Source organism: Chromobacterium aquaticum, from assembly GCF_021129195.1.
In the GTDB taxonomy this organism is placed as follows: domain Bacteria; phylum Pseudomonadota; class Gammaproteobacteria; order Burkholderiales; family Chromobacteriaceae; genus Chromobacterium; species Chromobacterium aquaticum.
On sequence record NZ_JAJOHW010000100.1, the window covers coordinates 1 to 54,720 of the forward strand.

The window sequence follows — 54,720 nt, forward strand, 5'->3', positions numbered from 1 at the left end:
GCTGAGATAGTTGGGCTGGATCAGCGGCGCGGCGTCCAGGCCGGCGCCGCCGATGGCGACCCGGCCGCGGCTGAGCGGGCGCAGGTCGCACACCGAGGCGGTGAAGGCGGGGAAGGGGTGCAGCGGCTCGCCGAAGCGTTCCAGCGACAGCGGCTGCACATGGTATTCCAGGTTGGCGCGCGTCTGTTCCGGGCCGGATGCGGCAAACGCGCCTAGCTGGCTGGGCGCCATCGCCAGCGGGCCGCTGCGCCGCCACAGGTATTCCCAACCCATGGCCAGCTTGCCGCTCCAGCTATTGGCCAACTGGTTCAGCGTGCGCGCGCCGCTGACCTTGAACACCATGCGCAGTTGCAGATGGTCTTGCAGATTGGCGCCGACGCCTGCCAAGGCATGACGCACGGCGACGCCGTGCTGTTGCAGCAACGCGGCCGGGCCGATGCCGCTGCGCTGCAACAAAAGCGGGGAACCTACGGCGCCGGCGGCCAGGATGATTTCGCCGCGACAGCGCGCCTGCCAGCGCTGCCGCTGTTGCAGGAATGCAATACCGGTGGCGCGGCCGTCCTCCAGCAGCAGGGTTTCCGCCTCGGCATGGGTCAGCACGGTGAGGTTGGGGCGCTGGCGCACCGGGCGTAAAAAGGCCTTGGCGGTGTTCCAGCGCAGTCCGCCGCGCTGGTTGACTTCAAAATAGCCGCAGCCGGCGTTGTCGCCGCCGTTGAAGTCGTCCACCGGGGCGATGCCGCTCTGTTCCGCCGCATCGCGGAAGGCGTCCAGGATCGCCCAGGACAGCCGCTGCCGTTCCACCCGCCATTCGCCGCCGTGGCCGTGTTGGGCGCGGGCGCTGTCGAAGTGGTCCTCCATGCGCAGGAAGTCCGGCAGCACCTCGTCCCAGCTCCAGCCGGGGCAGCCCTGCGCCGCCCAGCCGTCGTAGTCCGCGGCCTGGCCGCGCATATAGATCATGCCGTTGATCGAGGAGCAGCCGCCCAGCACCTTGCCGCGCGGGTAGTTGAGGCTGCGGCCGCCCAGGCCGGCCTCGGGCGTGGTGCGCAGGCACCAGTCGGTGCGGGGATTGCCGATGCAGTAGAGATAGCCGACCGGGATGTGTATCCACGGATAGTTGTCCTCGCCGCCGGCTTCCAGCAACAGCACGCGGTGTTGCGGATTGGCCGACAGGCGGTTGGCCAGCAGGCAGCCGGCGCTGCCCGCGCCGACGATGATGTAGTCGAATGTGTCCGCCAATGCCTGCATGCCGCGCTTTCCTATGACGTCTGTATCGCCACCATATAAGATCAAGCCGGGCCGGCCTGGGAATAGCCAGAGTGGAACAACTGCTGTTAGTTTTCTAACAGTGGTGCAGTTGAAGCTTGTCATTTTTGTGTGCAAGCGCACCATAAACGCGGGAGAGGGCTTGATGTTCGACTGGAACGACATCCGTTATTTTCTGGCCTTGCAGCGCAGCGGCAAGCTATTGGCGGCGGCCCGGCAGCTGCGCACCACGCATGCGACGGTGGCGCGGCATATCGAGCAGTTGGAGCGGCAGCTGGGCCAGCCGCTGTTCGTGCAGCAGCCGGATGGCTATCAATTGACCGCGGCCGGCCGACAGTTGCTGCCCCTGGCCGAGCAATTGGAAAACACCGCGTCGCGGATGCAGGACGAGGCGCGGGTGGGCCATGTGGAGGTGGCCGGCCTGGTGCGGCTGGGCGCGCCGGAGGGTTTGGGCTCGCTGTTCCTGGCGCGGCATCTGCCGCGGCTAATGGCGCGCTATCCGGCGCTGGAGATCGACCTGGTGTCGGTGCCGCGCTTCGTCAGCATCACCAACCGCGAGGTGGACATCGCCATCGCGCTGGAGCGGCCGCAGGCCAATATGGTGGTGACGCGCAAGCTGACCGATTACTGCCTGGGCCTGTACGCGACGCCGGCCTATCTGGACGCGCATGCGCCGATCCGCGAACGCGAGGACCTGGCCGGACATCCCATCGTCGGCTATGTCGACGATTTGCTGTTCTCGCGCGAGCTGATGTTCCATCGCGGCCTGTGCCGCAACCCCTTGATCCATCTGCGCTGCACCAGCGTGGTGGGCCAGCAGCAGGCGGCGCTGGCCGACGGCGGCATCGCGGTGTTGCCGTATTATCTGACCTACGACGACGCGCGGCTGCGCCAGCTATTGCCGGAACTGCGCATCATCCGTTCTTACTGGATCAGCGGCCGCAGCGACATCCGCCGCACGCTGCGCTACCGCGTGGTGTGGGACTACGTGGTGGAGCTGTGCCAGCGCATGCAATGGTTGCTGTTGCAACAGCCAACTCAGCAAAACGAATCAATCGATGCGGGATAAGCTCACTTCATGAGAACGCTCTATCGCAACGGCGGCCCGGATTCGCCGTATTTGTGGCGGATGCTGCGGGCGCTGAACTACCTGTGGCGCCATCTGGATGGGCCGGTGCCGCTGGAAAGGTTGGCGGAGGAGGCTTGCTTGTCGCCCTTTCACTTTCACCGCGTGTATCGCGGCCTGATGGCCGAAACGGTGGGAGAGACCCGGCAGCGGCTGTTGCTGCATCGCGCGGCCGGGCAGTTGAACGGCGGCTCGCAGCCTTTGTCGAGGGTGGCGGCGCGCGCCGGCTACGGCGGCACCGCGGCCTTCGTCCGGGCCTTCGCCAGGGCTTACGGCGAGAGTCCGGGCCGCTATCGCCAGCGCAGAGCGTTCATTTCTAGGCAAGACTGGGAGACCGTTATGCATGAAGTGACATTGCTCAAGCAGGATAAGGGGCTGAGGGTGCTGATGCGCCGCCATATCGGCAGTTATATGGAGATCGGCCAAGCCTTCGGCGCTTTGCAGGCCATCAGCCCGGGGTGCGCGGCCGGCGACGCGCCAGGTCGCACATTCGGGATGTATCTGGATGATACGGAACAAACGGAGGAGGCCAAGCTGCGCTCCATCGCCTGCGTGACGGTGCCGGACTCCTGGCAGGACCGGATGCTGCCGGATGGGTTTGAATGGGGAGAGATTCCCGCCGGGGAGTACGCTTGCGTGACGCATCTGGGACCATACGCGGAGCTATCCACGGCCTGGTCCTGGCTGTACCGGCACTGGCTGCCCGGCAGCGGGCGCGCGCTCGGCGAGGTGCCGTGCGTGGAGGAGTATTTGAATTCGCCTTACGACAATCCGCCCACCGCCTTGCGCACTCGGTTGATGTTGTCGCTGGCCTGAGAACCTGTCTACGATTTGCTGCGCGTCGGCGGGGTGGATAAAAATGGGCGTTGAAACTGAGCTCAAAATGCTCATGTACCACGTGTACATTCCGCTTTTTCGCCCGTTTTCGCCTTGTCTCGCCTTAGCTCGCGAGATCGTAAACACGTTCTGAGCGCGCTGGTGATTCAGCCATGAAAAAACCCGCGCCGTTTGGCGCGGGTTTTGCCGTAAAGGATGCCTGACGACGTGGGGCCTTAACGGGACACGTGGTAGTTCGGCGCTTCCTTGGTGATCTGCACGTCGTGGACGTGGGATTCCTGGATGCCGGCGGAAGTGATTTCCACGAACTCCGCTTTTTCGTGCATATCGGCGATGGTGGCGCAACCGAGGTAGCCCATCGAGGAACGCAGGCCGCCGACCAATTGGTGGATGACCTGGGCGATGGAGCCCTTGTACGGCACGCGGCCTTCGATGCCTTCCGGCACCAGTTTTTCCACATTGCCTTCATTGTCCTGGAAGTAGCGGTCGGACGAGCCCTGGCTCATCGCGCCCAGGCTGCCCATGCCGCGGTAGGACTTGTAGGAACGGCCCTGGAACAGCTCGACTTCGCCCGGGGCTTCCTCGGTGCCGGCGAACATGCCACCCAGCATCACGCAGTTGCCGCCGGCGGCCAGCGCCTTGGAAATATCGCCGGAGAAGCGGATGCCGCCATCGGCGATCATCGGCACGCCGGTGCCCTTCAGCGCTTCGGACACATTGTGGATGGCGGTCAGCTGCGGCACGCCCACGCCGGCCACGATGCGGGTGGTGCAGATGGAGCCGGGGCCGATGCCGACCTTGACGCCGTCGGCGCCGGCTTCAACCAGCGCCAGCGCGGCGGCGGCGGTGGCGATGTTGCCGCCGATCACGTCCACTTGCGGGAACTGCTGCTTGACCCAGCGCACGCGCTCGATCACGCCCTGGCTGTGGCCATGGGCGGTGTCGACCACGATCACGTCCACGCCGGCCTTCACCAGCGCGGCAACGCGCTCTTCGGTGTCGCCGCCGGTGCCGACCGCGGCACCCACGCGCAGGCGGCCTTGGTTATCCTTGTTGGCGTTGGGGTGTTCGCTGGTCTTGATGATGTCCTTGACCGTGATCAGACCCTTCAGCTCCCAGGCGTCGTTGATCACCAGCACACGCTCCAGGCGGTGGGCGTGCATCAGGTCGCGGGCTTCGTCGATGCTGGCGCCTTCCTTGACGGTGATCAGGCGCTCGCGCGGGGTCATGATGGAGCCGACGGTCTGGTCGAGGCGGGTCTCGAAGCGCAGGTCGCGGTTGGTGACGATGCCGACCACCTTGCCGTTTTCGATCACCGGCAGACCGGAAATCTTGTGATGGCGGGTCAGCAGCACCAAGTCGCGCACCAGCATGTCCGGGGCGATGGTGATCGGATCCTTGACCACGCCGCTTTCATGGCGTTTCACCTTGGACACTTCGCTGGCTTGTTGCGCGGCGCTCATGTTCTTGTGCACGATGCCGATGCCGCCTTCCTGGGCCATGGCAATGGCCAGACGGGCTTCGGTCACCGTGTCCATGGCGGCGGACACCAAGGGCAGTTTCAGGGTGATGTTGCGGGTAAGCTGGGTGGAGAGGACTACGTCGCGCGGCAGAACTTCGGAGTGGGCCGGGACGAGGAGAACGTCGTCGAAAGTATAGGCTTTCTCGATGATACGCATCTTGGCGTTTCCTTTGCGGCAAAGCGGCATTATACCGAGGCATTGTCGTTATTGCAAAAAAACGGGTTTTCCGCCGCCAACCCTGTTACCTTTTTGCCCGCTGGCCGCGCAGGCCTTACAATTTGAGTATCCGCAGCGCATTCGGGCCCAGGGAGTCGATGATGAAGTCAACCTTAGTATGGACGTTTTTGCTGGCTTTGCTGGCGTCTTCCGCCGCCAGCGCGGCGGTCTATGTGTGGAAGGACGAGGCCGGCAAGACGGTGTACTCCGACCAGCCGCCGCCGCATGTCAATGCGCGCCGGCTGAACACTCCGGCACAGCCGGCGCCGGCTTCCGCGCCGGCGAAAGAGGTGAAGAAGGCGGGCGGCAAGGATGTCGATTCCGAGAATGCCAAGGTGTCGGCGGAGAACGCCAAGATCGCCGCCGCCAACGCCAAGATACGCGAGCAGAACTGCAAGGGCGCGCGCGATCAGCTGGCCTCGCTGCAGCAGAACGGCCGCATCCGCATGCCGGGCTCCAATGCGCTGGCCACCGATGGCCAGCGCAATGAGTTGATTGCCCAGGCGCAGTCCAATGTGCAAACCTGGTGCGGAAAATAAGTGTCGAAAACGGCTTTTGACTACAAGGCGGTTCTGGCCTCCCTGCCCAATCTGCCCGGCGTGTATCGGATGTTCGATGCGTCGGGCAGCGTGCTTTATGTCGGCAAGGCCATTGATCTGAAGCGGCGGGTCAGCTCCTATTTCCAGAAGAACGACCAGTCGCCGCGCATTCAACTGATGGTGCGCCAGATCGCCAGCATAGAAACCACGGTCACGCGCTCGGAAGCCGAGGCGTTGATCCTGGAAAACAATCTGATCAAGGCCTTGTCGCCGCGCTATAACATCCTGTTCCGCGACGACAAGTCCTATCCTTATCTGATGCTGAGCGGTCACGCCTTCCCGCAGATGGCTTATTACCGCGGCGATCCGAAGCGACCGAACCAGTATTTTGGTCCCTATCCCAACGGTTACGCGGTGCGCGAGAGCATCCAGATCCTGCAAAAGGTATTCCGGCTGCGCACCTGCGAGGACGCGGTGTTCGCCAACCGCTCCCGCCCCTGTCTGCTGTACCAGATCAAGCGCTGCTCAGGCCCCTGTGTCGATCACATCTCCAAGGAGGACTACGCCGGCGACGTCGCCAGCGCGGTGGCCTTTCTGCAAGGCCGCCAGAGCGAACTGATAGATGGACTGACCCAGCGCATGATGGTGGCGGCGGAAGCAATGGAGTTTGAGCAGGCGGCGGAACTGCGCGATCAGATCCAGGCCTTGGCGCGGGTGCAGGAAAAACAGTTCGTGTCCAGCAACTCCAGCCAGCAGGATTGCGATGTGGTGGCCGCGGTGCAGCAGGAAGGCATGCTCTGCGTCAATCTGGTGATGATACGCGGCGGTCGGCATCTGGGCGACAAGAGCTTCTTCCCGGTCAGCGGCGAGGAGGGCGATCTGGCGGACAGCCTGGAAGCCTTCCTGGCCCAACATTATCTGGGCGCACCCTTGCCGCCGGCCATCCTGATCAATGGCGAAATCTCCGACACTCTGCGCCAGCATCTGGAGCAGCAGGCCGAGCGCAAGCTGGCCATCGCCAGCAACCCCATCGGCGAGAGACGGGTGTGGCTGGAAATGGCAGAGAAGAACGCGACGCTGGCCATCATGCAGCGCTTGAGCAGCAAGGCCACCCAGAACCAGCGGCTGGCCCAGCTCAACGAGGTGCTGGAACTGGAAGGGGCCGGCCGCTTCGAATGCTTCGATATCAGCCATACCATGGGCGAAGCCACGGTGGCTTCCTGTGTGATCTATGACAAGGGCGCGATGCAGCCCGGAGAATACCGACGCTACAATATCGAAACCGCCAAGCCCGGCGACGATTACGCTGCGATGCGCGAAGTGTTGTCACGTCGCTATGGCAAGCTGGCTGCGGGCGATGGCAGGCTGCCGGACGCGGTGTTCATAGATGGCGGCAAGGGGCAGGTGGGCGTGGCCTTGGAAGTATTCGCCGAAATCGGCCTGAATCTGCCCATCGTCGGCATCGCCAAGGGCGAGGAACGCAAGCCGGGCCTGGAAACCTTGATCCTGCCGTATCTGGACAAGAGCCTGCAGCTGCGGCAGGACCATCCGGCGCTGCATCTGATCCAGACGGTGCGCGACGAGGCCCACCGCTTCGCCATCACCGGCCACCGCGCGCGGCGCGCCAAGGCGCGCACCGCGTCCACGTTGGAGGAGATTCCAGGCGTGGGCGCCAAGCGCCGGCAGCAGTTGTTGATGCGTTTTGGCGGCTTGCGCGGCGTGGCCGCCGCCAGCATGGACGACCTGGCCCAGGTGGACGGCATCAGCCGCACCCTGGCTGAGAAGATTTACAACGCCCTGCATTGATTGCCGGCGCGCCATCGTTTATACACTGTAACCACCGCTGTGCGTTTCGTTGTGGCTCGGGGCCGACGCGCAGTTTTTGACCGGGCCGCAAACAATAAGATTACTGACACCGATGCCCTTCAATTTGCCGATATTCCTGACCTGGCTCAGGGTTGCCCTGATCCCCATCTGCGTAGCGGTCTTCTTTTTGCCGGACTCCGTGCTGCTGCTGCAAAGCCGTAACCAGGTGGGCGCCGCCATCTTTGCTTTGGCGGCCATCACCGACTGGTTGGATGGCTATCTGGCGCGTAAGCTGGGCCAGACCTCGGCCTTCGGCGCCTTCCTGGACCCGGTGGCGGACAAGCTGATCGTCGCCGCGGCCTTGATCCTGCTGGTGCAGATGGGGCGCACCGAGGGCTGGATGGCGATGATCATCATCGGCCGCGAGATCGCCATCTCCGCGCTGCGCGAATGGATGGCGGAGATGGGGACTCGCAAAAGCGTGGCGGTGGCCTATATCGGCAAGCTGAAAACCGCCGCGCAAATGGTGGCCATCCTGCTGTTGCTGTATGCCGGCCCGCTGCTGCCGGGGGTTTCGACATTAATTTTGGGCAATGCCTTCATGGTGGTGGCGGTGATTTTGACTTTGTGGTCAATGGTTTATTACCTGAGGATGGCCGCCAAGGAGTTTTCCGGGAAAAAAATTGATGTCTGAAGTGTTGACAGTGCCTGATAAATCCTTATAATTCGCATCTCTCAGCGCTGCTCCAGCAGCAGCGAAGAGAAAGCAGAAGTATCACAGCAGTTTTGAATGCGGGAATAGCTCAGTTGGTAGAGCGCAACCTTGCCAAGGTTGAGGTCGCGAGTTCGAGCCTCGTTTCCCGCTCCAAATCTTCTGCGATAGCATATGCGACGCGGGAATAGCTCAGTTGGTAGAGCGCAACCTTGCCAAGGTTGAGGTCGCGAGTTCGAGCCTCGTTTCCCGCTCCATTATCTTCTGCGATAGCATTATGCGACGCGGGAATAGCTCAGTTGGTAGAGCGCAACCTTGCCAAGGTTGAGGTCGCGAGTTCGAGCCTCGTTTCCCGCTCCAGCGCACTATGTTGTCATGGCATTACCCCTGCGGGAATAGCTCAGTTGGTAGAGCGCAACCTTGCCAAGGTTGAGGTCGCGAGTTCGAGCCTCGTTTCCCGCTCCAAATTTAAATCACCAGCCCTGGCTGGTGGTTCGCCGGTAACGGCGGGGTAGCAAAGTGGTTATGCAGCGGATTGCAAATCCGTCTACGCCGGTTCGATTCCGACCCCCGCCTCCAGTTAAAGCCCCGTAAGTCAAAGACTTGCGGGGCTTTTGCTTTGCCTGAGGCAGCTTTCCATGGTGCTTTCCTGTGCTTTTCCATTTGAACTGCGTAGATTCAGTCAAGCGGGAGGGGGCTGTTTTTCTTTATTGATCAGTTCCAGCGCCGCGCGGGCGAGGAAGCCGGACCGGGTGTCATGGTGGCGTTGCACGTAGCGATCCACTTGGGAAAGGACAAAGCTGGGCCAGCTGACATTGAAGCGTTCGGGCTTGGTGTTCGTCTTGCTCAGGTCGACATCGACAAATGCCCATATCGCGCCGACATAATCTGGATTGGCTTGGAGTTCTTCGATCGAGGTTTGGCTGAGTTCAAGCTCATCGCCCAGTTCCAGCATGGTTTCAATATGGCCTAGAATGGCTTCCTTGCTGTTTTCAATGGCTTCCAGGATTGTTTCGCCCCAAGAGTGGCAGCCAGGCACATCAGGGACGGTGACGCCATATACCGAGTCTTCATCTTTATGAATGGCGATAGGAAATAACATGGTTTGCTCCCGTACCGTCTAGGCTGCTCTCATTTCAGCCCCGCCTGCCTTAACACGCTGTTTATCGTGCCTTTCGGCAGATTCCCCTTGGGGTGTGGCACCGTGACCAGCCCTTTTTTGATTGGATGGCGGAAGTGATGGTGGCTGCCGCTTACTCGTATCCGTACCCATCCGTCTGCTTCCACTATTTTGATCAGCTCGTCGCTGCGCATAGCTCAGCTCCTCGTTGATATGTGTATATTTACACACCAAACATAGGGAGGCAATGAGTGGCGTGCATTCATGCGTGCCATGCGCTGAACCTACGCGTCAGGCGGAAAGACTGCGCTCCCCATGAGTTCGGCGGATGGCGTCCGTTTGCCAGCGGCCCGGCTCTGGGATAGAATCGCCGTCTCTTTGCCCGCCCCGGTGGTGAAATTGGTAGACACAAGGGACTTAAAATCCCTCGACTTCGGTCGTGCCGGTTCGATTCCGGCCCGGGGCACCACGACGGCTTGGCCGTCCGCGAGACGACGAAGACCCGCACAGCGCAGCGCTGGGCGGGTTTTTTGTTTATCGATCCCCATGCCTCATAGCTGCACCTCGAATTCATAGAGATCGCTGCGGCACAGCACCTCGCTGAACTCCAAGACCTGTTGCGCGGCGTTCAAGCTGGTCTGCTGGATGCGCAGCAGCGGCATGCCTGCGGCCAGATTCAGCAAGGCGGCGGCGTCACGATCCGCGGCGCAGGATGCCAGGCGAAAGCGCTTGTGGCCGATCTCGATGCCGCGCTGTTCCCACCATTGATATAGCGAATGTTCCAGGCGCTCGGGCTCGGGCAGGAAGGCCAGCGGGATATAGGTGGTTTCCAGCGCGGCCGGCACGCCATCCATCAGCCGCAGACGGCGTAGTTTCGCGATCTCGGCGTCGGCGGGCAGTTGCAGCCTGGCTGCAATGGCGGCTGGAGCGGCTTCGCGCTGTCGCAGCAGCCATTGATTGTCCACCGTGCCGCCATTGCGCAGCACTTGCTCGGTAAAGCCCCCGCTATCGTTGAGCGAGTAGCAGAAAGCCTGCGCTACGCGCGTGCCCACGCCTTGCAGCCGGGTGATCAGCCGTTTTTTTTCCAGCTCCGCCATCGCTTTGCTGATGGTGACACGCGACAGCCGTAGTTTTTCCGCCAGTTGCCGCTCGGTGGGCAGGAAGGCGCCGGCTGTCAGCTGGTGCTGACGGATGGCCTGTTCCAGCGCATTGGCGATCTGCAGATAGCGCGGGGTAGGATCGGCGTGGCTGAGGCTGGCGGACAAACATTCCAGTATATCGATCATATCGGTTGCAAACTCCTGTGCATGCGGACCCAGTCTAAAGCAAAGCGCGCGCGGTAGGAGAGGGCGGCTGGCGTGGAGCGGTGGCCTACCTGACCGATAGGATAGCCTGGTGTTATTGGATTTATATTGGACTTGTCATAGTATGCCAATCGAAAGCCTTGCCGCTGGCGCGGCGGCGAGTGTTTTCTGTGACTATCCCATGCGTTTCAAGAGGTACGGTTTGACAACTAGCAGCAAGGGCTATTCATTCATTCTCGGCGCACTGTATGGGCAGGCGGCGGGGGATGCGATGGGCATGCCTTCAGAACTTTGGCCGCAGCAACAGGTGCGGCGTTTCTTTGGCTGGATCGACGATTTTCTGCCTGGCCCCACCGAGAATTTCGCCGCGTCCGAATTCGCCGCCGGCGAGTTCACCGATGATACCCAGCAAGCCATCGCCTTGATGGATGCGCTGATCGCGGCGGACGGAGAGGTGGAGCCGGAACGCATCGCCCGCAACATCATCGCCTGGGCCGAAGGGATAGACGCGTTCAATAAGAATATCCTGGGGCCGAGTTCAAAAGCCGCGTTGCTGGCCATCTTGTCCGGCCAGTCCATCGATACGCTTGGCGCCAATGGCGTGACCAATGGCGCGGCGATGCGAGTGGCGCCATTGGGCTGCCTGCTGTCCAGTCGGGATCGCCAGGCTTTCATCCGTGCGGTCCGACTCAGTTGCAGTCCCACCCATCAGTCCGATATCGCGGTAGCCGGCGCGACGGCCATCGCCTGGGCGGTGTCGCGGGCGGTAGAGGGCGCGGCGTGGTCCGACATCAAGACCGAATTGCCCGCCATCGCCGATCAGGCGCAGTTGGAATTGGTGACGACATTCAGCCCGCTGCTGAGCCGGCGTTTGGCTTGGGGTTTCGAGGTGGCGGGGCGCTTGCGCGGGCAGAATGACGCGGCCGTGGTGGCCGAGCTGTATCACACGCTGGGCGCCGGCATGGACACCATAGAATCGGTGCCTGCCGCCCTCGCGCTGGTGGAGTGCGCGCAAGGCGATCCGCGACATTGCGCGGTGCTGGCGGCGAATCTGGGCGGCGATACCGACACGATAGGCGCGATGGCAACCGCGGTGTGCGGCGCGCTGCGAGGAGTGGAGGCGATACCGGCCGCATGGCGGGAGCGCATCCGGCAAGTGAATGGAGTCGATTTCGAATCTTACGCGCAGACTTTAAGCGCATTGCGTTTCAAGGGGTGAAGGGATGAGCGAAGCACAAGCAAGAGAGGGCTGGCGGCTGGAGAGCGCGGGTATAGACCTGGTGCCCGAACATGAGTGCCAGGGCCGGCCGGTGGAGTTGTTCTGGGTATGGCTGGCGGCCAATATCGGCATCCTCGGCGTGGTATACGGCGGCATCGTCACCAGCTTCGGATTGTCGTTCTACCAATCCTTGCTGGCCGCGGCGGTCGGGGTGGCCAGTTTCGCGCTGGTGGGGTTGACCAGCATTGCCGGCCAGCGCGGCCGCACGTCCACGCTGACCTTGTCGCGGGCTATTTTCGGCCTGCGCGGCAATGCCGCGCCCACCGCCTTCAGCTGGTTCAACCTGATGGGGTGGGAAGCGGTCAACGTGGTGACCGGCGCGCTGACGCTGGCGGCGATGTGCCAGGCGCTGGGCATGGTGGAAAGCCGCCCGCTGACCGCGGCCTGCTTGCTGTTGTTCATCGGCCTGGTCATCGTGGTCAGCCTGCTCGGGCAGGCCACCGTGGTGTGGATGCAGAGCTGGCTGAGCCGGATCTTCGGCAGCATGACCCTGGTGGTGGTCCTGTACGTGGTGTCGACCGCGAATTGGGGCGCCATCATGGCGCGGCCGGACGGCGACTGGCTGACCGGTTTCTGGCCGGCGGTGTCGGTGATCGCCGCGGGCACCGGCATCAGTTGGGCGATAGCCGGCGCCGATTACAGCCGCTATCAGCGGGCCGGGGCGTCCAGCGGCAGCATCTTCGGCGCGGTGATGGTGGGCGCGTCGCTGCCGCTGATGCTGCTGATCTTTACCGGCGTGCTGCTATCGGTGCAGATACCGGACCTGGCCAGCGCGGCCAACCCCATCGCCAAGATAGGCTCGGTGCTGCCGGCCTGGATGGCGGTGCCCTATCTGCTGACGGCGACGGCTGGCATCGTCACCATGGCGGTGCTCAGCCTGTACTCGGCCAGCCTCAATCTGCTGACCATAGGCGTCAAGGTCAGGCAGGCGCAGGCGGTGTCCATCAATGCGCTGATCGTGGTGGCGATTGCCGCTTATGTCCTGTTTGTGTCCAGTGATTTCCTGGGGCCCTTCATCGCCTTCCTGCTGTTCTGCGGCGTGTTCCTGGCCGCCTGGGAGGCGGTGTTCGTGCTCGATTACCTGATGCTGCGTCATCGGCAGGGCTATGACGGCGCGGCGCTGTCTGGTCAGCGCCAGGCCTTCCGCGCCGGCCCGCTGCTGTGCTGGCTGCTGGGCGCCGGCTGCGGCCTGCTGGTGACCAAGACCGGCTTTGTCGACGGCCCGCTGGCGCGTGGCATCTTCGCCGATTCCAGCCTTGGCCTGTTTGTATCTTTTGCGACCAGCTTGCTGGCTTATGGATTGTATTTGTTGCTGAAGGAGCGACGCGCATGACCATCCCGTGTCCTAGTTATCATCCCACCAAGGCGATCCTGACCGTGGGCGGCGCGGTGGGCGATGTGGTGCTGACCTTGCCCGAACTGCCGCGTAGCGGCGCCGATGTCGAAGCACAGCAGCAGGAACGCTTGATCGGCGGCTGCGCCTTCAATGTGGCGCGGGCATTGAGTCAGTTGAATGCGCCGGTGATCAATGGCATGCCAGTGGGCAACGGGCCATGGGGCGCGGCGATAGACGAAGCCATGCGCGAACTGGGCTTGCCGGTATTGCTGCGCAACGAGCGGCGCGACAATGGCTGGTGCGTGGCCATGGTGGAGCCCAGCGGCGAGCGCAGTTTTATTTCGATTTCCGGCTGTGAGACGGAATGGAGCCGAGCGCAATTGAATAAGCTGCCGCTTGGCGCCGACACGCTGGTGTACGCCAACGGTTATGAGTTGGCCGGCGAGGGTGGTCAGGCTTTGCGCGCGTGGTTGCTGGCCATGCCTGCGGAGCAGGTTCGCGTGATCGATCCCGGTCCGCGCGTGATGCAGTTGGAACCGGCCTTCTTGGCGGCCTTGAGCGACACCGAGACCTTGTTGACCCTGAACCGGGACGAGATCGCGCTATTGTGCGGCGGCGGCGATCCGGTTGCCGCGGCGCAGCGCTTTGCCAAGGACTATAGGCTGACGCTGATCTGCCGGCTGGGGCAGGACGGCGCCTGGGTATGTCCTGGCACCGAGGCGCCGTGGCATCTGCCCGGCTATCAAGTGTCGGTGGTGGATACCATAGGCGCGGGCGATGCGCATTGCGCTGGCCTGTTGGCGGGTTTGTCCAGCGGCTGGCCGCTGCACTACGCGGTGGACCTGGGCAACCGCCTGGCGGCCTGTGTCGTGGCCAGCGCCGGCCCTGACGCGGCCACGGATTGGGACAGTTTGAACCGCCGTTTCCCCGTCGCCTGCATTTGACGCGAGCAAGCCCGGCGCGGTCGCCCTTGGCGCGGCCGCGCTTCATGCCCTGTTTGCCGTCTTGACCTTGAAAAAGTGGCAAAAGAAAGACGGGATCCACTGGGAAAAAACGCAATAGGCGTCTAGTACTGGACATAAAGGGGCATTACTTAGTACTCTCCCTCCCTCGTGAGCGCCTGCCCGGCCGCGGAGCCCTCGGGCTTCCCCGCCAGCGCGGCGTGCGCGATGTTTTCTTTGTGATAACCTGTTCAAGGTTTCGCACGCAAAGGTCGGATAAGGCGAAAAGAGCTGAAGGAGCGAAATGTGCATACGCTGCATGAGCTTTCTGAAGGCGCGACAACGCTGTATCGCCGAAGCGCGGCGGGTCACAAACAAGTTCTTAGCCCGGACGGTGCCGCCGTAAGCCAACGGTGGCCTGCTCGGGAATATACCGGCGCTGGCGATGCGCATGTCCGCGCGAGCTGCCGCTTGGCCGGGGGACGAGTTTCACGGAGTTCGTCCTTGGCCGGCAACTTGAGCGGCGCGCCGGTCTCGCATTGCCGCAGCGCTTGCCAAGCCGTATGACGATGTCGTCATTTATGCGTTCGCTGTCAAGCTGGCCGGGAGGCTGGTTGCAGTGCTTCGTTTGATTAGGCAGCATGCGCTGCTTTCGCACCAACGGATCTAGATAGAAGTTCATGAAGCCAAATACTGAAACGGCACTCGGTGCTGCACTTAAGTCCGCTGTACAAAGTCTGTCCAAGAAAAAGCAGACTGAGATGATCGCGGATCATGTCTACAGCAAGTTCGACGTTTTCCGTCAGTTCCGGCCGCTGGCGCTGGGCATCCATGAGAGCTTGATCGCGGCCTTGCCCCAGTTCGACGCGACGCTGATTTCGCGCGTGGTGGCCAACCACTGTCGCAAGCCGCGCTACGTCAAATCCCTGGCGCGCGGCGGCAAGCGTTTCGATCTGGCCAACAAACCGGTGGGCGAAGTCAGCGCCGAAGAAAAAAAGGCGGCGGAGCAGATGTCCGCGCCCAAGCCTGCGGCGGTAGCCGAGGCGGCACCGGTCCAGCCCGCGGGCGACTCCGCGGAGTAAGCGTGCCGCGCCGGCGTGGCCACGATGAAAACAGCCTGACACATGTTTTGTCAGGCTGTTTTGCATTGCGCGGCAGGAACATTGCGGCTGTCGGCATGGTCGCAGGGAGATGCGCCGCGCCAGCGGCGACGAATCAGGACAGGAGTAGAATACCCGGCATGAAACGTCTTTTCTTGTGCGCCGCGATGGCCTTGAGCTTGTCCGCCTGCAGCGCTTTGCAACAATTGGGCGTGCCCATCAGCTCGCATCCCGATACCGCGCCGGCCAAGACCCGGCCGCCGGCCGCGCCTGCGGTCAATGGCAAGACCGACGCCTTGCTGCGCGAGGCCAACCGCCTGGCCGACAAGGTCAAGAGCGGCGAACTCACCCGCCTGGCCGCCGCCGACCAACTGGGGGCTTTCCGGCTCAAGGTGGTGGGCGCCAATCCGGTCGATGACAATACCTTCGCGATGTACCGCTATCTGACGGTGGAACGCGAAGCCGGCCGCATCGATCAGGACGCTTTCCGCGCCAAGATGGATGAGCGCTTGCGCGAATGGATGCGGCGCTGGCCGAAATTGAACCCGAAACCGGCGGAACCCGCGTTCACCAATTTCCTGCTCAAGCTCTACGGCTTGCCGCCACTGGTGCGCTGAACATGGGCAAGAAGACGCAGAAGGCGCCGAGCGCCTGCCCTTGCGGCCTGGGGCCGGCCTATGCCGCGTGCTGCGGCCGTTATCTGGATGATGCCGGCGCGCCGGCGCCCACCGCCGAGGCCTTGATGCGCTCGCGCTATACCGCTTACGCGCGCGGCGACGAAGGCTATTTGCTGGCCAGTTGGCATGCCAGCACCCGGCCGCAGTCGCTGGATCTCGCCGCGGACGCGGGCGTGGTCAAATGGCTGGGCCTGGATGTGCTGGCGACCGAGGCCGGCGGCGCTACCGACGTTGGCGGGATGGTGGAGTTCATCGCCCGCTGCAAGGTGGGCGGCAAGGCGGAGCGCATGCATGAGCGCAGCCGCTTTGTGCGCGAAGACGGCCGCTGGTTTTATGTGTCCGGCGAATTGAGCTGAGCACGCCGCTCAGCGCGCGGGCGTGCGCAGCAAGTTCTCGATCGCGCGCTCGAGCGAAGCCGGTTTCACCTGGGGAGCGAAGCGCGCTTGTATCGCGCCATCGCGATCCACCAGGAACTTGGTGAAATTCCACTTGATGCGCCGGCTGCCCAGCAGGCCTGGCTTGGCGGTGGCGAGATGGCGCCACAGCGGATGCGCGCCGGCGCCGTTGACGTCGATCTTGGCGGACAGCGCGAAGCTGACGCCGAAGTTCTTCTGACAAAACTGGCCGATGGCGGCAGCGTCCCCCGGCTCCTGGCCGCCGAACTGATTGCAGGGAAAGCCTATGATTTCCAGGCCCTGCTCGCGGTAGCGCTGGTATAGCTGTTCCAGGCCGCCCAATTGCGCGGTGAAGCCGCACTCGCTGGCGGTGTTGACCAGCAGCAGCACCTTGCCGCGGAAACGCTCCAGAGCCAGTGGCCGGCCATCCAGCGTTTCAATGGAAAAATCATAAATTTCGGGCATGTTTCCGCTCTTCGTCAAAGTGAGGATCATGGCAAGAAAGCGGGGGAAGGGCAATGCGGGGAAGGCATAAAAAAAGGGGCGCAACGGCAAGGGGGAACCGCTACGCCCCAAGAAGAAATCAATTGCTGTACAAGGGCGGACCAACCGGGAAAGTCAGCTAACCCTCTGTTTATCCTAGAACATTGAGGTGAAATTGCGAGGACGGATTTGGCGGGATTTAAATGACAAAGGGATGGCTTAGCCATCCCTTTTTTGCTGGCGGGAAGTGTTTCAGGGGCGTGGCAGGGTCACGCCCACCTGGCCCATGTATTTGCCGGCGCGGTCGCTGTAGGACACGTCGCAGATTTCGTCGGATTCGAAGAACAGCACCTGAGCCACGCCCTCGTTGGCGTAGATTTTGGCCGGCAGCGGCGTGGTGTTGGAGAACTCCAGCGTCACATAGCCTTCCCACTCCGGTTCGAACGGCGTGACGTTGACGATGATGCCGCAGCGCGCATAGGTGGACTTGCCCAGGCAGACGGTCAGCACCGAGCGCGGAATGCGGAAGAATTCCACGGTGCGAGCCAGAGCGAAGCTATTGGGCGGGATGATGCAATAGCCCTTGCCGGAGACTTCCACGAAAGAATTGGGGTCGAAGTTCTTCGGATCGACAATGGTGCTGTTGATATTGGTGAACACCTTGAATTCGTCGGCGCAGCGGATATCGTAGCCGTAGCTGGAGGTGCCGTAGGAGATCACCTTCTGGCCGTCCACCATCTTGATCTGGTTGGCTTCGAAGGGTTCGATCATTTTGTATTCGTCCGCCATCCGGCGAATCCACTTGTCCGATTTGATGCTCATTGTCTTTGGCCCGTAGCTTTTCGATTGATTGTCCGCGATTTTAACCGCAAGCGCGGCATGCGGCTATGGGTAATCCGCGCGCGCGGGCGTGAGCGGAGCGCCATTGACCCAGGTCAAGCGAGTCCGCAATTGCGGCGATTTGCCGCAGTTCGGCGCGAATGGGCTGGATATACTAATGCAAACCATTCTCGTTCTTGATCGGATCATCATGTTGACACTGGATGCATTCCCCGCCGGCCGCCACGGCGTGGTCGAGCGGCTGGAGCTGGCGGAGGAGGCGTTCCGCCGCGTCGCCGCCTTTGGCCTGGCGCCGGGCAGCCGTTTTTACGTGCGCCGGGTAGCGCCATTGGGCGGGCCGTTGCTGCTGGATGTCGGTGCCACTCGCTTTCTGCTGCGTCGCAGCCTGGCGCGTTCCATCGTGGCGAGGCTGGAAGCATGAAGCGCTTTGCCCTGATCGGCCTGCCCAATACCGGCAAATCCACCTTGTTCAATCGCCTGACCGGCATGTCGCAGCGCGTTGGCAACTGGCCGGGCCTGACCATAGAACTGAGCAGCGCGCGCCTATTGCTGGGCGGCCACATGGTGGAGCTGGTGGATCTGCCGGGCGTCAATGATCTGACCGGTTATTCCGACGACGAAGCGGTGGTGCGCGATGTGTTGCAGGCCAGCGCCTTCGACGGCGCGATCCTGGTGCTCAACGCCAGCCAGCTGGACCGGCAATTGCCGCTGGCTTTGCAAGTGTTGGCCAGCGGCCTCAACTGCCACGTGGTGCTGAATATGGCCGACGAGGCCAAGGCGCTGGGCGTCAGCCTGGATGTGGAGCGCTTGTCGGAACGCCTGGGCGCGCCGGTGTCGCTGGTGTCGGCCAAGCGCATGCAGGGCTGGCCGCCGCTGATGACGGGTTTGAACCGGCTGGCGAATACGGACGCCCCGGCCGCGCGCGCGCGGCTGGACGCGGTGCCGGAAACGCGGGCGGCGATGGAGCAGGCGCGGTTGAAGCTGGAGGGCTGCTGGGCCTTGCCGCCGGTGCTGCCGGCGCAGCTGACCGAGAAGATAGATCATTGGCTGATGCATCCGTGGCTGGGGCTGCCGCTGTTCTTCGCGCTGATGGCGTTGCTGTTCAATCTGACCTATCAGATCGGTACCCCTTTGCAGGACCTGGCCGGCGCCGGCCTGGACTGGGTCAAGGAGCAGGCGTTGACGCCCTTGCTCGCGCCCTTGCCGGCGATTGTGCAGAGCCTGGCGCTGGACGGCATCTGGCAGGGCGTGGCGACGGTGTTGACCTTCGCGCCCATCTTGCTGGTGTTCTTCGTGCTGATGGCGATGGTGGAGGATTCCGGCTATCTGGCGCGCGCCGCCTATCTGACCGATGCCTTCATGGCGCGGCTGGGGCTGGACGGCCGTGGTTTCGTGATGCAGCTGATGGGCTTCGGCTGCAATGTGCCGGCCATCATGGGCACCCGGGTGATGCGCGAGCGCAAGCAGCGGCTGCTGACCATGCTGGTGATCCCGTTCTCGCTGTGCTCGGCGCGCTTGCAGGTGGTGGTGTTCTTCGCCGGGCTGCTGTTCACGCCGTCGCAGGCGCCGTGGGTGCTGACCGGGCTTTATCTGATGAGCTTCGCGGTGGCGATCTTCACCGCCTGGGTGTTCAAGCGCCGTTACGCCGGCGGCGAGGCCTTTCTGCTGGAAGTGCCGCCGTACCGGCTGCCAGGGCTGAGCCATATGCTGGGCCGGGCGGTGGGCGAGGTGCGCGCCTTCCTGCAACTGGCGTCCAGTTTCATCCTGCTGGGCGTGGTGCTGGTCTGGCTGCTGACCCATGTGCCGGCCGGCGACGGCAAGACCCTGGCCGATGCGCTGGGCGACCTGATGGCGCCGGTGCTGGACCCGATAGGCATACGCCACGAACTGGCGGCGGCCTTGTTGTTCGGCTTCATCGCCAAGGAGATCCTGCTGGGCAGCCTGGCGGTGATTTACGGGGTGTCGGAAGCCGGCCTGGGGGCGGCCTTGCTGCAGCATCTGGACTGGCGCTCGGCGATGAGCTTCCTGATTTTCACCTTGATCTACGTGCCCTGCCTGTCCACGGTGGCGGCGATGTATCGCGAGTCGCGCAGCAAGGCCTATACCGCGCTGGCGGTGGGATGGTCGGTGGGCCTGGCCTGGCTGTTGTCGTTCGTGTTTTATCAAGGCGGCGTGCATCTATGGCCTTGAGGGCTTAGAATGAATGGTTCGCGAATTCCGTTCGCGTCGGCGGCGCGCCCGCCGGCGTTATTGAACTACAACAACAAGAGGTCGTTTTATGCAAGGTGATCCCAAAACCATCGAGTTGCTGAACGAACTGCTGGCGGAAGAGCTGTCCGCCGCGGACCAGTATTTCATCCACGCCGAGATGTACAAGGACTTCGGTCTGCACAAGCTGTTCGAGCGCATCGATCACGAGCGCGAGGACGAGTTGTCGCACGCGCGGGTGCTGATCGCGCGCACCTTGTTCCTGCAAGGCAAGCCGAACGTGGCCAAGCGCGTGCCCATCGTGGTGGGCGAGAACGTGCGAGCGATGCTGGCCAGCGATCTGGAAGTGGAATACCGCGTCGGCAATCTGCTGAAAAAAGTGGTGGCCCACTGTGAGAGCGTGCAGGACTACGTGACGCGCCAGGAACTGATGGTGCTGCTGGAAGAGACCGAGAACGACCATGCCCACTGGCTGGAGCAGCAGCTGCGCCTGATCGATATGGTGGGCGAGCAGAACTATATTCAGTCGCAAATGTAAGCCCCGAATATTTCTGTCTTGAAACGGCCGCCTTCCGGGCGGCCGTTTGTTTTGCGGCGGCCGCGCCGGTTTTGACTTGGCGCAGCATGGCCGGCGCCGCTTGCGTCTATCATCGCCGGCAGATGAATTCGCCGGAGGGCGCGATGACGCTGGATCTATCCGTTTCCTGGCTGGGCATGCAGATGGCCAGCCCCCTGTTCAACGCTTCCGGCGTCCATTGCCGCACCAAGGAGGAACTGGAGCAGCTGCGCCGTTCCGCCGCCGGCGCGGTGGTGACCAAGAGCTGCACGCTGGCGCCGCGCGCCGGCAATCCCGAGCCGCGTTACCGGCGCACCGCGCTGGGCAGCATCAATTCCATGGGCCTGCCCAACGAGGGCTACCGCTATTACCTGGACTATGCCCAGGCTTACGACGACGCCAAGCCGCTGTTCCTGTCCATTTCCGGCATGACGCTGGAAGACACCTTGACCATTCTGGCCGAACTGGCGACGCTGAAGCTGCCCTGCCTGCCGGAGGTGAATCTGTCCTGCCCGAATCTGCCGGGCAAGCCGCAGCTGGGCTACGACTTCGCCGCCAGCGCCGAGGCCCTGGCGGCGATCAGCCGGGTGTACGCGCAGCCGTTCGGCGTCAAGCTGCCGCCGTATTTCGATCCGGTGCATTTCGCCGCCATGGCCGCGGTGCTGAACGGCTTCCCGCTGCTGCGCTTCGTTACCTGCATCAACTCGGTGGGCAACGGTCTGGTGATCGATCTGGACAGCGAGGCCGCGGTGATCAAGCCCAAGGGCGGGCTGGGCGGGCTGGGCGGCGATTACGTGCTGCCGACGGCGCTGGCCAATGTGCGCGAGTTCGCCGTGCTGCTGGCCGACAAGCATGTGATAGGCTGCGGAGGGGTGAAGAGCGGGGCGGAGGCCTTCATGCACATCCTGGCCGGCGCCACCGCGGTGCAAGTGGGCACCTGCCTGCACGAGGAGGGCGTCAGCGCCTTCGATCGCATCGAGGAGGAACTGGCCGCCATCATGCAGGCCAAGGGCTACCAGCGGCTGGAGGAGTTCCGCGGGCGGTTGAAGACTTTGTGAGCGCATGAAAAAAGCCCGGAGAACCCGGGCTTTTTTCTATAGAGCGTGTTTACGATCGCGCGAGCTAAGGCGAGACAAGGCGAAAACGGCAGAGAAAGCGGAATGTACTTGAGGTACATGAGCCGTATCGCCGACGCGCAGCAGATCGTAAACAGGCTCTTAACGGCTGATCGGCTTGTAGCGGATCCGCTTGGGCTTGGCGGCTTCCTCGCCCAGGCGTTTCTTCTTGTCGGCCTCGTATTCCTGATAGTTGCCGTCGAAGAAGGTCCATTGCGATTCGCCTTCCGCCGCCAGGATGTGGGTGGCGATACGGTCCAGGAACCAGCGGTCGTGAGAGATCACGAACACGGTGCCAGCGTATTCCAGCAGCGCGTCTTCCAGCGCGCGCAGGGTTTCCACGTCCAGATCGTTGGAGGGTTCGTCCAGCAGCAGCACGTTGCCGCCCTGGAGCAGGGTCTTGGCCAGGTGCAGGCGGCCGCGTTCGCCGCCGGAGAGCATGCCCACTTTTTTCTGCTGATCGGCGCCCTTGAAGTTGAAGCGGCCGAGGTAGGCGCGGCTGGACATTTCGAACTTGCCCACGGTGAGGATGTCGGCGCCGGCGGCCACGTCCTCGAACACGGTCTTGTCGCCGTCCAGGCCCTCGCGGGTCTGCTCGACAAAGGCCATCTGCACGGTCTGGCCAATCTTGACCTCGCCGCTGTCCGGCTGTTCCTTGCCGGCAATCATCTTGAACAGCGTCGATTTACCGGCGCCGTTGGGGCCGATGATGCCGACGATGGCGCCCGGCGGGGCCTTGAAGCTGAGATTGTCGATCAGCAGGCGGTCGCCGAAGCCCTTGGACACGCCGTTGAACTCGATCACCTCATTGCCCAGGCGCTCGGCCACCGGAATGAAGATTTCCTGGGTTTCGTTGCGCTTCTGGGTTTCGTAGCTGGACAGCTCCTCGAAGCGGGCCAGACGCGCCTTGGACTTGGCCTGGCGGCCTTTCGGGTTCTGGCGCACCCATTCCAGTTCCTGCTTCATCGCCTTCATGCGCGCGCCTTCGCTCTTGGCTTCCTGCGCCAGGCGGGCTTCCTTCTGTTCCAGCCAGCTGGAGTAATTGCCTTTCCACGGGATGCCTTCGCCGCGGTCCAGTTCCAGAATCCATTCGGCGGCGTTGTCCAGGAAGTAGCGGTCGTGGGTGACGGCCACCACGGTGCCGGGGAAGCGCACCAGGAATTGCTCCAGCCATTCCACCGATTCCGCGTCCAGGTGGTTGGTGGGTTCGTCCAGCAGCAGCATGTCGGGCTTGGACAGCAGCAGCTTGCAGAGCGCCACGCGGCGCTTCTCGCCGCCGGACAGCGGGCCGATCTTGGCGTCCCACGGCGGCAGGCGCAGCGCGTCGGCGGCGATTTCCAGCTGGTGTTCGACGTTGTCGTTGGCGCCGGCGGCGATGATGGCTTCCAGCTTGGCCTGTTCTTCGGCCAGCGCGTCGAAGTCGGCGTCCGGGTCGGCGTAGGCGGCGTATACCTCTTCCAGGCGCTTCTGCGCGCCCATCACGTCGCCCATGCCGCTTTCCACTTCCTCGCGCACGGTTTTTTCCGGGTCCAGCTGCGGTTCCTGCGGCAGGTAGCCGATCTTGACTCCGGCCAGGTGCTGCACCTCGCCTTCGTATTCCTTGTCCGCGCCGGCCATGATGCGCAGCACGGTGGATTTACCGGCGCCGTTCAGGCCCAGCAGGCCGATCTTGGCGCCGGGGAAGAAGGACAGGGAGATGTCCTTGATGATCTGGCGCTTGGGCGGAACGATCTTGCTCACGCGGAGCATGGACATTACATATTGTGCCATCGGTATTCACGCTGGATTGAAAGGGGATAAACCGGGATTCTACCAAATCCCCCGGTTTAGGCCAGCCACGCCGCCGCGTAGCCGGCCGCTAGAACAGTAGCGCCAGCGCCGCGGTCGCCAGCATGGCGAAGGCGCAGGCCACCTTGGCCACCGCGCCGACGATGAAGCCGATGAAGGTGCCGATGCCGACCTTGCCGGCCTGGAAGGCGTCCTTGCGGGCGATGAACTCGCCGATGACGGCGCCGAGCAGCGGGCCGAGCAGCACGCCGGCCAGGCCGAAGAACATGCCGACGATGCCGCCGATGAAGGCGCCCCACAGCGCCTGGCTGCTGGCGCCGCTGGCCTTGGCGCCGAGCAGGCCGGCGAAGAAATCAATCACCAGACCCAGCGCGGTGAGCAGGGCCATGATGATCAGGCTGATGGCGCCCAGGTGGTTGAAGTTGTCCAGCCAGGCGGCCAGCAGCAGCCCGCCGAACATCAGCGGCAGGCCGGGAATGATGGGCAGCATGGTGCCGGCCAGGCCGGCGATGACGAGCAGGGCGGCGAGACTGTAGCCGGCGATTTCCATGGTTGTCCTTGCGGGGGAGGGCGCCCGCGGCGTGGCCGCGGGCCGGGTGTCAGCGGGTGTACTCTTCCAGTAGCTGCAATTGCGCGCAATGCGGCTTGCCGCGGGAGGTGCGGCGTTTGTAGCTGCCGTCCGGCAGCATGTCCCAGGCGTTGACGTTGTCGTCCAGGTACAGACGCAGTGCTTCCTTGATCACCCGACGTTTGAGCTTGGCGTCGACGATGGGCACGCAGGTTTCGATGCGGCGGAAGAAGTTGCGGCCCATCCAGTCGGCGCTGGCGATCAGCAGGTCTTCCTTGCGGTCGTTGTGGAAATAGAACACGCGCGGGTGTTCCAGGAAGCGGCCGACAATGGAGCGCACGCTGATGTTGTCGGACAAGCCCGGCACGCCGGGCCGCAGCGCGCACACGCCGCGCACGATCAACTGGATCTTGACCCCGGCCTGGCTGGCGCGGTACAGCGCGTGAATCACCTGGCTTTCCAGCAGGGCGTTCATCTTGGCGATGATCTGCGCCGGTTTGCCGGCCTGGGCGTGGGCGATTTCGCGGTCTATCGCCTCCATCACCATGCTGTGCAGCGTGAACGGGCTCTGGAACAGCAGCTTGAGCTGGCTGGCGCGGCCCAGGCCGGTCAGCTGCACGAAGATGTCGTTGACGTCGCTGGCGATCTGCTCATTGCAGGTCAGCAGGCCGAAGTCGGTGTAGAGGCGGGCGGTGCGCGGGTGGTAGTTGCCGGTGCCCAGATGCACGTAGCGGCGCAGGCCGTGTTCCTCGCGGCGCACCACCATCAGCATCTTGGCGTGCACCTTGTAGCCGATCACGCCGTAGACCACGTGGGCGCCGGCATCCTCCAGCCGGCTGGCCCAGCCGATATTGGCTTCTTCGTCGAAGCGCGCCATCAGTTCCACCACCACGGTCACCTGTTTGCCGGCGCGGGCGGCGGCGATCAGCGATTCCATCAGCACCGAGTCGGTGCCGGTGCGGTACACCGTCATCTTGATGGCCACCACGTGCGGATCGGAGGCGGCCAGCGTCAGCATGTCTATCACCGGCTGAAAGCTCTGGAACGGGTGGTGCAGCAGGATGTCGCCCTTGCGGATGGCGTCGAACAGCGGTGTCTTCTTGCGCAACATCTCCGGCAGCGTGGGGATGAAGGGGGTGAATTTCAGGTCGGGCCGATCCACCAGGTCCGGCACCTGCATCAGCCGCACCAGATTGACCGGGCCGTTGACGCGGTAGACGTCGCGCGGCTTGAGATTGAACTGGGTCAGCAGGAATTCTTCCATGTGCGCCGGGCAGGTGTCGGCGATTTCCAGCCGCACCGCGTCGCCGAACTGGCGCTGGCGCAATTCCCCCTGCAGCGCGGTGCGCAGGTTTTTCACGTCCTCGTCTTCCACCGTCAGCTCGCTGTCGCGGGTGACGCGGAACTGGTAGCAGCCCTTGACCGCCATGCCGCTGAACAGCTCGTGCACGTGGGAGTGCAGGATGGAGGACAGGAACACGAAGGTGTGGCGATGGCCGTCGCTGACTTCGGCCGGCAGCTTGATCACGCGCGGCAGGATGCGTGGCGCTTGCACGATGGCGATGCCGGAGGCGCGGCCGAAGGCGTCGCGGCCCTCCAGTTCCACCGCGAAGTTAAGCGATTTGTTCAGCACCTTGGGGAAGGGATGGGACGGGTCCAGACCAATAGGGGTCAGGATGGGCATCAGCTCGCGGAAGAAAAAGTCCTGTACCCATTGCTGCTGCGCCTGGCTCCACTCGCTGCGGCGCAGGAAGATGATGTTTTCCTCGCGCAGCGCCGGGAACAGCACTTCGCTCATCACCGCGTACTGGTCGCGCACCAGCTGGTGCGCGGCGGTGGCCACCTTGGCCAGCGCCTGTTCCGGCGTGGAGCCGTCGGCCAGGATGCGCTCCGGCGTGGCCACGGCGGTTTCCTGCAGCCAGGCCACGCGCACTTCGAAGAACTCGTCCATGTTGGAGGACACGATGCACAGGAATTTCAGCCGTTCCAGCAGCGGCAGGTTGGCGTCTTCGGCCTGGGCCAGCACGCGGCGGTTGAATTCGAGCAGGCCCAGTTCGCGGTTGATCAGCAAGTCTTGCGTGTGTGACATACGGGGTTCAAGCCAACAGTGGAGAGTTCAGGGAAAAACAAAGCCCTCGCTTGGAGGGCTGGGCATGGAGATTAGTTCTGCGGCGGGGTATAGCCCGCCGGGGCGTCGGCGCCGTCGCCGAAGAAGTAGGCTTCCAGCTGCGCGGCCAGGTACTGGCGGGCGCGAGCGTCGGCCAGGCTCAGGCGGTTTTCGTTGATCAGCATGGTTTGATAGCGCAGCCAGCCTTGCCAGGCTTCCTTGGATACATTCTCAAACACACGCTTGCCCAGTTCGCCCGGCAGCGGCGGGAAGTCGAGGGCTTCGGCTTCGCGGCCCAGCTTGACGCAATTGACGGTTCTGCTCATGGCGCAATCCTTAAAATATCGGAAAAAGGTTAATTCAACATTGTGTCACAGAGATGAAACGCTTCCAACCACGGCGCGGCCCTAGTCTTACAAGACCTTGACGAAAACCTTGGAGCGGCGTTGATAGTTGTAGAACTGCTGCCGCGCCAGCGGCAGCGCGCTCTTGTCCGCCTCGGCGAAGCCGCGTTCGACGAACCAGTGCGCGGTCTGGGTAGTGAGCACGAACAGCGATTGCAGACCCTGAGTGCGCGCCTGGTATTCCACGTGCTTGAGCAGCATCTCGCCGAAGCCGCCGTCGCGCTTGTCCTGCGCCACCGCCAGGCAGGCCAGTTCGGCGGTGCCGGCGTCGGTGAACGGGTGCATGGCCACGCAGCCGTAGATCTTGCCGTCGTGCTCCAGCACCGAGTACTCGCCGATTTCCACTTCCAGGTGTTCGCGGCTGCGCTTGACCAGCACGCCCTGTTCTTCCAGCGGCTGGATCAGGCCGATGATGTCGCCGATGTCTTCGATGCTGGCGTTGCGCACCCGTACCAGCGGATCGCGCGCGATCATGGTGCCGTTGCCGCCGCGGGTGAAGTGTTCCACCAGCAAGGCGCCGTCGGCGTGGCGGCTGATCAAGTGAGCGCGCGGAATGCCTTCGCGGGTGGCGCGGATGGCGTAAGGGAGATAGGCGCTGACGTCGTCCTGCAGCTGGCCGGAGGCCAGCAGGTCTTCGGCCTGCTGCGCGGTCAGCGTGCTGATCAGCTCCTCGTTCAGCATCACGCCGCGCTGCTCGATCACGAAGATCAGCTTTTCCGCCTTCAGGGTGATGGCGACGTGGGTGGCCAGCTCTTCCATGGTCAGGTTGAAGGCCTCGCCGGTCAGCGAGTAGCCGATGGGCGACAGCAGCACCAGCTCGCCATGGTCGAGGCGGGCGCGGATGGCGGCGCCGTCTGCGCGGCGTACCTGGCCGGTGTATTGCATGTCCACGCCGTCCAGCACCCCCAGCGGCTGGGCGGTGACGAAGTTGCCGCCGGCCACGCGTAGATGGGCGCCGTGCATCGGCGAATCGGGCATGCCCATGGACAGCAGCGCCTCGATATCGCAGCGGGTGGCGCCGGCCGCCTGCTTGACCACGTCCATGGTCGCGGCGTCGGTGACGCGGCGGTCGCGGTGGAACAGGCGGGCGATGCCGTGGCGTTTCAGCAGTCCCTCGATCTGCGGGCGGATGCCGTGCACTAGCACGATGCGCACGCCCAGGCTGACCAGGAGGTTGATGTCTTGCGCCAGGCTGGCGAATTCGCCGTCCTGCAGGGTTTCGCCGCTGACGGCCAGTACGAAGGTCTTGCCGCGGTAGGCGTTGATATAGGGGGCGGCTTCGCGAAAGGAAAGCACGAATTCGCGGGTAAGCATGAGGGCTGCGGCTCCGGCCGGGAAACTAGGGTTCAGCCGGATAGCGTAGCAGGAATGACGATGTTTTGCAGAAGGACGATGACGGGCGCGCATGAAAAACGCCCCTGGAAAAACCAGGGGCGTGCGTGGGTGGCCGCGAGCGGCTCAGCTGCCTTTTTTCTGCAGGATCTGCTGGACCTTGAGAATGTTCAGCGCCTGCGACAGCTGGTTGTCGTTCTTCGGATTGGGATCGCGCGGGCCGAACTGGCTCTTCTCTTCCGGCTTGGCCTTGTCCTGGCCGTCGTCCGGCTTGGCCGGCGCGGGGGCCGGCTTGGGCGCGGCCGCGGGCTTGGCGCTGCTCTTGGCCGGCACCTTGTCCTCGCCGTTGGGATTGGCCAGGTGGTTTTCCAGGTCCACCTCGCGCAGGCGCAGCGCCTGTTCGGCCGCGGTCAGCGTGCCGTCTTCCACCACCACGTCGGGCACGATGCCCTTGGCCTGGATCGAGCGGCCGTTGGGCGTGAAGTAGCGCGCGGTGGTCAGCTTGATGCCGCCGGCGTTGCCCAGCGGCATGATGGATTGTACCGAGCCCTTGCCGAAGGTCTGGGTGCCCACCAGCACCGCGCGCTTGTGGTCCTGCAGCGCGCCGGCGACGATTTCCGACGCCGAGGCCGAACCGCCGTTGACCAGCACCACCAGCGGCACGTTGCGGGCATCCTGCGGCAGCTTGGACAGTGGGTCGCTGCCGTTGGGGCGCGCGTAGTTCTGCAGATTGGCGGTCAGCCGCATCTTGGCGTCAGGAGTACGGCCCTCGGTGTACACCACCAGTTGGTTCTTGGCCAGGAAGGCGGCGGAAACGCCGACCGCGCCGTTGAGCAGGCCGCCCGGGTCGTCGCGCAGGTCCAGCACCAGGCCCTTCAGGCCCTGCTTGTTCTCCTTGTACAGCGCCTGGATGCCGGCGGCCAGATCCTCGGAGGTGTGCTCCTGGAACTGGGTGATGCGCACATAGCCGTAATCCGGTTCCAGCAGCTTGTACTTGACGCTCTTGGTTTTGATCACCGCGCGCGCCAGCGTGAATACCAGCGGTTTGGTTTCGGTCTTGCGGGCGATGGTCAGCGTGACCTTGGTGCCCGGCTTACCGCGCATCTTCTTCACCGCGTCGGTCAGGGACAGGCCGCGCACCGGGGTGTCGTCGATCTTGATGATCAGGTCGCCGCTCTTGATGCCGGCCTTTTGCGCCGGGGTATCCTCGATAGGGGACACCACCTTGACCAGGCCGTCCTCGGCGCCGATTTCGATGCCGAGGCCGCCGAATTCGCCCTGGGTGCCTTCCTTGAGTTCCTTGAACGCATCCGGGTCCATGTAGTCGGAGTGCGGGTCCAGCCCGGTCAGCATGCCCTTGATCGCCGCGGTGATCAGCTTCTTGTCTTCCACCGGATCGACATAGTCCTGCTTGATGCGGCCAAACACTTCGGCGAAGGTGCGCAACTCGCTCAGCGGCAGCGGGGATTCGCCCTTGTCGGCAAAGGCTTGCATGCTCAGCGTCAGCACGCCGCCGGCCATGGCGCCGGCCACTAGCCAGGCAATCTTCTTCATTCTTTGGCTGCTCATGTTTGTTATCTGTCTCCGTTGCCCGGTTCAGCGCGCCCAGGCTTGCGGGTTTAGGGGGCGTCCCATGTGTCGGATTTCAAAGTACAGGCCGGATTCGCCGCTGTCCAGTGTTCCGGTGTTGCCGATTGTGTCACCGGCCTTGACGCCGCTGCCCACGGATTTGCCTATTACCGATAGTCCGGTATAGACCGTCATGTAATTGCCGCCATGGTCGATCAGGATGGCGTTGCCGAAGCCGCGCAGTTGATCGGCGAACACCACGGTGCCGTCGGCCACGCTGCGCACCGGGGTGCCGTTGGCGGTCTGGATGAACAGGCCTTTCCAGCTGACGCCTTGCTGGCGCGGCTTGCCGAAGCGGCCGACCAATTGCCCGGCCACCGGCATCTTCATTTTGCCCTGCAGGCTGACGAAGGCGCGGCCGGCGGCGCTGTCGTCGGCCACGTCGGTGATCGCTTCCTCTTTCACCGTGACCGTCCGCTTGGCTTCCTCCGGCACCGGCTTGCCCTGCTTCTTGGCGTTTTCCGCCAGCTTGCGACGGCGCTCGTTCTCTTTGCGCGCGGCTTCGCGGGCGGCGGCCAGCTTGGCCTTGCGTTCCTCCGCCGCCTTGCGCGCGGCTTCGGCGCGGCGGCGCTGGATTTCCCGGTTGATCTGGGCGATCAGGCCGGTCAGGCGCTTTTCGTTTTCCTGCAGTTGGCTGAGTTTGCTTTGGCCGGACTTGATCTCGCCGGTGACCTTGCTCAGCTCCTGCTGCTGGCTGGCCTTGTCCTGCTGCAGCGAGCTCTTTTCCTGGCTCTTGCGGTCCGACAGCGAGTTGAGGCGGGCCAGTTCCTGCTCCAGCTGGAAGGACAGTGCTTCCAGTTCATGCTGGTGGGTGATCAACTGGGCGACCAACTGCTGTTGGGCGCGGGCGATATGCTGATAGTAGGCGAGGTCGCGCGCGCTCTGATTGGGATCGTTCGCGTTCATCATCAGCTTCATCGCATCGTGCTGGCCGTTCTTGTACTGGCGCGCCAGCATCTGGCCGACGCGCTGGCGCACCGCGGCCAGGTTGTTGCGGCTGGCGTTGATCTGGGCGCGCAGCGCTTCCAACTGCTGCTCGGAACTGCTTTGTTTCTTTTCCAGCTTGACCAGCGCCTGGTTGGTCTGGGCGATGGCCTGTTCCGATTCCTTGATCGCCGACTGGGCCTCTTTCTGCACCACCTGTTTCTGGGCGATGTCCTTTTTCAGCGTGTCGATTTCCTTGCGCACCGATTTGAGGTCTTGCTGATGCGGCGTGGTGGACAGCGCGGCGGAAGCCGGCGGCGCGGCGTGGCTGGCTGCGGCGAGCAGGGTCGCCATCAGGACATAGGATTTCATTGCCGGGAATGTGCTTTCTCTTGGGCCGCGAGCCGGATGCCCCGTCCTCGAGCGAGGGGTCCGGCTCCTTGACGCCGGCGAAGCCGGCGGCGGCGGGTCTTGGAGTCCGTTCTAAAGTCTCGCCAGCCAGAGCGAAACAAGGCGCAAACGCTTGAAGCAGCGGAATGCACAAAGCGGTACATGAGCATTCTGAAAGCGTTTTTAACGCTGTATTGCTGAAGTGCAGCAGACTATTAGAACAGATTCTTATTGGAATTCGATCAACGATTGACCAGTCATCTCCGTTGGTTGTTCCAGGCCCATCATCGCCAGCAGCGACGGTGCGATGTCGCGCAGCGAACCGCCGGCGCGAATCCGGGCCGGACGGCCGACGTAGAGGAAGGGCACCGGGCTCAGCGTGTGCTGGGTGTGCGGCTGATGATGCTCGGCATCGTACATCTGCTCGCAATTGCCGTGGTCGGCGGTGATCAGCACTTCACCGCCGGCGGCGCGCATCGCTTCCACGCAGCGGCCTATGCAGCCGTCCAGCGCTTCCACCGCCTTGACCGCGGCGTCGAAGATGCCGCTGTGGCCGACCATGTCGCCGTTGGCGTAGTTGCAGATGATGGCCTGGTACTGGCCGGAGGCGATGGCGGCGACGATCTTGTCGGTGACTTCGCCGGCGTTCATTTCCGGCTGCAGATCATAGGTGGCCACCTTGGGCGATGGCACCAGGATGCGATCCTCGCCGGGATAAACCTGTTCCTCGCCGCCGTTGAAGAAATAGGTAACGTGCGGGTATTTCTCGGTTTCGGCGATGCGCAGCTGTTTCAGGCCCTGGCTGGCCAGGTATTCGCCAAAGCCGTTGCTGATCTTTTGCGGCGGATAGGCGATGGACAGTTGGCTGTAGGCCTCGCCGTAGGAGGTCAGCGTGGCGAAGTCGGCAAACTTGGGCTGGCGCGCCTTGAAGCCGTCGAAGGCCGGGTCGGTTAGCGCACTGACCAACTGGCGCGCGCGGTCGGCGCGGAAATTCATGAACACGACGACATCGCCGTCCTGCATGCCGGCCGTTTCGCCGATGGCCGTGGCCTTGACGAACTCGTCGTTCTCATCGCGGGCGTAGGCGGCTTCCAGCGCTTCCAGGCCGCTGCGGGCATGGTACAGGCCTTCGCCTTCCACCAGCAGGCGGTAAGCCGGTTCCACGCGTTCCCAGCGCTTGTCGCGGTCCATCGCCCAGTAGCGGCCGGTCACCGATGCCAGGCGCGCGGACGGGCATTCGGCCAGCACCGCGTCCAGCCGTTCCAGATAGGTCTTGGCACTGCGCGGCGGGGTGTCGCGGCCGTCCAGGAAGGCATGCACCAGGATGCGCGCGACGCCGGCGGCCTGGGCCGCGCGGATCAGCGAATGAATGTGGTTTTCATGACTGTGAACACCGCCGTCGGACAGCAGGCCCATGATGTGCAGCGTCGAGTCCTTGGCCTTGGCGATCGCCGCGCCCAACACCGGGTTGGCGGCGAAACGGCCGTCCTCGATGTCGCAGTCGATGCGGCTGATGTCCTGCTGCACCACGCGGCCGGCGCCGATGTTCAGATGGCCGACTTCCGAGTTGCCGAACTGGCCGGAGGGCAGGCCGACGAAATTTTCCGAGGCATTGATGGTGCCGTAGGGGAAGGTCTGGCGCAGGCGGTTCCAGTTGGGCATCGAGGCATGCAGAATCGCGTTGTCATCGCCTTCGGTGCGATGGCCAAAACCGTCGAGAATCAACAACAACACCGGTTTGATGGATTTCATGGCATTCACATTCTGAATATTAGAAAATCTTGATGGTATTGGATTTAGTGTAGTATTGTACCGCAGTCAGACTAAATATAATGACTCTACAGGGAGAGAAGCCTTGCTGTTCAACGATGACCAGATCGAGCAGACCTCGAGGGCGATGAAGGCGATGTCGCACCCGCTGCGTCTGAAGATCATATCGGTGCTGGAAGACCAGGAAGTGAGCGTGCAGGACATAGTCGAGCAGGTCGGCACGTCGCAGAGCAATATTTCTCAGCATTTGGCCATTATGCGCGACAAGGGCGTGTTGCGCACGCGCAAGGACGCCAACCGCGTCTATTACCGCGTTGGCGATATCCGCACGCTGGAGGTGCTGAAGATGATGCGCGAAGTATTCTGTGGTTTCGGCGAGTAAATCGCCGCCAGTCGAATCCGCGCTACCGGCATGAGCCGGTTTTGTCGCTGAAATTGGAATGTCAAAACGCCGCGCTTCTCAAGGAAGCGCGGCGTTTTTGCGTCAAGCTGAACCGCCGGGGCTCAATTACTTGGCGGCGGAAGCCGACTGGTGCTCGCCTTTCTTGTGAGCGTGCTTCTTGTGGGCGTGCTTCTTGTGCTTGGCGGGCGCGGAAGCATGCTTCTTGCCGGCTTTCTTGTGTTCGGCCTTGTGCTCCATCTTCTTCTCGGCAGGAGCGGAAGCCGGGGTGGCGGCCAGGGCGGTGGTGGCGAAGGCAGCGGCGATCAGAGCGGAAATCAGTTTTTTCATGATTGTGACCTTTCTTGTGTAAAGCCGGCGGTGCATGCCGGCTGCAATCCCAAATGGGTGAGATATGCCCTGTCTGGGATTTGCGCCTGGCGGGAAAGTTCACACAAATTCATAAAAACTTGCCGTGGCGCAAATTCATGCCATCGGCTTGAAGCTCAGAACAACCAGTAACTGGCGGCGACGCCGGCGAAAATGACGGCGCCGACGCGGTTGTTGTCGAGAAAGGCCTTGAAGCAGGCGGCGCGGTCGCGCTCGCGGATGTCCAGGTACTGCTTGGCCATCAAGGCGATGGCGCAGAGCAGGGACAGGTAATAAGGCCAGTTCAGCTCCAGGTGCAGGCCGATGCCGGTCATCAGCGCGAGGAAGGCGGCGTGGAACAGCATCACGGCCAGCACGTCGTAATCGCCGAAGGTGAGCGCCGAGGTCTTGATGCCGATCTTGATATCGTCAGGCTTGTCGCTGATGGCGTAGGCGGTGTCGTAAGCCAGCGTCCAGCAGGCATTGGCCAGCAACAGCAGCCAGGCCAGCGCCGGTACCTCGCCGGCCTGGGCGGCGAAGGCCATCGGGATGCCGAAGGAGAAGGCCAGGCCCAGATAGGCCTGCGGCACCGGGAAGAAACGCTTGGTGTACGGATAGGTGGCGGCGATGAACAGCGCCGGCAGGCTCAACAGCAAGGTCAGACGGTTAAGCGGCAGGATCAGCAGCAGCGACAGCAGGGCCAGGCCGGCGGCCAGCAGCAAGGCTTCTTTCTTGCTGACCGCGCCGCGGGCGAACGGGCGCAGCCGAGTGCGCGCCACATGGGCGTCGAAATCGCGGTCGGCGTAGTCGTTGACCACGCAGCCGGCGGAGCGCATCAAGAAAGTGCCAATGATGAAAATCAGCACGATGAGCGGATCGGGCCGGCCGTGGCCGGCGATCAATAGCGCCCACAGCGTCGGCCACAGCAGCAAAAAGGTGCCGATGGGCTTGTCCATGCGCATCAACTGCATGTACACGGAGAAGCGGTCCTTGAAAACGGCGGCGGTGATCACAGCAAAGTCTCCAGTTCCGGCAAAAACAGTTCGCAGATCAGCAAGGGCGCCTGGCGCAGCAGGAAGCGGCAGCGCCGCGCCGGATAGCTTTGATGCGGGCTCAGCGCCGCCGCGGGTTCAAACAGCGGATGGTCGGCGTCTATCAATTGGTAATGCAAGGGATCGCGGCGTAAATCCGGCAACTCGCTGAACAAGGTCAGGCCCAGGGAGCGGCTGCCGCGGTCTAGAATGGGCAGCCAGTCCGCGCAGTCCAGGCGCGCTACGCTGCGGGCGAACACCACCGGGGTGTCGTCCAGGGTCAAGGCCACTTCGCGCGCCAGCAGCGGCGCGCCGGCGGCCAGGCCCAGCAGCGCGGCCTCGTCGTCCAGGCAAGGGCCGGTTTGCTGCTTCAGCACGCGCACGGCGAAGCGGCGGCCGGTGGCTTGCAGCCGTTCGGTCAGCGAGCCGGCTTCGGTGAGACAGGATAGTACGGCGGCGGGCAGCGCGGGGGGCTGCGGCCGCCAGAGTGCGTGATGGGGCATGGCGCGCATTATGCCAAAGCCGGCGCGGCCTTGTCCCGTCCCATCTGCGGCCTGGGCGCGCGCATCTGTCTATCCCCAAGCGCGCGCCGGCACATTATCATGTTGGCATTGCTGTTTGGCTGGGGGCTGAGGTGATAGAGACCGCATTGTGTTTGCTGGGTTTTCAATTGGCGGGAGAAGTGCTGGCGCGAGGCTTGGGCCTGCCGCTGCCCGGCCCGGTGCTGGGCATGTTGTTGCTGTTTGTCGCGCTGAGCGTGCGCCGCGGCGTGCCGGCCACGCTGCAAACCCAGGTGCCGCGTTTTCTGGCGCACATGTCCTTGCTGTTCATTCCGGCCGGCGGCGCGGTGCTGGCCTACCAGGGCTTGCTGGCCGAGCACGGCGCGCGGCTGGCTGCGGTGCTGGCGCTATCCACGCTGACCACGCTGCTGGTGCCGGGCCTGGCCCTGCACTGGATGCTGGCGCGGCGGCGTCGCAGGAGCGGACATGGCGGGCATTGAGGCATTGGGCGCCTTGCGCGCGTCGCCGTTGACCGGGGTGTTTGTCACATTGCTGGCTTATCGTCTGGCCTTGTGGCTGAATCGGCGCTGTCATGGCCACCCCTTGTCCAATCCGGTGCTGATCGGCGTGCTGCTGCTGTTGGGTTGGCTATTGCTGTCGGGCACCGATTATCGCCAGTACATGCAGGGCGCGCAGTTGATCCAGATGTTGCTGGGACCGGCCACGGTGGCGCTGGCGGTGCCCTTGTACGGCAATCTGAGCCGCCTCAAGCGCGCGGCGGGGCCGCTGGCGCTGAGCATTTTGCTGGGCGGGCTGGCCGGCATCGTCAGCGCGGTGGGTTTTGGCTGGCTGTTCGGCCTGCCGCACGAGGTCTTGCTGTCGCTGAGCACGCGCGCGGTGACCACGCCGATCGCGATGAGCGTGGCCCAGGGCATAGGCGGGGTGCCCGAGTTGTCGGCGATGTGCGTGATCCTGTCCGGAATTTTCGGCGCGGTGGTGGCGCGGCCGCTGTTCGCCGCGCTGGGTTTGCACGATGATATGGCGCTGGGCGTTGCCACCGGCATTTCCGCGCACGGGATAGGAACGGCGCGGGTGTTCCAGTTGTCGGAGACTGCGGGGGCGTTCGCGGGGCTGGCGATGGGCTTGAACGGCTTGCTTACCGCCTTGCTGGTGCCCTTGCTGCTGGCGTTGTTCCCGCTGTAGGCGGGGCGGCGGTTTTCATTGCGCAGTCGCGCCAAGCCGCGCATCCCGTCATCAGCGGATGCCCGACTTGGCTCGCTTGCGGCGGAATTAAAAATATTTTTACGAGGGGTGTGTATGGATTTGATTTTGTGGCGCCATGCCGAGGCCGAGGAAGGTTCCGACGATCTGGCCCGCGCCTTGACGCGACGCGGCCAGCAGCAGGCCAGCCAGATGGCGTCCTGGCTGCGGGTGCGCCTGCCGCGCGACTATCTATTGCTGGCGTCCGAGGCCAAGCGCTCGCAGCAGACCGCGGCGCTGCTGGCCAAGAGCTTTCAGACCGTGCCGGCGCTGAACCCGACGGCATCGCCGCAAGAGGTGCTGGAGGCGATAGGCTGGCCGGAAGCGAACCGCACCGTGGTGCTGGTCGGCCATCAGCCTTATATCGGCTGGCTGACATCCGCTCTGTTGTCGGAACAGCAGCAGCTGTGGAGCGTGAAGAAGGGCTCGATCTGGTGGCTGAGCCACCGCGAGCGCCATGGCATTGAGCAGACGCGCTTGAAGGCGATGATGACGCCGGGCATGTTGCAGCCCTGAGCCGGAACCTAAAAAGGCCCCTCGATCGAGGGGCCTTTTTCTTGTCGGTCTCCAAGGTTTCAAACGACGGCGTCGGTCTCTTGCGCCAATCGTTGTCGCAGCGTCTTGCTGACCTTGACCATGCTGGCGAGCGCGGCCTCCACCTCGGGCCAGCCGCGGGTTTTCAGGCCGCAATCGGGATTGACCCACAGTTTTTCCGGCTCGATCACTTGCAGCGCCTTTTCCAGCAGTTGCTGAATTTCCGCCTCAGGCGGCACTCGCGGGCTGTGGATGTCGTAGACGCCGGGGCCGATGGCGTTGGGGTAGCGGAAGTGGCCGAAGTCCTGCAACAGCTCCATGTCCGAACGCGAGGTTTCGATGGTGATCACATCGGCGTCCAGCGCGGCGATGGCCGGCAGGATGTCGCCGAACTCCGAATAGCACATATGGGTGTGGATCTGGGTGGCGTCGGCCACGCCGTGGCAAGACAGGCGGAAGGCCTGGCCGGCCCAGTCCAGATAGGCGGCGCGGTCGGCGCGCTTCAGCGGCAGGCCTTCGCGGATCGCCGGTTCGTCGATCTGGATCACGCGGATGCCGGCGCTTTCCAGATCGCGCACTTCGTCGTTCAGCGCCAGGGCGATCTGGCGGCAGACTTCGCCGCGCGGCAGGTCGTCGCGGACAAAACTCCATTGCAGGATGGTGACCGGGCCGGTCAGCATGCCCTTGACCGGACGCGGGGTCAGGCTTTGCGCGTATTCGGCCCATTCCACGGTCATCGGCTGCGGCCGCGCCACGTCGCCGAACAGAATCGGCGGCTTGACGCAACGGCTGCCGTAGCTTTGCACCCAGCCGCCGGCGGTGAACACGAAGCCGGACAATTGTTCGCCGAAGTACTCCACCATATCGTTGCGCTCGGCCTCGCCGTGCACCAGCACATCGATGTCCAGCGCCTCCTGGCGGCGGATCGCCAGCTCGATTTCCTGCTGCATCGCCTGGCGGTAGGCATCGGCGGACAATTCGCCGCGCTTGAAGCCGGCGCGAGCGCCGCGGATGGACGCGGTTTGCGGGAAGGAGCCTATGGTGGTGGTGGGCAGCAGCGGCAGCTTGAGCCAGGCTTGCTGCGCGGCGGCGCGGACCGGATAGGCGCTGTGGCGTTGATCGGCGTCGGCTGGCAGCGCGGCCAGCCGCTGTTGGACATCGGGACGGTGGATCAGCGGGCTGGCGGCGCGCTGTTGACGGGCGTAATCGCTGCCGGCCAATTCATTGGCGATGGCGTCGCGGCCTTGTTCCACGCCGCGCTTCAATACCTTCAGTTCGTTCAGCTTCTGCACCGCGAAGGCGAGCCAGGTCTTGACGTCGACATCGAGCTGGGTTTCCGCGGCCAGGTCGAAGGGGGTGTGCAGCAAGGAGCAACTGGGGGCAATCCACAAGCGCTCGCCCAATTCGGCGGCCAGCGGCAGCAGGCCGGCCAGCGCGCGGGACAGGTCGGCGCGCCAGATATTGCGGCCATCGATGACGCCGGCGGACAGCACCTTGTCCTGCGGCCAGCCGGCGGCGAAGGCTTCCAGCTGCAGCGGCGCGCGCACCAGGTCCAGGTGCAGGCCGGCCACCGGCAGGCGCTTGAGCCGTTCGGCGTGTTCGGCGACGCTGCCGAAGTAAGTGGCCAGCAATAGCCGCAAGGAGCTGTCTTGCAATTGTTGGTAGGCGGGCTCGAAGGCGGTCAGCCATTCTTGCGGCAGGTCCAGCGCCAGGATGGGCTCGTCGATCTGGACCCATTCCACCTTGGCCTCGGCCAGCGCGGCCAGCAGCTCGCGGTAGGCTTGCAGCAGGCCGGGCAACAGTGCGAGCTTGTCGAAGTCGGCGCCCTTGCTCTTGCCCAGCCACAGCAGGGACAAAGGCCCCAGCAGCACCGGCTTGGCGCGCAGGCCCAGCGCCTGGGCTTCGCGCACTTGCGCCAGCAGGCGCTGCGGCTGAGCCTGGAAAGCGGTGTCGGCATGCCATTCCGGCACCAGGTAGTGGTAATTGGTGTCGAACCATTTGGTCATTTCCAGCGCCGGCTGTTTGGCGTTGCCGCGCGCCAGCTGGAAGTATTGTTCCGTGCTCAGTTGCGCCGGGTCGAAGCCGAAGCGCGGCGGCACCACGCCCACCAGCAGCTGCGCGTCCAGCACATGATCGTAGAGGGAGAAATCGCCAACCGGTGACAATTCCACGCCGGCGCCTTTTTGCAGCAGCCAGTGGCGCTGGCGCAGTTCGCGCGCGCCGCCGAGCAGCGCGGTCTCGTCGATTTCATTCTTCCAGTAATTCTCCAGCAGGGTTTTCAGTTCGCGTTTGGCGCCGATGCGGGGAAAGCCGAGCAAGTGCAGGGTGGTCATGGGTGGACTCCTTGGTTCGTGATGTCCCTAGCATTGCGCAAGCTGCTGTATGATACAAACTCATTATTTTGCCAGTTAACATGAAATGAATTCATGATGAGCATTCTGGAAATCCGACATCTGCGCACCCTGCTGGCGCTGGCCGAAACCGGCAGCGTGTCCTTGGCCGCCAGCCGCCTGTTCCTGACCCAGTCGGCGCTGTCGCACCAGTTGAAACAATTGGAGCAGGGCTATGGCATGAGCTTGTTCGAGCGCAAGACCCAGCCATTGCGTTTTACCGCCGCCGGCGAGCGCTTGCTGACGCTGGCGCATGATCTGAACGCGCGAGTGGCGGCGGCGGAGCGCGACCTGGCGCGGCTGCGCCAGGGCGAGGCCGGCGAATTGCGCGTGGCGGTGGAGTGCCATACCTGCTTTGACTGGCTGATGCCGGCGATGGACGCGTTCCGCCAGCATTGGCCGGGCGTGGAGCTGGACATCGTGTCCGGTTTCCATACCGACCCGGTCAGTCTGCTGCTGAGCCACCGCGCCGATCTGGCCATCGTGTCGGAGGCGGAAACCCAGGCCGGCGTCGATTTCCAGCCGCTGTTCGCTTATGAAATGGTGGGCATCGTCGCGCGCGATCATCCGCTGGCGCACAAGCGCTGCTGGCTGGCGGAGGATTTCGCCGACGAGACGCTGATTCATTACCCGGTGCCGGATGAAATGCTGGACCTGGTGCGCAAGGTGCTGCGGCCGGCGGGGATCAATCCGGCGCGGCGCAGCAGCGAACTGACCATCGCCATCATCCAGCTGGTGGCCAGCCGCCGTGGAGTGGCGGCTCTGCCGTATTGGGCGGTCAAGCCCTATCTGGAGCGCGGTTACGTGGTGGCACGGCCTATCGGCGAGCGCGGTTTGAGCAGTGAGCTGTACGCGGCGGTGCGCAGCGACGATGGCGGCCTGGCCTATATGCAGGACTTTCTGGCCACGGTGCGCGAGCAGAGCTTCGCCACCTTGCCAGGGCTGACGCCGCTGGGCGCGACCAACTGATTCAGGGCAGGGCCAGTTGCCGGCGCAGCGGCGGCAGTTGATTCCAGACGCAGCGCATGCGCTCCGGATGAGCCTGGCCGTAGGCCTGGCTGAACACCAGGTAGTTGCTTTCGGTCTTGAGCGGGGGCTGCAGCTTTTTCATGTGTAGCTGCGGCTGGCCGGCCAGATAGGCATCGCCGCCGGGTTCATGCATGGCGAAAGCGGCGATGCGCCCGGCCTGCAACTTGGCGAAGTTTTCCGCCATATTGCCGCCTTCTTCCGACGCGATGCGCCGGGCTTTCAATTCGCGAGTGATCGCCCAGCCGCGGTTGACGCCCACTTTCTCATCCTCGGGCAGGTCCAGCCGGAGGCCGTCCCAGCGCAGCGCCGATTGCTGCGGCACATAGAGCACATAGGACATGGCGGCCAATCGGTAGCGCGGATCGACCTGGCCGTCGCGCATCGGGTAGCGCATCTGCTTGGCTCGGTCAGTCTGGAAGGACAGCATGGCGGCGGCGTCGGCCTGGCTCAGCGCCAGGCTGCGCAGCACGCGCCGAGCCGGCAGCGGGCGGAATTGCGGGCTCAGGCCGCAGCGCTCCGCCGCAGTCTTGACCAGTTCGATGACGGGGCCGGACAGCCGGGGCGGGGAGTAGTCGACGAAGGGGGCCGGCTCGGCATTGCCGACGACGATGCGCAAGACGGGCGCGGCGTGCGTCCATCCGCCGGCCAGCAGGGCGAGCAGAGCCAGTACGGGCTTGGGCATGGGCGCGTCCTCGCGGCAATGATCATGGTTTCATTTTATGAGCCCCGGCTCGGCTTTGTCATGCGCTTCGTCAGCATGGGCTTCCAAACCCAGTTCCTGGATCTTGCGGGTCAGGGTGTTGCGGCCCCAGCCCAGCAGATGGGCGGCTTCCACCTTGCGGCCGCCGGTGTGCGCCAGGCCGCTGCGGATGCAGCTGGCTTCGAAGCGGCGGGTCAATTCGTCGATGATGCCGGTTTCGCCGCCGCGCAGACGGCGGCTGACTTCCTCGGCCAGCAGCAGCGGCCAGTCGGCCTGGGCATCGCCGCTGGCGCTGTGCGCGCCGGCGGCGGCGGGTTCGCGCAGTTCCTGCGGCAGGTCGGCCACTTCCACGGTCTGGCCGGGAGCCATCACGCTGATCCACTGACACAGATTTTCCAGTTCGCGCACATTGCCGGAGAACGGGCTGTGCTTGACCACGTCCATGGCGGCATCGCTGAGGCGCTTGGTCTCCACGCCCAGTTGCACCGCGCTCTTGGACAGGAAGTGGCGCGCCAGCAGCGGGATATCCTCGCGTCGCTCCCGCAGCGGCGGCAGCCGCAGCCGGATCACGTTCAGACGATGGTAGAGGTCTTCGCGGAACTGGCCGTCGCGCACTCGCTGCTCCAGGTTCTGATGGGTGGCGGCGATGACGCGGACATTGGCCTTGATCGGGGTGTGGCCGCCGACGCGGTAGAAGTGGCCGTCGGAGAGCACGCGCAGCAGCCGGGTCTGCAGTTCGGTGGGCATGTCGCCGATCTCGTCCAGGAACAGCGTGCCGCCTTCGGCCTCTTCGAAGCGGCCGCGGCGGGTGGCGAGCGCGCCGGTGAACGCGCCTTTTTCATGGCCAAACAGCTCGGATTCCAGCAAGTCCTTGGGTATGGCGGCGGTATTGAGCGCGATGAAGGGGCGGCCGGCGCGCACGGAATGGCGGTGCAGCGCTTCGGCGACTCTTTCCTTGCCGGTGCCGGATTCGCCGGTGATCAGCACGGTGACGTTGGATTGCGACAACCGACCGATGGCGCGGAACACGTCTTGCATCGCCGGCGCCTGGCCCAATAGCGCGGGCATCGCTTCCGTCGCGTCGTCCGTGGCGCTGGCCGGGCTGTTTTCCGCCAGCGCGCGCTCGATCAGCAAGACTGCCTGGTCGACGTCGAAGGGTTTGGGCAGGTATTCGAAGGCGCCGCCCTGGAAGGCCGCCACCGCCGAGTCCAGGTCCGAGTGCGCGGTCATGATGATGACCGGCAGCGCCGGATGCTCGCCCTTGACCTTGGCCAGGAACTTCAGTCCGTCTATGCCGGGCATGCGGATGTCGGAGATGATCACTTGCGGCGTGCGGTCGTAGAGCGCGTTCAGCGCGTCGTCGGCGCTGGCGAAGCTGTCGAAGCCGATGCCGGCGCGGCCCAGCGCTTTTTCCAGCACCCAGCGTATCGCCTTGTCGTCGTCAATAATCCATACCGCTTGCTTCATCACGGAATCCTCATGGTGGGGCTCGCCGGCCTTGGCCGGTCGCCGCAAGGTGTTTTTATCGTTCAATGCTTAGTCGGTGGCGAAAGGCAGCATCACCGTGAAACAGGTCTGTCCCGGCCGCGATTCGAACTCGATATTGCCGCCATGCTGATGGACGAAGGCCTGGGCCAGCGTCAGCCCCAGGCCGGTGCCTTCGGCGCGGCCGGTGACCAGCGGGTAGAAAATATGGTCCTTGATCTCGTCGGGGATGCCGGGGCCGTTGTCGACGATCTGCAATTTCAATGCCAAGGTGTGGCGCTTGCGCGCCAGCGTCGCCTGGCGCGCGACCCGGGTGCGCAGCACCAGCTCGCCCTTGCCCTTCATCGCCTGGGTCGCGTTCTTGACGATGTTGAGGACCACCTGGATCAGTTGTTCCTTGTCCGCCACCAAGAGCGGCAGGCTGGTGTCGTAATCGCGGCGGATCTGCAAGCCGTGCGGGAATTCGGCCAGCGCGATGCTGCGCACGCGCTCCAGCACTTCATGGATATTGATTTCGGCGCGCACATGGCTGCGGTGCGGCGCCAGCAGGCGATCCACCAGCGACTGCAGGCGCAGCGCCTCTTCCTTGATCACCGCGGTGTATTCCTTCAGCTCGGGGCGGTCCAGCAACTCGTGCTCCAGCAATTGCGCCGCGCCGCGGATGCCGCCCAGAGGGTTCTTGATTTCGTGCGCCAGATTGCGGATCAACTCGCGATTGGCCTGGTGCTGCAGCAGCAAGCGCTCTTCATTGGCGATCTTCAACTGCTGATCCAGCGGTCGCAGCTCGATCAAGGCCAAGCCGCCGTCGGCGTCCACCGGGGTGATGGACAGCGCGATGTGCAGCGCCTGCTCGCTGTGCTGCGGGATCAGTTCCAGATCGTGTTCGATGAAGCTGGCGTTGTGGCGCAGCGCGGTGGCCAGCGCCTGGCGCAGCGCCGGGCAGGGCTGGAACAGTTCGAACAGGCTGTGGCGGCGCAGCTCGCGGCTGCCCAGCGCCAGCAGGTTCTCGCAGGCGGGATTGACGAAGTGGAGCGCGCCGTCGGCATCAGCGATCAGCACGGGGGTGTCCAGCAGTTCTAGTCCGGTAAAGCTGGTCGGCGGCATGGTGTGGGGTGTCCTGTGGGCTCGGTCGCGAAGGGCATGCGTTGGCGCAGCAAGATTCGGGCCATGCCCGTGGGATGGGGAATGGCCCGTTTAATGGCAGTATGCACCAAGATGGTGCGTCAAACTAGTTTTGCCCCAATTCGCGGCGCAGCGCTTCCACGTTCTTCTGGCGATCGGTGACTTCGTCCTGCAGCTTCTGCACCCGGTCCAGGTATTTCTGGTAATTGCGGGTTTCGTCGCCGTTGCGCGTGGCCTTGCCATCGGTCAGCGCCTTTTGCGCATCGGCCAGCGCTTTCTGCTCATTGGCCAGTTCCTGTTCCAGGATCTTGCGGCGGCCGCTGTCGCGCTGTTTCTGCGTGCCGGGGTCGACGCTGGGGAAGCTGCTGGACGGTTTGGCCGGCGCCGCGCCGCCGCCGCTGCTGTTGCCGCTGTTCTTGTGCTGGCTGGGATAGGAGGAGAGCGGGTTGAGTCGTATTGGTTGCGCGCCGCGGATGGGCACATTGGTGAAGGTGACGTTGCCGTCCTTGTCCACGTACTTGTAAACGGTGGCCTGCGCCGAGGCGCTGAGCAGCAGCAATAGACAGAGGGATAGCGTTTTCATGAGCGGCGGAGTCGGATTCTTGGTTTCGGCATTGCTAATGATATGCAAATCGGCGGGCCAAGTCATATATGAAAACGGCAGCCATGGGGCTGCCGTTTCGTTTTCCGGGATGATCCGCGTCGCTTACAGCGAGTAATACATCGCGAATTCAACCGGATGCGTGGTCATGCGGGTCAGGTTCACTTCCTGCATCTTCAACTCGATGTAGGCGTCGATCCAGTCATTGGAGAACACGCCGCCGCGGGTCAGGAACTCGCGGTCCTTGTCCAGGGCGGCCAGCGCCTCGTCCAGGCTGGCGCACACGGTCGGGATCAACTTGTCCTCTTCCGGCGGCAAATCGTACAGGTTCTTGTCCGCGGCGTCGCCCGGGTGGATCTTGTTCTGAATGCCGTCCAGGCCGGCCATCAGCAGCGCGGAGAAGCACAGATAGGGGTTGGCCAGCGGATCCGGGAAGCGCGCTTCGATGCGGCGGCCCTTGGGGCTGGCCACGTGCGGAATGCGGATGGAGGCGGAGCGGTTCTTGGCGGAGTAGGCCAGCTTCACCGGCGCTTCGTAATGCGGCACCAGGCGCTTGTAGGAGTTGGTGCCCGGATTGGTGATCGCGTTCAGCGCCTTGGCGTGCTTGATGATGCCGCCGATGTAGTAGAGCGCGGTGTCGGACAGGCCGGCATAGCCGTCGCCGGCGAACAGGTTCTTGCCGTCCTTCCAGATCGACTGGTGCACGTGCATGCCGGAGCCGTTGTCGCCGACGATGGGCTTGGGCATGAAGGTGGCGGTCTTGCCGTAGCTGTGCGCCACGTTGTGCACCACGTATTTCAGGATCTGGGTCCAGTCGGCGCGCTGGGTCAGGGTGCTGAACTTGGTGCCGATCTCGTTCTGGCCGGCGGTGGCCACTTCATGGTGATGCACTTCCACCGGAATGCCCAGTTCTTCCAGCAGCAGCACCATGGCGGAGCGGATGTCCTGGGAGGAGTCCACCGGCGGCACCGGGAAGTAGCCGCCCTTGACGCCCGGGCGGTGGCCCATATTGCCGCCTTCGAATTCCTCGGCGGACGCCCATGCGGCTTCCTCGGCCTTGATCTTGACGAAGCAGCCGGACATGTCGGTGCCCCAGGTCACGCTGTCGAAGACGAAGAATTCCGGCTCCGGGCCGAAGTAGGCGGTGTCGCCCAGGCCGGATGCCTTCAGATAGGCTTCGGCGCGCTTGGCTATGGAGCGCGGGTCGCGGTCATAGCCCTTGCCGTCGGCCGGGTCGATCACATCGCAGTGCAGGAAGACGGTGGGTTCGTCGTAGAAGGGGTCGATGCGAGCGGTGGCCGGGTCGGCCATCAGCAGCATGTCGGATGCCTGAATGCCTTTCCAGCCTGCGATCGAGGAGCCGTCGAAAGCATGGCCGTGCTCGAACCATGCTTCCGGATCGTCCAGCAGCACGTGGGCCGGGATGGTCACGTGTTGTTCTTTGCCGCGGGTATCGGTAAAGCGCAGGTCTACGAATTTGACATCGTTTTCGGTAATCAGCTTGACTACGTCTGCAACCGCCATGGTTTTCTCCTGAAAGGCTACATGCATCATGTGCGAATTAGTGTACGGCTAACGCTTAAGCATTAAGCGTGCCAGCTTAAAATCGCCGAGATTCCATTGTGTCATAGCCCAAAAACGGGCGCTAGCAGAGTTGAATGAACCAGCTTGGTGCCTGTACCGAAGTCGTGCACCAAAATGGGGCTGATCTTGCGTTGCAGCGGTGCGCTGGTATGGATAATCTGTGTATATAAAGGTATTGAGGGCGGTCTTGGCCGCGAGGAGAGCTTGCATGGATCAAATGACGCAGATATTGCAGCAGGCGCAGCGCCGGGCCGAAGAACAGGGTTTGCCCTATCGCGGCGCGCTGACGCCGCAGGAGGCGCACCAGTTGAAGCAGGCGCTGCCGGAGGCGACCTTGCTGGACGTGCGCAGCGCGGCGGAATGGCAGTTCGTCGGCGTGGTGCCCTATGCCCAGCGGCTGGAGTGGCGAAGCTTTCCCGGAATGCAGCCTAATCCGCGTTTCATCGAGCAATTGCAGGAGATGCTGCCCAAGGATGGGATACTGATGCTGATGTGCCGCTCCGGCGTGCGCTCGGACGAAGCCGCGCGCCTGGCCGCCGCCGCCGGTTATACCGAGGCCTACAACGTGCTGGAAGGTTTCGAGGGCGATAAGGACGCGGCGGGGCATCGCGGCGCGCTGGGCGGCTGGAAGGCGCGCGGCCTGCCCTGGCAGCAGGGCTGAGGTGGCGGCAAGCGGCGCGACGTGGTTGATGTTTGCCGTGTTCCACGGCAAAGTGTCGTTCTGGCGCCGCTCGCTTGCGAGCAAGACGGCGAGAGCCGCCAACAAAACCCAGCCGGAGTCCGCGTGTTTGCCTGGCGGCGAGGTTTTGTTAGCCGCTTTTATATACATAACATGCCGACATTTTGGAAAGCTGACTCATGACCGACCGTTACGCCGTTATCGGCAATCCCGTTTCCCATAGCCAGTCGCCCTTCATTCATAACGAATTCGCCAGCGCGACCGGGCAGGACATCAGCTACGACAAGCTGTTCGCCGAGCTGGGGCAATTCAACGGGGTGGTGTCCGAATTCGTCGCCGCCGGCGGCAAGGGTTTGAACATCACGCTGCCGTTCAAGGGCGACGCTTACCGCTTCGCCAATGAAGTGACCGAGCGCGCGCGCGCCGCCGAAGCGGTCAACACCTTGAGCTTCCGCGACGGCAAGGCCTATGGCGACAATACCGACGGCGTCGGCCTGGTGCGCGACATCGTTGATAATCTGGACTACCCGATCGCCGGCGCCAAGGTGCTGATCCTGGGCGCGGGCGGCGCGGTGCGCGGCGTGCTGGAACCCATCCTGGCGCAAAAGCCGGCCGCCTTGACCATCGCCAACCGCACCCTGATCAAGGCCGAGGCGCTGGCGCATCACTTCGCGCCCTGGGGCAAGGTGGAGGCCATAGGCTACGAGCAGTTGAAGGGACGCAGCTTCGACATCGTGATCAATGCGACATCGACCAGCCTCAGCAATGAACTGCCGCCGATTCCCTACGGCCTGTTCACGGCTCGCACCCTGGCTTACGACATGGTGTACAGCAAGGGCCTGACCCCTTTCCTGCAGCGCGCGCAGGCGGAAAACGCCGGCATGCTGGCCGATGGCCTGGGCATGCTGGTGGAGCAGGCGGCGGAATCCTTCGCCATCTGGCGCGGCGTGGAGCCGGCCACTCGCAAAGTGACCAATATGCTGCGGGAAGTGCTGGCCTGACGCTCGCCGGGTCCGGCGGGTCCGGACCCATAGACACAAGGCGTCGCTTTCCCCTCCCGCGGTTTGAATCCCAATCCCCCTTGCCCTGCGAGGGGGCTCGCTTTGCGAGTCAGATGATGCGTCTTTTCCTGAAAGTGCTGGCGGCCCTGATGGCCGCCTTTCTGCTGTATAACCTGTGGATCTTCGGCCATATCGTCTATTGGCGCGGCCACAATCCGGCGGCCAGTTCTTTCATGAACGAGCAGCTGGCCAAGCTGCAGCAGGATGACCCCGAGGCCGAGCTGCGCCACAAATGGGTGAGTTATGAGCAGATCTCGCCCAATCTCAAGCGCGCGCTGATCGCATCCGAGGACGCCAAGTTCGTCGACCACGAAGGTTTTGACTGGGACGGCATCGAGGCCGCGTTCGAGAAGAACCTGAAGAAGGGCAAGATCGTCGCCGGCGGCTCCACCATCAGCCAGCAGTTGGCCAAGAATCTGTTCCTGTCCAGCAGCAAGACGCCATGGCGCAAGCTGGAGGAAGCCTTGATCACGGTGATGCTGGAAACGGTGCTGGACAAGCGGCGCATCTTCGAGATCTACCTGAACGTGATCGAATGGGGCAACGGCGTGTTTGGCGCCGAGGCGGCGTCGCGCCATTACTATCGTTCGAGCGCGGCGCGGCTGTCGTCGGCGCAGGCGGCCAAACTGGCCGCGATGGTGCCCAATCCGCGTTATTACGACAGCCATCGTGGCGCGCCCGGTCTGGCGCGCAAGACCCGCATCATCCAGCGGCGCATGGCTTACGTGGAGCTGCCCTGATCCCTGGGGCGCAATTGGAGCCGCGGGCGGGCGCATGTTACAATCGCGACTTTCTTCAAGTGCGCCGTGCGCTAGGCATGGCGGCTACACATGGACTTACCCAGTTACCCCGTAATCCAATCCCGATTTACCGTTAGAGAATAAAGCCCGCCTCCGACCGCCCGCGCCGCGCGCCATCGAGGCGGAAGGAGACGTGCATGACGGTTGCCTTCAAGCAACAATCCGCCGATCGTCTGCAAGAAAGCCTGGCCCTGGTGCAGCGCCTGATCGAGCGCCAGCGGCAGTTGGAAGATCTGGTATCCCGTCCGGAGGCGAGCGAACCGCCGACGGATCCGTTGGCCCCGCATTACAATCTGGAAGCGCTGCGCCTGAAGCTGGAGCAACTGCATCCGGCCGATGTCGCGCATATCCTGGAAGCCTTGCCGCTGGAAGAACGCCTGCTGGTCTGGGACCAGGTGGACGGCGCGCGCGACGGCGCCATCCTGCTGGAGGTGTCAGACGCGGTCAGGGAATCGCTGATCGAAGTGATGGAGCACGGCGAGCTGGTCAACGCCGCCGAGCAGTTGGACGCCGACGAACTGGCCGAGTTGGCGCCGGACATGCCGCGCCAGGTGGTGTACGAAGTGATGGGCGGCCTGGACGAGGAAGAGCGCGCCCAGCTGCAGTCGGCCTTGTCCTACGATGAAGACAAGGTTGGCGCGCTGATGGATTTCGACCTGGTCAAGATCCGCGCCGACGTCAGTTGCGAGGTGGTGCTGCGCTATCTGCGCCGCTTCGATGAACTGCCGGCCCACACCGACAAGATTTTCGTCATCGACGAGCAGGGGCTGTTGATGGGCGTGTTGTCCATCCGCAAGCTGCTGGTGTCCGATCCCGACGCGCTGGTGTCCGAGGTGATGGCCACCGAACTGGTCAGCTTCAATCCGGACGAAGACGCCGCTGACGCGGCGCTGGCCTTCGAGCGTTACGACTTGATCACCGCGCCGGTGGTGGACGAGGCCGGCAAGCTGATCGGCCGGCTGACCGTGGACGAGATGGTGGATGTGATCCGGGAGGAATCCGACAGCGAAGTGCTGAACCTGGCCGGTCTGAAAGAGGAAGAAGACCTGTTCGCGCCGGTGATCGATTCGGTGAAGAACCGCTGGGCCTGGCTGGCGATTAATCTGTGCACTGCCTTCGTCGCCTCGCGCGTGATCGGTGTATTCGAGCATTCCATTTCCCAGTTGGTGGCGCTGGCGGCGCTGATGCCCATCGTCGCCGGCATTGGCGGCAACTCCGGCAATCAGACCATCACCATGATCGTGCGCGCGCTGGCGATGGGACAGATGCAGCTGAACCAGGCCTGGCGGCTGTGGCGCAAGGAGTTGCGGGTCAGCATGATCAACGGCGTGTTGTGGGGCAGTGTGATCGGCAGCGTGGCCTGGCTGCTGTACGGCAGCTTCTCGCTGGGGCTGGTGATGTTGGGCGCGATGTTGCTCAACCTGATGCTGGCCGCCACCATGGGCGTGCTGATTCCCTGCCTGATGCAGCGTTCCGGTCGCGATCCGGCGCTGGGCTCCAGCGTGCTGATCACCGCCTGCACTGATTCCGGCGGCTTCTTCATCTTCCTGGGTCTGGCCACCCTGTTCCTGTTGTGACGACCATGTTGACGATAGCCGAGGCGCTGCGCCTCTACCCCTTGCCCCGTCTGGAAGCGCGCATGCTGTTGCAGCAGGCGGCGCCGGCGCTGACTCACGCTCGCATCGTGGCCTATCCCGAACAGGCGTTGAGCGCCGAAGAAGAGGCGAATTTTCGCGTGCTGGCCGCCAGGCGCGCCGCCGGCGAGCCGGTGGCCTATCTGATCGGCCGGCGCGAATTTTACGGTCGCGACTTTACCGTGGGGCCGCAGGTATTGATTCCGCGTCCGGAAACCGAGCACTTGATCGAAGCGGCGCTGCAGCGGTTTGGCGGCCGTGCCGCCCGCGTCGTCGACCTGGGCACCGGCAGCGGCGCCATCGCGACGACGCTGGCGCTGGAAGCACCGGAGTGGCGAGTCCGCGCAGTGGATTTGTCGCCGGAGGCGCTGACCATCGCGCGCGGCAACGCCGAACGCCTGGGGGCGCAAGTCGAGTTTCATCAAGGCAGCTGGTACCAAGCGCTGCCCGCGGACGCGGTCTTCGATCTCATCGTGTCCAATCCGCCCTATATCCGCTCGGATGACGAACATCTGGGGCAGGGGGATGTGCGCTTCGAGCCGCGAATGGCGCTGACCGACGAGGCCGACGGGCTGGCCTGCCTGCGCGAGATCGCCGCCGGCGCGCCTAGGCACTTGCTGCCGGGCGGCTGGTTGATGGTCGAACACGGCTACGACCAGGGGCCGGCGGTACGTGGCCTGTTCGCCGCCGCCGGCTTGCAGCAGGTGGAAACCATTGTCGATCTGGCGGGTCTGGATCGAATCACCCTTGCAATGATGAAAGCTGACTGATGTGGTTTAAGTTGTCCTGTCTGCGCCGGCTGTGGCCGGCGTTGTTGTTATCGCCGCTGGCGTTTCTGCTGGCGATATCGCCGGATTGCAATCGCGAGTTGTTCCTGATCTTGCACGAGGCCGGCCGCGTCGCGCCCGGCGCGTTCTGGCGCCTGTTGAGCGTATTGGGCGATTGGCCCACGGTGCTGGCCCTGCTGCTGGCCTTGAGCTGGCGGCGGCCGGACAAGCTGCCGGCCTTGCTGGCCGGCTGTGGCATGGGCGTGTTTCTGGCCATCGTGCTCAAGGCTGGCTTTGCCGAGCCGCGGCCGCCGCTGGTGCTGCCGCCGGGCTCGGTGCAATTGCTGGATGATCTGCCCGGCAATGGTTCCTTCCCGTCCGGCCACGCGATGGCGTCGGCGACGCTGGCGAGCTTTCTTTACTATTCCGGCATGCTGCGCCGGGGCGTGGTGCTGACGACGGTGGTGATCTTGGTGATGCTGTCGCGCTTGGCGATAGGCGTGCATTGGCCATTGGATGTGGCCGTGGGCGCGTTGCTGGGATGGGCCGCGATGTACGCCGCCTGCGTTTGGGCCTGGCCACGGGGCTGGCCGGAGGAGTTGAGCGCGCGCGTGCAGATGGCGCTGTTGGCGCCGCTGGCCGGGCAGTTGCTATGGCTGTTGTACAAGTCCGGCAGTCATGAGGAATATGCGCTGAGGTTGGCGCTTTGTGCGCTGGTGCTGGCGGCGGGGTGCTGGCGCTGGCGGCGTTTGCGTCAGGTCTGAGGCGAGCGCGGGGGGGTATCAAGACAAAGGCGGCCATGGGCCGCCTTTGTCGAAATCGGGCCGGCGCGCCGGCAAAAGCATTACAATGACGCCATGCCGGTTATGCCTGCGGCCTGATCAATGATGGTGGCCGTGTTCGCCGTGGGCGTGGCCATGGCTGACTTCGTCGGCGCTGGCGGCGCGGACTTCCACCACCTTGGCGGCGAAGCGAATGCTCTGGCCGGCCAGCGGGTGGTTGGCGTCGACCACGGCCTTGCCGTCGGCGATATCGGTGACGCGGAACAGCAGCACATCGCCGGTTTCCGGATCATCGGCTTCGAACATCATGCCGACTTCGACGTCTGCCGGGAATACGTCCAGATCTTCCACGCGGATCAGTTCTTCTTCCGGGTCGCCGAAAGCATCGTCAGGCGTCATCTTGACATCGATGGAGTCGCCAACGGCCTTGCCTTCCAACGCTTCTTCCACCAGCGGGAAGATGCCGTCGTAGCCACCGTGCAGATAGCTGATCGGCTCTTCGGTCTTGTCGAGGAGGTTGTTGTCAGCGTCGAACATCTCGTAGTGGAGGGTAACGACGGTGTTTTTGGAGATTTGCATGAGTGCGGATCCGTGAAGGAAGGTAAATAAAGCGGATGGCGGCGCGGGGCAGCCATCTAAAGCGTTTCAGCTGCGCCGCTATCGCGCGCATCCCATATTGTAAACCATTGCCGGGCGTTTCAGCCCGTGAAACTGCCATGAACACAACAACATTGCTGGGCGGCATGTCGCCCGAACAATTCCTTGCCGAGTACTGGCACAAGAAGCCGCTGCTGATACGTGGCGCGCTGACCGATGTCGGTCCGCTGGCGGACTTTTCCGTGTTGTCGCAATTGGCGACCCGCGAAGACGCCGAATCGCGCCTGATCGAATACCGCAACGACCGCTGGAGCCTGGAGCGTGGCCCGTTCCGTCCGGCGCGTTTCCGCCGTCTGCCGGAAACGGATTGGACCCTGCTGGTGCAGGGTGTCAATCAGCACTTGCCGCATATCGACGAGATCCTGTGGCGCTTCAACTTCATTCCTTATGCGCGGCTGGATGATTTGATGATCAGCTACGCGCCGCCGGGCGGTACCGTCGGCCCGCACTTCGATGCCTACGATGTGTTCCTGCTGCAGGTGGGCGGTCGCAAGCGCTGGCAGATCTCCACCCAGCACGACGATGATTTCATCGAAGACGCGCCGATCCGGGTGCTGAAGGACTTCCGCTGCGAGCAGGAGTTCGTGCTGGAACACGGCGACATGCTCTACTTGCCGCCCAAGTGCGCTCATCACGGCGTGGCGCTGGATCCAGGCATGACCTATTCGATCGGTTTCCGCGCGCCGCCGGCGCAAGAGCTGGCGACGCAATTCCTGGTGCATCTGCAGGACCGGCTTTGCGTGGACGGCGTGTACGCCGATCCTGGCCTGCGACTGCAGCAGGATCCTGCCCGCATCGGCGATGACATGATCGATCAGGTCAGCCGCCTGCTGGAACAGGTGCGCTGGGACCGCGCGACGGTGGGTGATTTCCTTGGGCATTACCTGACCGAACCCAAGGCGCATGTTTTTTACGATGCTCCCGAAGACGAACTGGACGAAGACGAATTCGAGCAGGCGGCGGTGGAGCAGGGTTTGGTGCTGGACCGCAAGAGCCAGATTCTGTTCTGCGGCGAAGATTTCTATTGCAATGGCGAGAAACTGGACACGGTGGCAGCGGATGCGGCGGCCTGGCGCGGGTTTGCCAATGCCAGAAGCATCGATGGAGTCGCGCTTAGCGTCGGCATGCGGGAATGTTTATACGAGGGATACCTGGCAGGCTATTGGCATCTCGCGATGAATGTAGCAAAATAGCCACAGAAATTGTTCGGATGCGCAAGTGATATCGACAAATTCTGGCCTCAAGGACGGGGGTAAACGCCCGTTTTTGTGGCTATGCTGCTTTGCGGAAGAGGATTATGGGCAAAGGTGTTTTTTTGGAATTTTGCCCCCTATACAGCCTTTTTATTCGTGATACAATTTGCGCACTGATGGATTTTCAGTCGCCCGGCTTATTTCGAAGACCGTGCGATAACTGACGTCTTGTTCAACTTATCCTCAAAGGTAATGAAAAAATGAAACAGTCGCTCCTCGTTGCTGCCCTGCTGGCTGTAGCCCTGTCCGCTTGCGGTAAGAAAGCTGAAGCTCCGGCTGAAGCTTCCGCTCCTGCTGTTGAAGCATCCGCTCCGGCTGCTGCTCCGGCATCCGCTCCGGCTGCTGAAGCTTCCGCTCCGGCTGCTGCTTCCGCTCCGGCTGCTGAGGCTTCCGCTGCCAAGTAATTCTTGGCCAGCGACAAAAAAACCGGCTATGGCCGGTTTTTTTGTGTCTGTAGCAAATAGAAAATAGTGTGTTGCAACATGAAAACAACACTATTGTCTGTTTGCTACAAAGCGTTACATTTTGCTTGACGATGGGCTGCTTGTTCCCGTCGGCGTTTAAGTAAATTGAAGGCGCAAAAAAAGCCCGCAATAGCGGGCTTTTTTATCGCGCGCTAATCCGCGCTTATTGCAACTCGGTTTGCAGTTTGGACAGCGCGGCCTTGCTGAACGCATCCGACAGCGGCTTGCCTTGCTTGTCCTGGATGGACACCGTGGTGGAGCCGGGCGCGTTTTCCTTGATCTGCACACGGTATTCCTGCTCGGTGGGCTTGGCGGACTTGCCGTCGTCGCTCTTCCAGAAGGCGAGGCTGGACCAGAAGCCGCCGGACTCGTTCTTGTCGGTTTCGCTCTTGGCCGGCTTGACGAAGTAGACACCCTGGGAGCGATCGCGGTCGCTGACCACCAGGCCGACGCGATCCAGCGCCAGGCCGACGCGGCGCCAAGCGCGGTCGAACTCGTCGCTGAGCACCAGCTGGCCGTCGACGATGGGGGTTTGCGGCTTGGCCGGAGCGCTCAGCGTCTGTTTGACTTGTTCGCGTGCTTTATCTTCCGCCATGCCCAGATTCATCATGAAGCGGCCCAGCAACTCGGCCTCCAGGCCCGGGTCGGTGGCGCGTGGCTGCCAGATGGTGTTGGTCTTGGTGGAGTCGGCATAGACTTCTTCCATGCCGCGGTGGGAGAAGTAGACTTCGGTGCCATTGGCGGTCTTTTCCAGGCGGATGCGGAACTTGTCGCGCTCGCCGGTGGAGTAGACGCTGCCGAGGCCGACGGTTTCCAGCAGCTTGCGCAGGCCGTCGTTAGGCAGCTTGGCGCGGTTTTCCGCCCAGTCGGTTTCCATCACGCCCACGGCCGGGTCTTCGCTCTTGATCACGAAGCCGTTGTCCTGCCAGAAGGCTTTCAGCGCCGGCCACAGTTGTTCCGGGCTCTTGCCCGACACCACCAGCCAACGCTGGGTGCCGGCGCGCTCCATCTTGATATTGTCCAGCTTGTTCAGCGCGACCGAACTGCCGGCCGCTGGTTGTTGCGCCTGGGTGCCGGCATTGGTGTCCTGCGCCGCGGCGGCGGCGCTGGCCGCGCCGGGGATGGTGTACTTGTTCTGGACTTGCGGCGCGGTCAGGTCCGGCGGCACTTCCAGGGTGTTGACGGTCTTGGGCTTGTCGGACTGGTAGTCCAGCTTCTTGGTCAGCGGCTGTTGCGAGCTGCAGCCGGCGAGGATGCCGGTTGCCAGCAGAATCGCGGCGGGCGCGGTTCGTTTCATGCGGTCTCCCATCATTTCAGCAGGGGATGGTTTCAAAGGACTTCAGCTTGTTTC

General features: G+C 63.5%; 54 protein-coding genes and 6 tRNA genes (1 of these 60 only partly in view). 33 read left to right on the forward strand and 27 right to left on the reverse strand.

The genetic code is table 11. From position 1 onward, the window contains the following. A partial coding sequence (locus LQT98_RS15515) for a GMC family oxidoreductase (RefSeq protein ID WP_231463366.1) occupies window positions 1–1,245 on the reverse strand: 1,245 nt, incomplete at its 3' end. Between the two features lie 163 nt (window positions 1,246–1,408). Between LQT98_RS15515 and LQT98_RS15520 the strand changes: the two genes are divergently transcribed. Beyond that, window positions 1,409–2,332: a LysR family transcriptional regulator gene (locus LQT98_RS15520; RefSeq protein WP_231463368.1), complete on the forward strand. Its 924-nt coding sequence runs from the start codon at window positions 1,409–1,411 to the stop codon at window positions 2,330–2,332. A gap of 9 nt (window positions 2,333–2,341) precedes the next feature. Further along, window positions 2,342–3,205, forward strand: a complete 864-nt coding sequence (locus LQT98_RS15525) for an AraC family transcriptional regulator (protein ID WP_231463371.1) — start codon at window positions 2,342–2,344, stop codon at window positions 3,203–3,205. A gap of 236 nt (window positions 3,206–3,441) precedes the next feature. Here LQT98_RS15525 and guaB read toward each other — a convergent pair whose 3' ends face one another. Continuing rightward, complete coding sequence (gene guaB / locus LQT98_RS15530) at window positions 3,442–4,905, reverse strand: IMP dehydrogenase (protein ID WP_231463373.1); 1,464 nt, start codon at window positions 4,903–4,905, stop codon at window positions 3,442–3,444. Window positions 4,906–5,066: 161 nt separating this feature from the next. Between guaB and LQT98_RS15535 the strand changes: the two genes are divergently transcribed. The 8 genes from LQT98_RS15535 (at window position 5,067) to LQT98_RS15570 (ending at window position 8,601) form a co-directional block, all read left to right on the forward strand. Continuing rightward, window positions 5,067–5,504, forward strand: coding sequence for a DUF4124 domain-containing protein (locus LQT98_RS15535; RefSeq protein WP_231463375.1), 438 nt, complete (start codon window positions 5,067–5,069; stop codon window positions 5,502–5,504). After that, entirely contained in the window at window positions 5,505–7,310 is a 1,806-nt protein-coding gene (gene uvrC, locus LQT98_RS15540; RefSeq protein ID WP_231463377.1) for an excinuclease ABC subunit UvrC, read from the forward strand. A gap of 112 nt (window positions 7,311–7,422) precedes the next feature. Continuing rightward, complete coding sequence (pgsA, locus tag LQT98_RS15545) at window positions 7,423–8,004, forward strand: CDP-diacylglycerol--glycerol-3-phosphate 3-phosphatidyltransferase (RefSeq protein WP_048412018.1); 582 nt, start codon at window positions 7,423–7,425, stop codon at window positions 8,002–8,004. A gap of 98 nt (window positions 8,005–8,102) precedes the next feature. Then, a tRNA-Gly gene (locus tag LQT98_RS15550) sits at window positions 8,103–8,178 on the forward strand. Between the two features lie 25 nt (window positions 8,179–8,203). Beyond that, window positions 8,204–8,279 (forward strand) — tRNA-Gly (locus LQT98_RS15555). 27 nt (window positions 8,280–8,306) lie between these two features. Further along, window positions 8,307–8,382: transfer RNA gene (locus tag LQT98_RS15560), tRNA-Gly, on the forward strand. A 29-nt stretch (window positions 8,383–8,411) separates the two neighbouring features. After that, window positions 8,412–8,487, forward strand: a tRNA-Gly gene (locus LQT98_RS15565). 40 nt (window positions 8,488–8,527) lie between these two features. Then, window positions 8,528–8,601: transfer RNA gene (locus LQT98_RS15570), tRNA-Cys, on the forward strand. A 103-nt stretch (window positions 8,602–8,704) separates the two neighbouring features. Here LQT98_RS15570 and LQT98_RS15575 read toward each other — a convergent pair. Both LQT98_RS15575 and LQT98_RS15580 read right to left on the reverse strand, forming a co-directional pair. Further along, window positions 8,705–9,124 carry a type II toxin-antitoxin system HicB family antitoxin gene (locus tag LQT98_RS15575; protein WP_231463379.1) on the reverse strand — a complete coding sequence of 140 codons (420 nt, stop codon included), beginning with the start codon at window positions 9,122–9,124 and terminating at the stop codon, window positions 8,705–8,707. 29 nt (window positions 9,125–9,153) lie between these two features. Next, window positions 9,154–9,336, reverse strand: a complete 183-nt coding sequence (locus LQT98_RS15580; protein ID WP_231463381.1) for a type II toxin-antitoxin system HicA family toxin — start codon at window positions 9,334–9,336, stop codon at window positions 9,154–9,156. 190 nt (window positions 9,337–9,526) lie between these two features. Between LQT98_RS15580 and LQT98_RS15585 the strand changes: the two genes are divergently transcribed. Next, a tRNA-Leu gene (locus tag LQT98_RS15585) sits at window positions 9,527–9,611 on the forward strand. A gap of 82 nt (window positions 9,612–9,693) precedes the next feature. Here the strand turns inward: LQT98_RS15585 and LQT98_RS15590 are convergent. Then, the gene (locus tag LQT98_RS15590) at window positions 9,694–10,428 is read right to left on the reverse strand and encodes a GntR family transcriptional regulator (protein WP_048412017.1); all 735 of its coding nucleotides are present in this window, start codon (window positions 10,426–10,428) and stop codon (window positions 9,694–9,696) included. A gap of 199 nt (window positions 10,429–10,627) precedes the next feature. Here LQT98_RS15590 and LQT98_RS15595 point away from each other — a divergent pair, with 199 nt between their 5' ends. From LQT98_RS15595 to LQT98_RS15620, 6 genes are all read left to right on the forward strand, one after another. Further along, complete coding sequence (locus LQT98_RS15595; protein ID WP_269326046.1) at window positions 10,628–11,665, forward strand: ADP-ribosylglycohydrolase family protein; 1,038 nt, start codon at window positions 10,628–10,630, stop codon at window positions 11,663–11,665. Window positions 11,666–11,669: 4 nt separating this feature from the next. Beyond that, complete coding sequence (locus LQT98_RS15600) at window positions 11,670–13,058, forward strand: purine-cytosine permease family protein (RefSeq protein WP_231463385.1); 1,389 nt, start codon at window positions 11,670–11,672, stop codon at window positions 13,056–13,058. Further along, window positions 13,055–14,005: a PfkB family carbohydrate kinase gene (locus LQT98_RS15605; protein ID WP_048412014.1), complete on the forward strand. Its 951-nt coding sequence runs from the start codon at window positions 13,055–13,057 to the stop codon at window positions 14,003–14,005. The genes LQT98_RS15600 and LQT98_RS15605 overlap by 4 nt, the downstream gene beginning before the upstream one ends. Before the next feature lie 677 nt (window positions 14,006–14,682). Beyond that, the gene (locus LQT98_RS15610) at window positions 14,683–15,084 is read left to right on the forward strand and encodes a ProQ/FINO family protein (RefSeq protein WP_048412013.1); all 402 of its coding nucleotides are present in this window, start codon (window positions 14,683–14,685) and stop codon (window positions 15,082–15,084) included. A gap of 158 nt (window positions 15,085–15,242) precedes the next feature. Then, on the forward strand, window positions 15,243–15,719 hold the full coding sequence (locus LQT98_RS15615) for a putative periplasmic lipoprotein (RefSeq protein ID WP_048412012.1): 477 nt from the start codon (window positions 15,243–15,245) through the stop codon (window positions 15,717–15,719). Between the two features lie 2 nt (window positions 15,720–15,721). Next, on the forward strand, window positions 15,722–16,135 hold the full coding sequence (locus LQT98_RS15620) for a YchJ family protein (protein WP_048412011.1): 414 nt from the start codon (window positions 15,722–15,724) through the stop codon (window positions 16,133–16,135). 9 nt (window positions 16,136–16,144) lie between these two features. Here LQT98_RS15620 and LQT98_RS15625 read toward each other — a convergent pair whose 3' ends face one another. Next, window positions 16,145–16,639: a glutathione peroxidase gene (locus LQT98_RS15625; RefSeq protein ID WP_048412010.1), complete on the reverse strand. Its 495-nt coding sequence runs from the start codon at window positions 16,637–16,639 to the stop codon at window positions 16,145–16,147. A gap of 270 nt (window positions 16,640–16,909) precedes the next feature. Then, complete coding sequence (gene dcd / locus LQT98_RS15630; RefSeq protein WP_048412009.1) at window positions 16,910–17,479, reverse strand: dCTP deaminase; 570 nt, start codon at window positions 17,477–17,479, stop codon at window positions 16,910–16,912. A 208-nt stretch (window positions 17,480–17,687) separates the two neighbouring features. On the opposite strand from dcd, the gene LQT98_RS15635 reads away from it, so the two are divergent. The 4 genes from LQT98_RS15635 (at window position 17,688) to LQT98_RS15650 (ending at window position 21,319) form a co-directional block, all read left to right on the forward strand. Further along, the gene (locus LQT98_RS15635) at window positions 17,688–17,918 is read left to right on the forward strand and encodes a FeoA family protein (RefSeq protein ID WP_197081574.1); all 231 of its coding nucleotides are present in this window, start codon (window positions 17,688–17,690) and stop codon (window positions 17,916–17,918) included. Next, window positions 17,915–19,687 (forward strand): ferrous iron transport protein B, encoded by a 1,773-nt coding sequence (gene feoB, locus LQT98_RS15640; protein WP_231463387.1) that lies wholly within the window; start codon window positions 17,915–17,917, stop codon window positions 19,685–19,687. Before LQT98_RS15635 ends, feoB begins: the two co-directional genes overlap by 4 nt. Window positions 19,688–19,775: 88 nt before the next feature. Further along, window positions 19,776–20,243, forward strand: a complete 468-nt coding sequence (gene bfr, locus LQT98_RS15645; RefSeq protein ID WP_048412006.1) for a bacterioferritin — start codon at window positions 19,776–19,778, stop codon at window positions 20,241–20,243. A gap of 143 nt (window positions 20,244–20,386) precedes the next feature. Continuing rightward, a complete protein-coding gene (locus tag LQT98_RS15650; protein ID WP_231463389.1) occupies window positions 20,387–21,319 on the forward strand; it encodes a dihydroorotate oxidase in 933 nt (310 codons plus the stop codon). A 159-nt stretch (window positions 21,320–21,478) separates the two neighbouring features. Here the strand turns inward: LQT98_RS15650 and ettA are convergent, their stop codons facing one another. From ettA to gpmI, 8 genes are all read right to left on the reverse strand, one after another. Further along, window positions 21,479–23,146, reverse strand: coding sequence for an energy-dependent translational throttle protein EttA (gene ettA, locus LQT98_RS15655; protein WP_048409111.1), 1,668 nt, complete (start codon window positions 23,144–23,146; stop codon window positions 21,479–21,481). A gap of 88 nt (window positions 23,147–23,234) precedes the next feature. Beyond that, complete coding sequence (locus LQT98_RS15660) at window positions 23,235–23,714, reverse strand: DUF456 domain-containing protein (RefSeq protein ID WP_231463391.1); 480 nt, start codon at window positions 23,712–23,714, stop codon at window positions 23,235–23,237. Window positions 23,715–23,763: 49 nt separating this feature from the next. Continuing rightward, window positions 23,764–25,821 carry a polyphosphate kinase 1 gene (gene ppk1 / locus LQT98_RS15665; protein WP_048409109.1) on the reverse strand — a complete coding sequence of 686 codons (2,058 nt, stop codon included), beginning with the start codon at window positions 25,819–25,821 and terminating at the stop codon, window positions 23,764–23,766. Window positions 25,822–25,892: 71 nt separating this feature from the next. Continuing rightward, window positions 25,893–26,165 carry an oxidative damage protection protein gene (locus tag LQT98_RS15670; protein WP_048409108.1) on the reverse strand — a complete coding sequence of 91 codons (273 nt, stop codon included), beginning with the start codon at window positions 26,163–26,165 and terminating at the stop codon, window positions 25,893–25,895. An 87-nt stretch (window positions 26,166–26,252) separates the two neighbouring features. After that, window positions 26,253–27,557: an amino-acid N-acetyltransferase gene (gene argA, locus LQT98_RS15675; protein ID WP_048409107.1), complete on the reverse strand. Its 1,305-nt coding sequence runs from the start codon at window positions 27,555–27,557 to the stop codon at window positions 26,253–26,255. Window positions 27,558–27,701: 144 nt separating this feature from the next. After that, complete coding sequence (locus LQT98_RS15680; RefSeq protein ID WP_378124637.1) at window positions 27,702–29,129, reverse strand: S41 family peptidase; 1,428 nt, start codon at window positions 29,127–29,129, stop codon at window positions 27,702–27,704. A 42-nt stretch (window positions 29,130–29,171) separates the two neighbouring features. Further along, entirely contained in the window at window positions 29,172–30,500 is a 1,329-nt protein-coding gene (locus tag LQT98_RS15685) for a murein hydrolase activator EnvC family protein (protein WP_231463395.1), read from the reverse strand. A gap of 246 nt (window positions 30,501–30,746) precedes the next feature. Further along, entirely contained in the window at window positions 30,747–32,270 is a 1,524-nt protein-coding gene (gpmI, locus tag LQT98_RS15690) for a 2,3-bisphosphoglycerate-independent phosphoglycerate mutase (RefSeq protein WP_231463397.1), read from the reverse strand. A gap of 103 nt (window positions 32,271–32,373) precedes the next feature. Between gpmI and LQT98_RS15695 the strand changes: the two genes are divergently transcribed. Beyond that, window positions 32,374–32,670: an ArsR/SmtB family transcription factor gene (locus tag LQT98_RS15695; RefSeq protein WP_019100570.1), complete on the forward strand. Its 297-nt coding sequence runs from the start codon at window positions 32,374–32,376 to the stop codon at window positions 32,668–32,670. Window positions 32,671–32,796: 126 nt separating this feature from the next. Here LQT98_RS15695 and LQT98_RS15700 read toward each other — a convergent pair whose 3' ends face one another. The 3 genes from LQT98_RS15700 to LQT98_RS15710 all read right to left on the reverse strand — a co-directional run bounded on the left by LQT98_RS15700 (window position 32,797) and on the right by LQT98_RS15710 (window position 34,570). Then, on the reverse strand, window positions 32,797–33,018 hold the full coding sequence (locus tag LQT98_RS15700) for a hypothetical protein (protein WP_231463399.1): 222 nt from the start codon (window positions 33,016–33,018) through the stop codon (window positions 32,797–32,799). A gap of 155 nt (window positions 33,019–33,173) precedes the next feature. Beyond that, a complete protein-coding gene (gene ubiA / locus LQT98_RS15705; protein ID WP_231463482.1) occupies window positions 33,174–34,007 on the reverse strand; it encodes a 4-hydroxybenzoate octaprenyltransferase in 834 nt (277 codons plus the stop codon). A gap of 38 nt (window positions 34,008–34,045) precedes the next feature. Continuing rightward, window positions 34,046–34,570 carry a chorismate--pyruvate lyase family protein gene (locus LQT98_RS15710; protein WP_231463401.1) on the reverse strand — a complete coding sequence of 175 codons (525 nt, stop codon included), beginning with the start codon at window positions 34,568–34,570 and terminating at the stop codon, window positions 34,046–34,048. A gap of 131 nt (window positions 34,571–34,701) precedes the next feature. Here LQT98_RS15710 and LQT98_RS15715 point away from each other — a divergent pair, with 131 nt between their 5' ends. The 3 genes from LQT98_RS15715 to LQT98_RS15725 all read left to right on the forward strand — a co-directional run bounded on the left by LQT98_RS15715 (window position 34,702) and on the right by LQT98_RS15725 (window position 36,343). Further along, entirely contained in the window at window positions 34,702–35,067 is a 366-nt protein-coding gene (locus LQT98_RS15715; protein ID WP_231463404.1) for a CidA/LrgA family protein, read from the forward strand. Continuing rightward, window positions 35,054–35,770: an LrgB family protein gene (locus tag LQT98_RS15720; protein WP_231463406.1), complete on the forward strand. Its 717-nt coding sequence runs from the start codon at window positions 35,054–35,056 to the stop codon at window positions 35,768–35,770. The genes LQT98_RS15715 and LQT98_RS15720 overlap by 14 nt, the downstream gene beginning before the upstream one ends. Window positions 35,771–35,884: 114 nt before the next feature. Further along, complete coding sequence (locus tag LQT98_RS15725) at window positions 35,885–36,343, forward strand: SixA phosphatase family protein (protein ID WP_048409099.1); 459 nt, start codon at window positions 35,885–35,887, stop codon at window positions 36,341–36,343. Between the two features lie 59 nt (window positions 36,344–36,402). On the opposite strand, the gene metE is transcribed toward LQT98_RS15725, so the two are convergent. Then, window positions 36,403–38,694 carry a 5-methyltetrahydropteroyltriglutamate--homocysteine S-methyltransferase gene (gene metE / locus LQT98_RS15730; protein WP_231463408.1) on the reverse strand — a complete coding sequence of 764 codons (2,292 nt, stop codon included), beginning with the start codon at window positions 38,692–38,694 and terminating at the stop codon, window positions 36,403–36,405. Between the two features lie 93 nt (window positions 38,695–38,787). On the opposite strand from metE, the gene LQT98_RS15735 reads away from it, so the two are divergent. After that, window positions 38,788–39,720: a LysR family transcriptional regulator gene (locus tag LQT98_RS15735; protein WP_231463410.1), complete on the forward strand. Its 933-nt coding sequence runs from the start codon at window positions 38,788–38,790 to the stop codon at window positions 39,718–39,720. A 1-nt stretch (window position 39,721) separates the two neighbouring features. On the opposite strand, the gene LQT98_RS15740 is transcribed toward LQT98_RS15735, so the two are convergent. The 5 genes from LQT98_RS15740 to glnA form a co-directional block, all read right to left on the reverse strand. Then, entirely contained in the window at window positions 39,722–40,462 is a 741-nt protein-coding gene (locus LQT98_RS15740; protein ID WP_231463412.1) for a substrate-binding periplasmic protein, read from the reverse strand. Between the two features lie 30 nt (window positions 40,463–40,492). After that, window positions 40,493–41,947: a nitrogen regulation protein NR(I) gene (gene ntrC / locus LQT98_RS15745; RefSeq protein ID WP_231463484.1), complete on the reverse strand. Its 1,455-nt coding sequence runs from the start codon at window positions 41,945–41,947 to the stop codon at window positions 40,493–40,495. Between the two features lie 69 nt (window positions 41,948–42,016). After that, complete coding sequence (glnL, locus tag LQT98_RS15750; protein ID WP_231463414.1) at window positions 42,017–43,069, reverse strand: nitrogen regulation protein NR(II); 1,053 nt, start codon at window positions 43,067–43,069, stop codon at window positions 42,017–42,019. A 124-nt stretch (window positions 43,070–43,193) separates the two neighbouring features. Continuing rightward, window positions 43,194–43,670, reverse strand: coding sequence for a DUF4124 domain-containing protein (locus LQT98_RS15755; protein WP_231463416.1), 477 nt, complete (start codon window positions 43,668–43,670; stop codon window positions 43,194–43,196). A 123-nt stretch (window positions 43,671–43,793) separates the two neighbouring features. Next, complete coding sequence (gene glnA, locus LQT98_RS15760; protein ID WP_048409093.1) at window positions 43,794–45,212, reverse strand: glutamate--ammonia ligase; 1,419 nt, start codon at window positions 45,210–45,212, stop codon at window positions 43,794–43,796. A 268-nt stretch (window positions 45,213–45,480) separates the two neighbouring features. Between glnA and LQT98_RS15765 the strand changes: the two genes are divergently transcribed. The 6 genes from LQT98_RS15765 to LQT98_RS15790 all read left to right on the forward strand — a co-directional run bounded on the left by LQT98_RS15765 (window position 45,481) and on the right by LQT98_RS15790 (window position 50,977). Next, the gene (locus tag LQT98_RS15765) at window positions 45,481–45,933 is read left to right on the forward strand and encodes a rhodanese-like domain-containing protein (RefSeq protein WP_048409092.1); all 453 of its coding nucleotides are present in this window, start codon (window positions 45,481–45,483) and stop codon (window positions 45,931–45,933) included. Window positions 45,934–46,130: 197 nt separating this feature from the next. Then, the gene (gene aroE, locus LQT98_RS15770) at window positions 46,131–46,952 is read left to right on the forward strand and encodes a shikimate dehydrogenase (RefSeq protein WP_048409091.1); all 822 of its coding nucleotides are present in this window, start codon (window positions 46,131–46,133) and stop codon (window positions 46,950–46,952) included. A 116-nt stretch (window positions 46,953–47,068) separates the two neighbouring features. After that, window positions 47,069–47,752 (forward strand): monofunctional biosynthetic peptidoglycan transglycosylase, encoded by a 684-nt coding sequence (gene mtgA / locus LQT98_RS15775; protein ID WP_048409116.1) that lies wholly within the window; start codon window positions 47,069–47,071, stop codon window positions 47,750–47,752. Window positions 47,753–47,949: 197 nt separating this feature from the next. After that, entirely contained in the window at window positions 47,950–49,389 is a 1,440-nt protein-coding gene (gene mgtE, locus LQT98_RS15780) for a magnesium transporter (protein ID WP_231463418.1), read from the forward strand. An 8-nt stretch (window positions 49,390–49,397) separates the two neighbouring features. Next, window positions 49,398–50,216: a peptide chain release factor N(5)-glutamine methyltransferase gene (gene prmC / locus LQT98_RS15785; RefSeq protein ID WP_378124636.1), complete on the forward strand. Its 819-nt coding sequence runs from the start codon at window positions 49,398–49,400 to the stop codon at window positions 50,214–50,216. Then, complete coding sequence (locus LQT98_RS15790; RefSeq protein WP_231463422.1) at window positions 50,216–50,977, forward strand: phosphatase PAP2 family protein; 762 nt, start codon at window positions 50,216–50,218, stop codon at window positions 50,975–50,977. Before prmC ends, LQT98_RS15790 begins: the two co-directional genes overlap by 1 nt. Before the next feature lie 117 nt (window positions 50,978–51,094). Here the strand turns inward: LQT98_RS15790 and LQT98_RS15795 are convergent, their stop codons facing one another. After that, complete coding sequence (locus tag LQT98_RS15795) at window positions 51,095–51,574, reverse strand: FKBP-type peptidyl-prolyl cis-trans isomerase (RefSeq protein ID WP_048409087.1); 480 nt, start codon at window positions 51,572–51,574, stop codon at window positions 51,095–51,097. Between the two features lie 137 nt (window positions 51,575–51,711). Here LQT98_RS15795 and LQT98_RS15800 point away from each other — a divergent pair, with 137 nt between their 5' ends. Beyond that, window positions 51,712–52,845, forward strand: a complete 1,134-nt coding sequence (locus LQT98_RS15800; protein ID WP_231463424.1) for a ribosomal protein uL16 3-hydroxylase — start codon at window positions 51,712–51,714, stop codon at window positions 52,843–52,845. Window positions 52,846–53,532: 687 nt separating this feature from the next. Here LQT98_RS15800 and bamC read toward each other — a convergent pair. Further along, on the reverse strand, window positions 53,533–54,666 hold the full coding sequence (bamC, locus tag LQT98_RS15805) for an outer membrane protein assembly factor BamC (protein ID WP_048409085.1): 1,134 nt from the start codon (window positions 54,664–54,666) through the stop codon (window positions 53,533–53,535). 32 nt (window positions 54,667–54,698) lie between these two features. Continuing rightward, a protein-coding gene (gene dapA, locus LQT98_RS15810) for a 4-hydroxy-tetrahydrodipicolinate synthase (protein WP_231463426.1) crosses the window boundary here: on the reverse strand, window positions 54,699–54,720 show its final stretch. It continues 854 nt past the right edge of the window; only the last 22 of its 876 coding nucleotides appear in the window; its start codon lies off the right edge, out of view; its stop codon occupies window positions 54,699–54,701.

Excerpts from the sequence above, each read along its gene's own strand:
- bamC (WP_048409085.1), bottom strand. The coding sequence starts at position 54,666 with ATGAAACGAACCGCGCCCGCCGCGATTCTGCTGGCAACCGGCATCCTC.
- bfr (WP_048412006.1), top strand. The coding sequence starts at position 19,776 with ATGCAAGGTGATCCCAAAACCATCGAGTTGCTGAACGAACTGCTGGCG.
- LQT98_RS15520 (WP_231463368.1), top strand. The coding sequence starts at position 1,409 with ATGTTCGACTGGAACGACATCCGTTATTTTCTGGCCTTGCAGCGCAGC.
- argA (WP_048409107.1), bottom strand. The coding sequence starts at position 27,557 with ATGCTTACCCGCGAATTCGTGCTTTCCTTTCGCGAAGCCGCCCCCTAT.
- LQT98_RS15670 (WP_048409108.1), bottom strand. The coding sequence starts at position 26,165 with ATGAGCAGAACCGTCAATTGCGTCAAGCTGGGCCGCGAAGCCGAAGCC.
- LQT98_RS15615 (WP_048412012.1), top strand. The coding sequence starts at position 15,243 with ATGAAACGTCTTTTCTTGTGCGCCGCGATGGCCTTGAGCTTGTCCGCC.
- LQT98_RS15795 (WP_048409087.1), bottom strand. The coding sequence starts at position 51,574 with ATGCAAATCTCCAAAAACACCGTCGTTACCCTCCACTACGAGATGTTC.
- LQT98_RS15600 (WP_231463385.1), top strand. The coding sequence starts at position 11,670 with ATGAGCGAAGCACAAGCAAGAGAGGGCTGGCGGCTGGAGAGCGCGGGT.
- aroE (WP_048409091.1), top strand. The coding sequence starts at position 46,131 with ATGACCGACCGTTACGCCGTTATCGGCAATCCCGTTTCCCATAGCCAG.
- LQT98_RS15710 (WP_231463401.1), bottom strand. The coding sequence starts at position 34,570 with ATGCCCCATCACGCACTCTGGCGGCCGCAGCCCCCCGCGCTGCCCGCC.
- LQT98_RS15525 (WP_231463371.1), top strand. The coding sequence starts at position 2,342 with ATGAGAACGCTCTATCGCAACGGCGGCCCGGATTCGCCGTATTTGTGG.
- LQT98_RS15660 (WP_231463391.1), bottom strand. The coding sequence starts at position 23,714 with ATGGAAATCGCCGGCTACAGTCTCGCCGCCCTGCTCGTCATCGCCGGC.
- LQT98_RS15605 (WP_048412014.1), top strand. The coding sequence starts at position 13,055 with ATGACCATCCCGTGTCCTAGTTATCATCCCACCAAGGCGATCCTGACC.
- LQT98_RS15680 (WP_378124637.1), bottom strand. The coding sequence starts at position 29,129 with ATGAAGAAGATTGCCTGGCTAGTGGCCGGCGCCATGGCCGGCGGCGTG.
- LQT98_RS15575 (WP_231463379.1), bottom strand. The coding sequence starts at position 9,124 with ATGTTATTTCCTATCGCCATTCATAAAGATGAAGACTCGGTATATGGC.
- guaB (WP_231463373.1), bottom strand. The coding sequence starts at position 4,905 with ATGCGTATCATCGAGAAAGCCTATACTTTCGACGACGTTCTCCTCGTC.
- LQT98_RS15765 (WP_048409092.1), top strand. The coding sequence starts at position 45,481 with ATGGATCAAATGACGCAGATATTGCAGCAGGCGCAGCGCCGGGCCGAA.
- ubiA (WP_231463482.1), bottom strand. The coding sequence starts at position 34,007 with ATGCAGTTGATGCGCATGGACAAGCCCATCGGCACCTTTTTGCTGCTG.
- feoB (WP_231463387.1), top strand. The coding sequence starts at position 17,915 with ATGAAGCGCTTTGCCCTGATCGGCCTGCCCAATACCGGCAAATCCACC.
- LQT98_RS15580 (WP_231463381.1), bottom strand. The coding sequence starts at position 9,336 with ATGCGCAGCGACGAGCTGATCAAAATAGTGGAAGCAGACGGATGGGTA.
- pgsA (WP_048412018.1), top strand. The coding sequence starts at position 7,423 with ATGCCCTTCAATTTGCCGATATTCCTGACCTGGCTCAGGGTTGCCCTG.
- glnL (WP_231463414.1), bottom strand. The coding sequence starts at position 43,069 with ATGCCGCCGACCAGCTTTACCGGACTAGAACTGCTGGACACCCCCGTG.
- gpmI (WP_231463397.1), bottom strand. The coding sequence starts at position 32,270 with ATGAAATCCATCAAACCGGTGTTGTTGTTGATTCTCGACGGTTTTGGC.
- LQT98_RS15650 (WP_231463389.1), top strand. The coding sequence starts at position 20,387 with ATGACGCTGGATCTATCCGTTTCCTGGCTGGGCATGCAGATGGCCAGC.
- mtgA (WP_048409116.1), top strand. The coding sequence starts at position 47,069 with ATGCGTCTTTTCCTGAAAGTGCTGGCGGCCCTGATGGCCGCCTTTCTG.
- LQT98_RS15620 (WP_048412011.1), top strand. The coding sequence starts at position 15,722 with ATGGGCAAGAAGACGCAGAAGGCGCCGAGCGCCTGCCCTTGCGGCCTG.
- ettA (WP_048409111.1), bottom strand. The coding sequence starts at position 23,146 with ATGGCACAATATGTAATGTCCATGCTCCGCGTGAGCAAGATCGTTCCG.
- ntrC (WP_231463484.1), bottom strand. The coding sequence starts at position 41,947 with ATGAAGCAAGCGGTATGGATTATTGACGACGACAAGGCGATACGCTGG.
- LQT98_RS15685 (WP_231463395.1), bottom strand. The coding sequence starts at position 30,500 with ATGAAATCCTATGTCCTGATGGCGACCCTGCTCGCCGCAGCCAGCCAC.
- LQT98_RS15595 (WP_269326046.1), top strand. The coding sequence starts at position 10,628 with ATGCGTTTCAAGAGGTACGGTTTGACAACTAGCAGCAAGGGCTATTCA.
- LQT98_RS15635 (WP_197081574.1), top strand. The coding sequence starts at position 17,688 with ATGTTGACACTGGATGCATTCCCCGCCGGCCGCCACGGCGTGGTCGAG.
- LQT98_RS15590 (WP_048412017.1), bottom strand. The coding sequence starts at position 10,428 with ATGATCGATATACTGGAATGTTTGTCCGCCAGCCTCAGCCACGCCGAT.
- LQT98_RS15625 (WP_048412010.1), bottom strand. The coding sequence starts at position 16,639 with ATGCCCGAAATTTATGATTTTTCCATTGAAACGCTGGATGGCCGGCCA.
- LQT98_RS15725 (WP_048409099.1), top strand. The coding sequence starts at position 35,885 with ATGGATTTGATTTTGTGGCGCCATGCCGAGGCCGAGGAAGGTTCCGAC.
- LQT98_RS15700 (WP_231463399.1), bottom strand. The coding sequence starts at position 33,018 with ATGAAAAAACTGATTTCCGCTCTGATCGCCGCTGCCTTCGCCACCACC.
- LQT98_RS15735 (WP_231463410.1), top strand. The coding sequence starts at position 38,788 with ATGATGAGCATTCTGGAAATCCGACATCTGCGCACCCTGCTGGCGCTG.
- LQT98_RS15755 (WP_231463416.1), bottom strand. The coding sequence starts at position 43,670 with ATGAAAACGCTATCCCTCTGTCTATTGCTGCTGCTCAGCGCCTCGGCG.
- LQT98_RS15800 (WP_231463424.1), top strand. The coding sequence starts at position 51,712 with ATGAACACAACAACATTGCTGGGCGGCATGTCGCCCGAACAATTCCTT.
- LQT98_RS15740 (WP_231463412.1), bottom strand. The coding sequence starts at position 40,462 with ATGCCCAAGCCCGTACTGGCTCTGCTCGCCCTGCTGGCCGGCGGATGG.
- LQT98_RS15720 (WP_231463406.1), top strand. The coding sequence starts at position 35,054 with ATGGCGGGCATTGAGGCATTGGGCGCCTTGCGCGCGTCGCCGTTGACC.
- glnA (WP_048409093.1), bottom strand. The coding sequence starts at position 45,212 with ATGGCGGTTGCAGACGTAGTCAAGCTGATTACCGAAAACGATGTCAAA.
- mgtE (WP_231463418.1), top strand. The coding sequence starts at position 47,950 with ATGACGGTTGCCTTCAAGCAACAATCCGCCGATCGTCTGCAAGAAAGC.
- dcd (WP_048412009.1), bottom strand. The coding sequence starts at position 17,479 with ATGAGCATCAAATCGGACAAGTGGATTCGCCGGATGGCGGACGAATAC.
- LQT98_RS15790 (WP_231463422.1), top strand. The coding sequence starts at position 50,216 with ATGTGGTTTAAGTTGTCCTGTCTGCGCCGGCTGTGGCCGGCGTTGTTG.
- LQT98_RS15610 (WP_048412013.1), top strand. The coding sequence starts at position 14,683 with ATGAAGCCAAATACTGAAACGGCACTCGGTGCTGCACTTAAGTCCGCT.
- metE (WP_231463408.1), bottom strand. The coding sequence starts at position 38,694 with ATGACCACCCTGCACTTGCTCGGCTTTCCCCGCATCGGCGCCAAACGC.
- LQT98_RS15535 (WP_231463375.1), top strand. The coding sequence starts at position 5,067 with ATGAAGTCAACCTTAGTATGGACGTTTTTGCTGGCTTTGCTGGCGTCT.
- ppk1 (WP_048409109.1), bottom strand. The coding sequence starts at position 25,821 with ATGTCACACACGCAAGACTTGCTGATCAACCGCGAACTGGGCCTGCTC.